The organism is candidate division WOR-3 bacterium, assembly GCA_039801365.1.
Lineage (GTDB): Bacteria > Hydrothermota > Tepidihabitantia > Tepidihabitantales > Tepidihabitantaceae > JBDRUN01.
Genome location: JBDRUN010000002.1, coordinates 1 through 57671 on the forward strand (window position 1 = coordinate 1; position 57671 = coordinate 57671).

Consider the following 57671-nt stretch of genomic DNA (forward strand, 5'->3'; position numbering starts at 1 on the left):
GACCAGGGTGTTCTCCTGTTGCCTGCGCTCGACCTTGACGAGTTGCTGGCGCTACGGGTATCATATGAAACGCGCAAGCGTCAGGCAGGGGGTCACGATGTGCCTTGGCCGGCCCCCCTCTTACTAAAGTCCACTTGACGATGACCATGCGTACTCCTATCATCGGGCAAGTGCGGTCAGTCATGCTTCGGTGCGGACCCGCAGTGGCTCGGCAGGTCTTAGATTTTGGTGGCTTCGGACACGACGCGAATTCTCGGATTCCGGTTGCTCCCCAACGGATAAGACTCCTACGTGGGATTCCCGGACCCGCCTCAAAATGATAGCGGCGACAGCACGGAGGCGGGTTTCTCATCAAACATGGATTTTTCCGCTCGGAATGGCAGTGTATGCCGTGGCGTTCCTGCTATTGTATCCGAAGGTTCCGGCAATAGTTGACGAACACTCCTACCTCACTCAGGCACTTCTGTTCCGCACCGGCCACATCACCTACGAAAACTCATCCATACCAGCCCCGCAACTAAGTGTGACCATGACCGTTCCGAAACTCCGAGTGCAGAACACTGAATACAGAACTTTCCGCCGAAACGCTGGGCGCGAGGCGCTGAAAACACAACTTTCCGCCGAAACGCTGGGTGTAGAACCGACCGGACGGATTGCCTCAAAGTATCCACCGGGCACCAGTCTGTTTCTTTTGCCCTTCACGCTGCCAGGATGGCGCTGGGCCTTTCTGTCCGGGCTGGTGCTTGCTCTTCTCGGCACCTGGCTGTTCTGGCAGGTGTTTGTCCGTCTTGAACCATCGGCCAATCCAGCTTGGGCCCTGCTCTACCTTTTCTACCCGGCCGTCGTCCTCTATTCCAGAACATTGATGAGCGATCTCTTGTCGGCAACTGTCCTTCTCGCTACTTTCTACTTGCTGCTACGGTTCGGCGAAAGGCCAATTGGCGCTGGGCTGTGCCTGGGATTTGCCTGTCTTGTTCGCTACTCGAACGTAGTGGCACTTCCTGCGTTTGTTGCCCTGATTGCGCTCAGCCCGGGCCGCCGGCTGCGTCGGATGGTGTACTTCTGCGTTGGTACGGCCGTGTTTGGCATCGTTATTCTGGGCTACAACACATATTGCTATGGTGGTCCACTTTCGTTTCCCTGGCATCTAACAGGCACCCTAGACCCCGCGTTTCTGACCGGCAATCTCGCATTCTACCTGCCGGCACTGCTTTTCCTCTATCCCCTCATGCTTCTTGCTCCGCTCGCGGCCGGAAAGTACCGACTCGCGCTCTCATTGCCTGCGTACACGCTCCTGCTCCCGGCCCTTTTTTTCTCGTACATTCCGTCGCTATCCGCGGGGGCTACCGGCCTGGCAATCGGGCTGCGTTATCTGCTTCCGGCGACGCCATTTTTCACGCTTGCCTATGCGCTGGCCGCGCATCGGCTGACGACCACGGTTCATGGCACCGAGCCGGTCAAGTATGCGTTCCTCGGCCTAATCTTTGCTCTGTCGCTTGTCATACAGTTCGTTCACGCCCGGTATCTGGAGACGCAGGATCGATACCGCAGGCTCGTGCTTGGCTCGGTACCTGAGGCGGCGCTGCTTGTGTGCAACGCCCGGGTGTCAGAGTTCCTGAGTGCGGCCTGGGGGTGGCGCGACTACATCCACTTCACTGAGCATAACGTACCTGTGCCGGTGGACCGCGCCATCAGCGCCAGAGATACGGTTTACGCCGCAATCCTCGAAACCAAGGTCTCGCGGGCCGGGCCGGAACTGGTTGTGTTTGGTGCGTTGCTCGCCCGACATCCGGGGCGTGTGCTGGTCAGTCAGACTGACAGACCGTGCTGGTTTCGGGTGTTCCGGCTCAAACCGGTCGAGTGCTCGCCGAATTAGCCGCGGGCCGGCTAGTGCGGCGTAGCTTGCGGCTGCGGCGGACAAGTCCGGCCCAGACAAATCCGATGACGATGAGCGCGGCGAAAAGGCCGTAGGAACCCAGCACCACGCCGACAACCTGGTATGCCTGCATTACGACCGGAGTTGTTTCAACGAGGAGCACGACCCAGAATGCGTAGGCCGCAACCGCAATAACAAAAACAATGCCATCCACAAGCAGATTTCCGGAAAGCACAAACGGTAGCGGACTCGGTGCCAGCAGCCGGAAATACTCCTCGGTTCGGTTCGGTCGGTCTTCGGCAAGGGCGGACTCGAAAAGTACCTGGCCACGCTGGGCAAGCGCGGCCAGGACGCAAGACAGCGCCGCGAAAATGAGCGCGAATATCGCTGGCCGGAAGGCATAGAACTGGGAAAGAGGCTCCAAGTGAGGCTCGCTGACGGTAACCGGAAATCTGATAAGCAGACCCGGCCCAAAGCCGCTGTAGAGGAGGAGTGCGCTGGAGAAGAATACCCGCAGATAAGCATTCGCCCGCATCGCTCGATCAAGTTCCCAGCGGTACCCGGTCCGGACAGCCGAGACTACAGCTTCGGTCAAGTCAGGTGGCACAGACATCAGTCAGAGGATAGGCAGGCTGTCTTGGATGTCAATCGGTGGTCCTACCCCAGGTGGGCCGGCTCAGTCGTGAGCCGGCGGTCGGATGACGTTCACGAGGTATCCGTGGCCGCCCAGCTCAAAAAACGAGACGATATTCTCCAGTTCGACGATAGTTCCGTCCCGCCGCAATGCTTGGAAACGGTACGGCCCCACTGTTTCCTGGCCGTGCAACCGGTTCTTAGCATGGTCAGAGACCTTTTCCCCGTCTGCCTCGGCAGCGAACGCGGTGAATGGACGCCCTAGTAGTTCAGTCTGGTCTGAGTAACCCAACAGCTCGGTGAATTGGCTATTCACATAGACTAGACGTCCATCACGTTCCACAGCGATACCATGGGCCGATTGTTCGAACATTGCTTTCATCTGACCGGATAGCTCCTCGACCCTTTCGGCAAGCCGTTTCCTTTCCGATATGTCGCGGACCACAACCTGCACCGCGGGCCGGCCCTGCCAGACAAATGGCGAGTTGACAACAGCGACCCAGACATAAGTCCCGTCCTTGCGCCGGAACCGCTCCTCGGCAAGGGGTGCAGGCCGACCCTGCTCTAGGGCCAGCCGGATACGCGCCATCACCAGCTCGCGGTCGTCCGGGTGAACGAAATCCATGACCGGCAGCCCGATCATCTCGTCCGGTCGGTCGTATCCGAGAATCGCTGCGCCGGTTCGGTTCACCAAGACAACGCGTCCGTCCTGGTGAACGGCGATGCCGTCCGGTGCGAGGTCGAATAATGCCCGATACTGAGCCTCGGATTCGGCAAGCCTGGCCTGGGCGCGCTTGCGTTCGGTGATGTCGGTGATGAATCCTTCGAATGCTACCGGTTTGCCGAACTGGTCGTAGACTCCCCGCCCTTGCTCCCATACCCACTTCAGTCCTTCCCTAGTGTTGAGCCGGTAGGTAACTTGGAACGGTTCGTGTCCTGCAATTGCCGCCTGGATTTCGGCATCAACCAGAGGTCGGTCTGCAGGGTGGATAAGGTTGCTGAACGTCTGCTTATTGCTGTTCACAAGTTCGTCGGGCCGGTACCCGGTCAGTGCAAAGCAGCCTTCGCTTGCGTATTCCATCGTCCAGTCAGGGTCATTGCGGCAGCGGTAGGCCATACCCGGTAGGTTAGCAAGCAGAGTTGCCAAGCGGCGCTGACTCTCGGCCAGCGCGTTCTCGGCTTGGCGGCGTTCAGTAATGTCCTCACCTGAACTCAGAGTGCCGAGGATGTTGCCCTGCTCGTCGCGCAGGAGTGCATTGTGCCAGGCAATTACCCGTTCAGATCCATCTGCGGTCAGGACCGGGTTCTCGTAGTACTCGTCCGGCCTGATGTCGCCTGAGATGATGCCGACAAAAGTCTGCATTACTGATTTGCGCTGACTTTCCGGGACGAAGTTCTCGACCCAGTTCCTGCCAATGATTTCCTCCTGGCTGCGGCCCAGGACTTGGCAGCCCTTGCGGTTTATCATTGTCACCTCTGCCTGCCGGTTCAGGGCGACGAGCATGACTTCGGCTACGTCCAGATACTCTTTGGCTCGATCACGTTCCCGGCGCAGTTCAGCGGCCATAGCCTGGAGTTGCGCTTCGGCGCGTTTGCGGTCAGAAATGTCACGCACGATGATGAGGTCTGCGGGCTGACCCCTCCAGACCGTCTTAGCTGCAGTGATCTCCACGTCTGCGGCAGTACCATCCTTGCGCAGGATCTTTGTCTCGTACTGTGGGGGCACCGGCTCGCCTGCCAGGCGGCGCTGATACCGGGAAAGAAGCTTTGCCCGTTCATCCGGATGGCCGAGTTCGGCTGGGCCCATGCGCAGCAGCTCTTCCGCCGTGTAGCCGGTTATTTCGCATGCGCGCTGGTTGACGTACACATGCCGGGCCTGCGGTCCCAAAGCAATCAGGATGGCGTCATCGGCGTTAGCCGCAAGCTCACGGAAGTTGGCCTCGCTCTCGCGCAAAGCGCGGGCGGCACGAATCCGCTCGGTTGCATCCCGCGCCAGTGCTAGGACCAAGGTACGGCCTTCCAGTTCAACGAGTGAACAGGACACGTCCACCGGAACCTCAGTGCCGTCGCGGCGAACATTGACCGCCTCACCGTGGTACTCCCCCCGCTGCAAGAGTGCATCCCGTACCAGCTCCAGTCCGGCCCGCGCTGGTGCTGGAATAATGTCTTCCACTCTCAGTCGCAAAAGTTCCTCTCGCGTGTACCCCAGCATGCGGCAGGCGCTCTCGTTCACGTCAAGGATGCTGCCGTCCAGAGTTTCAAGATACATCGCATCCCGGAGAGCGGCAAATAAACGCCGGTACTTCTCCTCAGACTCCCGCATCAGACGCTCGGTCCGAACCCGCTCCGTGACGTCGCGGGCAATGGCAAAGAAAAACCGATTGCCATCGTTCATAACCGCGGTCGCGCTGTACTCAACAATGGCTGCGCCACCCGAGGCGGTCAAAATGTCCAGCGTGCCGGAAAGCTGGGGTCGTGACAAGAGCTGGCGGAACTCAGCCTCGGCCGCGCGACGGCCGGGCGGTGGTACAAGGTCGGCTACTGACTTTCCTATTAGCGCCTCCTGCGGAAAGCCGGTGATTTCTGACGCGGCCCGGTTCGCTTCAATGATACGGCCCCGACGATTGACCAGAACCACGGCGTCCGAAGTAGCCTGCAACAGCAGGCCGTACTTTTCCTCGGACGCTCGGGCCGCCTGCTCGGCCCGCCAGTTCTGAGTAACGTCCCGGGCAATGCATACGACTCCGGCAACCCGGCCGGTCTTATCCCGGCCGGCTGTGGCATACAGGTATATCGCAACTTGCTTTCGGTTCCGATGCACGCACTGAAACCCGCCGGCAAAATCGCGGCCGGCCATTATCCGGCCGAGGTCGAAGTGCAGCCGGTCCGCTCCGACTCCGGATGCGGGGAATATTACCTCAAACGGCCTGCCAGCAGCTTCGTGCTCGGCATAGCCGAATACCCGTTCTGCCTCGTCGTTCCAGAATATGATGCGACCATGCCGGTCAAGGTGGATAACGACGTCGCCAGCTTGGACCGCGACCGAGGAGTGAAGTGGACCTGGCCGATGGATGCCGGTGGACAACTGAGAGCCATGTGCCCGGAGTTCCGCGCTCACCCCTCCAGTCGTTGGCTGCCCAGAGTTCGGCCGGGGTTTCCGGGGTTGTTCCACATTCCGAGCGTGGAACACCCGGCGCTTTTCCTTCACGGGTTGACTCCTAGCGTGCGCATTCTAAACCACCTCGTTACTGTGTCAAGCGGCGGCAGGAAAAACAAACCGCAGTCTTGTGCAGAGCCGCACTGTGGCTACCCGAAAGAATTTTAGTGTCGAAGCTCCGACTCAATAAAGGCCACAGTGCCGCGTGTCGGCAATCATGCGCAAACTTCATCCTGGGCTTCGTCGCCCCACAATAATGCCAATTGTCGTTAACCCATCATACGCAAGAATTGTTCCAATTAAACCGACGGCGGACTGTGCGCTAAGTTCCAGCAACGGTTGATGTTACATTGGGACATCTATCGCGATGCCGTTCCACCCCGTCAACATGCCGGAAAATACGGCGTTGAATATGGAGTTTATGAAGGCTCAGCGCTGCTCTACGACAATCGCTTCAACGTCGCGGAGGTGCGACACCATGTAGTCGGGTCGGTACATGGCAAGAAGCGCAACCGGTCTAAATCCATGGGTTACCGCGCAACTGGTGATTCCGGCAGCCCGCGCCGCAATGATGTCCTGCTCGGTGTCGCCGACAACCAGCGCGTCTGCGCTCCTTCCGCCAAGGCGTTCGAGCGCCGAAAGGAACGGCTCAGGATCGGGCTTATGTTTCCTGCCCTCTGCCCAGCCGTGGATGTAGTCAAAGTAGCAGTCAATGCCTGCTGCACTGGCCGATTCTTCAGCCTGAGTCTGGTGTTTCGTGGTCACGATCGCAAGCTTCGCACCAATTGTCTTGAGACAAGCAAGCAGTTCCCTTGCTCCGGGGTAGGGCCGTTGAACTTTGAGTCCGTGAGCCGCGTAGTGCTGGCGGAATGCATTGGCAAACGCCTTTGCCTGATTCGGTTCGGCCGGGTACCCGAGTTCAGCGAGAATCAGCTCCAGGGGCTTGCCGACCTGTATCAGGATTGTGTCCCGGTCTGGTGGCTCGCGTTGGTCAACCGTTGCGAGCGCGTACCGGACCGACGCCACAAGACTATCGGCCGAGTCAACCAGCGTGCCGTCGAGGTCAAAGAGAACAAATGGGTAGCGGAGCGAAACCGTCAGGGACTCCAGAGTTCTAAGTTCTTGACTCCGGGCGTTGCCCCGGATTCCGGGCATCGGACGCCCAGCCCGTCGAATCCTCGGCCTCTTGAGTTCTTTGCCGGTAGTACTTGTCCAGATTCGAGTCCCGAACCCGCTTGAGTTCGGTTCGCGGGAACATGGCAAGCAGTTCCCAGCCGAGCTCAAGGGTCTGCACGATGGTTCGGTTCTCGAATTCGCCCTGTGACACATACCGTTTCTCGAACTCGCGGGCGAAGCTGAGATAGACCCTATCCATCTCGGTCAAGGCTGCTTCGCCAAGAATGACCTCGAGTTCTTCGGCCTCCTTGCCCCGAGCATAGCAGGCGTAGAGCTGGTTGAACAGATCAGCGTGGTCTTCGCGGGTTTTGCCGGCGCCGATGCCCTTGTCTTTGAGCCGGGAGAGTGATGGCAACACGTCAATTGGTGGCGACACGCCCCGGCGATGCATCGGCCGCGAGAGGATAATCTGCCCTTCGGTAATGTAACCCGTGAGGTCCGGTATCGGATGGGTCTTGTCGTCTTCAGGCATTGTCAGAACCGGCATCATGGTGATTGAGCCTGGCTGGCCTTTGATGCGACCACAGCGCTCGTAAACCGAGGCGAGGTCGGTGTAAAGGTAACCCGGGAAGCCACGGCGCCCCGGGATTTCTTTGCGTGCGGCCGAGATTTCGCGTAGCGCTTCGCAGTAGTTGGTCATGTCGGTGAGCACGACGAGTACGTGCATGCCGAGCGTGAAGGCAAGATACTCAGCTGCGGTCAGGGCGGTGCGAGGTGCGGCAATCCGTTCAATCGCCGGTTCGTCCGCGAGGTTGAGAAAGAGCACCGTACGTTCAATCGCACCGGACTCGGTAAAGCTTTGAATGAAGAACTGCGCTTCTTCGAGTGTGATTCCCATCGCCGCGAAGACGACTGCAAATGTCGTACGGCTGGGAGTATCGGAGTCTGAGATTCCGAGTACGGTCGCTTGCCGGACAATCTGGGCCGCGAGCCGGTTGTGGGGGAGACCGGACCCAGAGAATATCGGCAGCTTTTGTCCGCGCACCAGAGTGTTCAAGCCGTCAATTGCTGAGATTCCGGTCTGGATGAATTCGTTAGGGTATTCGCGGGCGCATGGGTTGATGGGCGCACCGTTGATGTCGCGTTGTTCCTCCGGGATGATTTCCGGGCCGGAGTCGCGAGGTCGGCCCAGTCCGTCGAATACCCGGCCCATGATGTCCGGTGATAGTCCAACGGTGATGCCGCGTCCCAGAAATCGGACCCGGGTCCGCGGTACGCTGATGCCTGAGCTTCCTTCGAATACCTGCACGAGCGCACGGTCATGGTCCACTTCGAGCACTTGCCCTCGACGCGTCAGTCCGGCAGACTCACGACCGTCCGGGTCGGCAGTACGAATTTCGACCAGCTCCTGATATTTGACCCCTTCAACGCCTTCTACCAGCAGGAGTGGACCGGCAACCGATACGACCGTCTGATACTCTTTAATCATTTTTCTGTATTTCCCGCGGTCGGCTCCCTGGCCGCTGCCTCCTGTGCGCCGGTTTCGGGGCTGACCTGGCCAGTAAGTTCGCGGACTAGTTGCTCGCGAACCGCAGCGATTGCGGTCTCGGCCTCATGTTCGGAGAGGAATTTCATCCGTGCAATCCTGTCGCGCACCGGCAGGCGTTCAATTGTGGCAATGTCAACGCCCCGGGCCAGGACCGTCTGGGCAAGGCGGTAGAATTCCAGAATCACTGTCAGCATTCGGGCCTGCTTTGGCAGCGAAGTGTAGGTGTCCGTCTCGTGGAATGCGTTCTGATGCAGGAAGTCTTCACGCAGCGACCGGGCCGTTTCCATTACCAGCCGGTCGGCAGCGGAGAGTGCGTCTTTGCCCACCAGCCGGACAATTTCTTCAAGTTCGGCTTCCTTGGACAATAGCGCCATCGCCTGTTGTGCATCAGCAGTGAACTCTTCGGAGGCCATCTTGGCAAACGCCGGCGCAAGTGATTCGGCGTACAGTGAGTAAGAATTGAGCCATGAAATGGCGGGGAAATGCCGTCGGAATGCCAATTTATCTTCAAGCGACCAGAATACTTTGACCACGCGGAGCGTTGCCTGTACCACCGGGTCATTCAGGTCACCGCCTGGCGGCGAGACTGAGCCTACCACCGAAAGTGCCCCTTCGCGGCCCGCTCCACCGGACGTCGGACGCCCGGAGTCCGGAGCAACCCCGGAAGGCCCGACCTGAACCGAAACAGACCCGGAATCGGGTTTCAAGGGCGGAGCCCCTGATTCCCCGCACAAGGCGCCGGGCTTGGCCGACTTGTCGAGCCCGTCTGATCCAAGACACACAACCCGGCCCGCACGTTCGTAGAACTCGGCAATTCGCGAAGCAAGATAGGCTGGATAGCCTTCTTCCCCGGGCATTTCTTCGAGCCGACCGGAAATCTCCCGCATTGCCTCGGCCCAGCGCGATGTCGAGTCGGCCTGAAGCGCAACCGAATAGCCCATATCCCGGAAATACTCTCCGATTGTGATGCCGGTGTAGACCGAAGCTTCGCGTGCTGCGACCGGCATATTTGACGTGTTCGCAACTAGCACGGTGCGTTTCATGAGCGGCTCGCCTGACTTCGGGTCTTTCAGTTCGGGGAACTCCATGAGTACGTCGGTCATCTCGTTTCCCCGCTCACCACAGCCAACGAAAACGATAATTTCAGCGTCCGACCACTTCGCAAACTGATGCTGGATTACCGTCTTACCGGAGCCGAACGGTCCGGGTACGCAAGCGGTCCCACCCTTTGCCAGCGGAAAGAAGGTGTCAATGACCCGCTGCCCGGTTACCAGTGGCGCATCCGGCTGTAACCGCGCCTTCACCGGTCGTGGTCGCCGCACTGGCCAGCGCTGAACCATCGTCAACCGGATCTCTTCTCCGCCTTTTCCGCGCAGGATACAGATTGTCTCCTCGACCGTAAACTCGCCGGTCCTGATGTCAATAATCTCACCCGAGACTTCGGGCGGCACCATAATTCGGTGTTCGACGAGGACTGTTTCTTGGACCGTGCCGAGGATGTCGCCCGGGCCAACCTTATCCCCCTTGTGGCGCAGTGCCTGGAAGCCCCACTTCCGCTTCCGATCCAAGGCCGGGGCTTCGACGCCACGGGAAAGAAAGTCGCCGGACTTCAAGCGCAGTACGTCCAGGGGCCGCTGGATGCCGTCGTAGATTGACGATATGAGACCCGGGCCGAGTTCGACCGACAGGGGTTCGAAAGTCGGATAAACCGGGTCCCCGGGGCCGATACCGCCGGTTTCCTCATATACCTGCACAGATGCTCGGTCGCCAGTAAGGTCAATGACTTCACCCAGAAGACGCACTGTCCCGACTCGCACGACGTCATACATCTTTGAACCGGACATGCCAGCAGCCACAACGAGCGGGCCGGAAACCTTGACCACTCTGCCAACTGAAGCCGACTGCTCTTCCCTCATTTCGTCCTCGAAGCGTCGGGCGTCTGTCCAAACACATCTGCGCCCACTGCCATTCGAACTACGTTTTTGAGCCGTTCCACCGTCGGGTCGTCAATCCCTGAGGGAAGCGCGACGATACATGGCACCGCAGCCTTTCGGTATTTTTCCAGAACCTGACCGATCGAGTTGAACAGGTCGGCGGTGAAGAATATCACCCGGAAACCCCGGGCCACAAGGCGCTCAACCACAGCCGCCGCTCCCGGCCCGGGTTCGGCAGGGAATACGGCAAGCCCGGCAGCCCGGAATGCTGCCACTGCGTTTTCCTCGCCGACAACAGCCACCGGCCCGATATCAGTATCAGCCGACCGGCTGCTGCCCAACTCATCCTCTCCAGAAAGATCAGCAGGGAAGTGGCTAGCCTCAAAGTGGCTGGTCTTCATGTTTTTCCTATTCAGTCAACATAGGCGATGAGCTCCCGGCATTCCTGTTCCGTAGCGCCGGCAGCTTTGGCAGCGAACAATTGTCTGAGGTTCGTGATCTCATTTTCGCGGAAGAGGTAGTAGCTGACCAGCGGCTCGTACCCGAAGGTGGCGTACCGGGCAAGCTTCAGCCAGTTGAGCAGTAGTTCCCGGCCTAGGCTTTCGGTGCGCCGAAAGGCCCGGTTGGTAGCTGAGCTGTGCCCTTGTTCGACCAGTTCGCGGTAGCGGGAGAAGCGGAACCGTGCCACCATGGTATCCAGATCCGCGCCAAGTAGTTCAGTCAGCATCGTGAGCGTCAATTCGCCGCCTGGCAGGAACACCTGTCTCAGGACGGCCCGGCCCCGACCAGTTAGCCGGATGCGCACCAGTGTACGCAGGTTCTCAACGTCGGCGTGAATTGCAAACAACCTGCTAAGGAACAGACTCGGACGGACCAGTTCCAGCACAAGTTCTTGTTCCAGCCGGTCAAACACTGCATCTACGCTCCACGGTTCCGGTCCTTTCAGGGCTTCTACTACCGCATGCCGCACGCGGCTTGGCTCCGCACCTGGCTCGGCCGCGGCAAGCGCACGAACCTGGCTGGCGTGCCATGTGCCGTAGGGGAACATCTGTGCTTCGACGGATTCGGTCCCGAGGAGCCGGTGTTTGACGGCGAGTTTGAGATTGTGAATATCGGCTCGCAGTCGGAATGCGTCCAGGACCCAATGGTCGGTGCAGTAACGGGCAAGAAAGTCGAAGTTGTCGGCCGCGGCCTGGATAAGTATCCGGTTGAACGAAACCGAATACTTGGGCAGATGTGGCTCAGCGTCCTCGGCGATGTAGCGGCCATAACAGGTGTCGGTCAGGACAGACCGAAGCTCAGCGGCATTGGCCGCCCGTACAAGCCGTTCGTAACGGCTGCGGTCCAACAGCGTTGTTTCCTGTACTCTGATTCGGCCGACCGCAAAGCCGTAGGCGACGTTCTCGCTCATTACAATCATGTGGTATTACCGGTGAACTACCGTTTGTCCGCATTCGTAGTTCACCGCGGGGCTAACTATACGTGGCCGAAGTGGCTGTGTCAATTTCACCGAATCTGGTGGATTGCGACAGCAGCAGATTGCGTTCGAAGACCCACGAGGAGGGTTTCGAAGTTTGCCCTGGACAGCTGTTTCCCTGTTGTTCAGTCAAATACGTCAACCATGGCCGATGAGTCAACTGGCTTTGACCGCGGTGCTTCCTTGTCTTGAATGTTCTCGACAGAGTTCGGTCTTGCGCCGCCGAGCAGCTCGCCCAAGGCCAAGAGTCGAACCGAGCCATTCGAACGCTCAATAATACGAACCGCTGGGGGAAGGGCACTGAGTGCTGCAACCAGAACTACCCAGGCCACAACTGCCGCATTTGCCAGGCCAAGACAACCGCCAAGAAAGCGGTCAAGTTCATTGACATCAACCCAGCCAACCAATCGGGCAAGCAACCGGTGGACCAGCTTCAGCCCGAGCCAGATACACGCAAGAATCAGGAAGAAGCCACCGAGCCGACACAGCGTGTGGTCGGCCAGCAGGCAGTGGAGAACCCGTGCCGGGCCATCGCACAGGCGCAGCGCCAGCCAGACACCAAGTACAGGTGAAATACATGAGTTCAATCCTTTGATAAACCCCTGACCATAGCCGTGGAGTGCTGATACTATGAACAGCAGTAGTAGTGCCAGGTCTATGGCCATATGAACCCTTGGTCAGCCTGTCTGCATCTACCGTGCCTGAGACTTCGGCACACGTAGGTCTTGAAGTTGCGCAAAGTTGTCCCGTTTCTGCTGTGAACCAAGCCGTGGGCGCCCGGCTGCCCTCGGCCGCAGGCAGCAGACGATGCTGAACATAACACTTTAGGATATCGTGCGATGTACCGGATGACCGATTGGCGCCCGGAGTTTTCCGCTCTATACTACAATGCTGGATTCCTATTGACAGCGTAGTGCGCGATACGCATTGCGTGATGGCATAATGCCATCCTTGACAGCCGAGCGCAGGGACGGATACTTCACACGCCGAGCAAGGACCAGACTGCCCGACTACCGGCCCGGCGAGAATGAAAGGAGTCACGACAATGGCAAATGAAGTAAGTCCCGCACCGGCAGCTGAGCTGTCGCCGAAGAAAAAACTAACCGCCCTGCTCTTGTGCATATTTCTGGGTTCGTTGGGAATACACCGTTTTTACGTCGGTAAGACCGGCACCGGCATCGTCTGGTTGCTCACCCTCGGATGTTGCGGCATCGGCGCGATAATAGATATCATTCGAATCGCAACCGGGTCATTTACCGACAAGCAGGGTCGCAAGCTGTCCTGACGCCAGCTCAGCCGCTCAGGTCGCGGCCGTCATGCCGTTTCGGGAAAGCTCGCTCTCTGCGAGACTAGGTCTGACGGTCAGTGGAGCACTGTCAGCCTGGTAACGCGTGTCCAGTTCTGGCCTGTGACCCGGACAAAGTATGTCCCAGTTAAGACGTCTCGCAGGTCCAGGACAGCCAAGTTGCCGGGTAACATGCGGAGTTCCCGGACTAATCGGCCGGTGTGGTCAAACAGCGTCACAGCAACCGGCCCGGACAAATTGGGTGGCAGTTGAAGGCGCACCTTTGTCCGGCACGGGTTCGGCCACAAAGTAACTGGCTGGCTTACACCTAGCGGCTCGGTCTTGATTCCGGTTAATGGCAGCATTCTGAATACTGCGCCACCTTCGGTCCCGGCCAGTAGCATCGGACTTGGATTACCGCGCGCCACCAGGCTCAATACCCTGTTGCAGGTCAGCCCCGCATTCAGCTCGGTCCAGGTTGCGCCGGCGTCAGTTGAGACCCAGACCCCGCTGCCGTACGTACCGGCATATATGACCCGTGCGTCAGATGGATCAATGGCCAGTGCCCGCGTGTCACGGGTAAAGCTGGTCGCAGTCCAACTGTCGCCCGAGTTTGTGCTCTTGAATACGCCCCGGTAAGTGCCACAGTAGAGTACGCCCGGATTATCCTTGTCGGCCTTGATTGTCCACACTCGACCGGTCAGCCCTGTTCGGCTCGATGTCCAAGTTCGACCCAGGTCGGTCGAGACTAGCAGTGCCGGGTAGCTGTAGTTATAGGCGCTGTCGCCGCCGATATAGACCCGGTTCGCATCAGTCGGGTCAAATTCAATGGCAAACGCATTGCTGCCCAAGGCTAGCGTATCGTGTTCCCAGTTCGCGCCCCGGTTCGAAGTGTGCGAGACAGCAATGTTCCAGACACTGTTCGGGTACAGGTTGCCGACGCAGAATATCACGTCCGAGCTGTGCGGAGAAACTGCAATGTTACCACCATCGTTCATCCAGCTTTCAACTGTTGTCCAAGCGGCGCCGCCGTTGGTGCTCGTAAAGAGCTCGGCGGTCCCTCAACCAGAGCCTTCAAACATCCAGACACGCTGCGGGTCAGTCGGGTCAAAGGCGATGTTGCAGATATTGCCGCAGCTCAGGGGCGATGTTTGGCGGGTCCAGTTGTCGCCGTCGTCTGTGGTCTTGAAAATAGCGTTGTCCATGAACTCGGCCCAGGCCGAACCCGGTGTACCTGGGACAAAGGCGATGGCCGGAATCTTGCCAATAAGTATCCCAGAATTGACCGCGGTCCAGCTTGCGCCGTAGTCCGTAGATTTGAACATCCCGGCAGTCGAACCGGCGTAAACAGTCGAGTTCTCACCCGGTACGGTCAGCACAGCCCGGATTGTCGTCCCAACCAGGCCGGGCCCGACGTTTGCCCAGGTCGAGCCGGCGTCGGTTGACTTCTGGACCGTTGACAGGCACGAGGAGTACATCACGTTAGGCTCGCCAGGTACGGCGACGATCCGGTAGTTGTAGTTGCCGGTGCTCTGCTTTGCCCAAGTCAGGCCGGCATCGGTCGAACGCCAGACCCCGTAGAGCGTGCCGGCAAACAACGTGTTATTGTCCGTCGGGCTGACAAACAGCGAATATATGTAGTAGGCGTTCGAAGGAAACTCAATCCTGGTCCAGGTTGCGCCACAATCGGTCGAGCGGAAGAAAGCGGTTCGGTTCCCTGAATACCCGCCGACATACACTCTGGTCGTGTCAACCGGATCAATCGCGCACGAATAGGCGTAACCATTCGCGGTCGAGATGGTGTCAACAAACGTGGTGGTCCAGGTCGTGCCGGCATTGGTGCTCTTTGCCAGGCTAATCTGCCACACAGTGCCATTGGACTTGTAGCAGGCAACGTAGATGACCTGTGGATTCTTAGGATTCACTGCCAAGTCGTAGCCAACGGTGTTCGTGCCAAGCGAAACTTGGCTCCAGGTCGCGCCCGCGTTTGTCGTGCGATAGAAGACACCGCTCACCACGCCAAAAAGTGTGTTCGGGTCAGTGGGATGCGCGGCCATGTTCCACGGATAGGTGCTCAAGGCTGCACCGGCCAGGGTCCAGTTTGTTCCGCCGTTCGTAGTTCTTAGCAGTGGTGTACTTGAGAGGCTCGGCGCGACGTAAATCGCAGCGCCACCGGCTGCCACTACACCACAATAAATCGGCCCGCCTTCAGGGCCAACGCTCTGCCATTCTCCAATTGCTAAGCCGGCGAGCATCACCAGCGCTGAAATAATCAATGTTCTCATACTGCCTCGCTTTCCGGTTCGTGTCTGTGGTTCATGACTTCTGCCGCTGCATCGGTCCACGGCAGAACAGACACGCGTGCTGTCGCTTTGAAATTTTAGACCGGGCTCGAGCCCTGTCAATGGCCAGCCCGGCCCCGAAAAACTGGCATGGAATCACAGCGATACGGAGACAGACGGATGGCTGTGGCAGATCAACGGACAGCAACCGAAAGTTTGTAATCCAGACCTTTGTATCCCCTTGACGCCGGGTCTTCTGTGAGTCGCTGTGCTTTTTCGATTTCGGCGGTTCGGACTGCCCTGAGACCGAGACTAGCGTAGTCGGTCTTGATTCCAGTCGGGGGGGGCTGTTAGTACTGGACTAGGAGTCTGTCGCGCCTGGCCGCGCGGGTCTGGACCACTCCGGGCTCGCTGACTCGAGCATCAATCTTGTACAGGTAAACCCCGTTGGCCAGGGTCCGTCCTTCCTCATCCCTTCCGTCCCACTCGACCTGGTTGTAGCCGTACGAGCAAGGCTGCTCGAGCAGGCACCGGACCAGACGGCCTGAAATCGTGTACACCTTAATGCTTACGGACGCGGCGCGGGACAGCTCGAACGTGAAGGTGGCCGGACCAGATACTGGATTTGGATAGACAAGCACGTTCTCGATGCGCAGTTCGTCCGACATCTCGGCTCGGACGTACGCGGTCGCAACAAGCCGATTGCGCAGGTTGTCCGACGCGACGACCGTGAGCGAATCCAGTTCCTTGCTGATTTCCACCGGGTAGGAGAACCGGCCGGTTGTGGTTGAGTTCTGGTCGTAGCCGAACACGGGCAGAAGGTCAATACGGCCTGATGTGCGGGCGCCAATGTAGAGCGAGAGGCTGTAGTCCGGCACCGCGGCAAGGAGAATACCGGACGGGTCTGAGATGATGCCTTCAAGCGTGAATCTTCTCGGTACGTCTGTTGTATCGCGCACTGCCAAGGGCCGGCGGTCAGCAAAGAGCATAAGTTCGGGTGCAGCGCGGTCCGTGACCGTGACCGTGTCGCCGAGCGCGAGGGTCTTTTTTCTTGCCGAGTACCCGGTCTGGTTGTCCCAAGCGAGCAAGCTGACCGAGGCAGTGTTCGGTTGGCGGATATACTTGCCATTGGGAACGATGAGAGTGTCCGGGTAGTCAAGCCTCGGCACCAGAAAAGAGCATTCCACCTGTCCCGAGTCGAACGTGCCGAGCGCCTCCTGTAGTCGGTAGCCGGGAAGCACATAGCTGACGGCGCCGGCCTCAGAGCTGTAGGTTCGATACCAGTCAAGCTCACGTACCGAGATGCCATACCGTCCTTTTTGCACCGGTACAGAGTCGCTTACGGTGTTGGTGCCGCCCGGATACAGGGTGTCGGGTGTGACAATCGGCGGTATGCCCGGTTTTGGCAACCTCAGCATCATGCCCGGGTCCCCGAACATGTGGTATATCGTGTAGGTCAGCCAGGCGGGAAAGAAACTGGCACCGACTGGCAGGCTGTCGTTCTCCGCAAGTCGGCCAAACAGCGTGCGGGCAAACAGTTCGTTCGAGCCCGGGGTCGTTGCCTTGGAAGCACCGTACGTGGCAATGCAACCCGATTCCTTTCTGACCAGTTCCTCAGCAATCGCTTCGTAGCGAGTGTCTTCGAATCGACCGACACCGCACGAACCAAAGAACGCTAGTGGGTTACGACCGCCATTCGTGACTTGAGGCACGCCGTCAATCGAGAGTGTCCGCTCATGGCAGAGCTGAAATCCGGCGCCGTGCCCGAAGAAACACCAGAACAAGGCGCCCTGGTTCAACTGATTCAAGAGATCGGTCCGCGCACCGGCCTTGTCGTTCACGCCGGTGTAGGGATACTCGGTCAGATAGATTTTCACCGGGTCCAAGAGATTGCGGGTGAAAAGCACAATGTTTTCGCATCCGACGATATGTGAGAACCCAATCGGGTCGCGCTTGCCCGGCTGGCCCAGCCACTCATCGTCCGCTAGCAGCACGAAGCGTTTTGCCCAGAACCCGAGCGGTTGTGTCTCGTAGGTTTTGACCTTATCTAGGAACCTGCGCAATTCGACTGCGCTGCGACAGGTGATGCGGGCCAGAACCATGTCCGGCGCACCGCCCTGTCCCTGGAAATCGGCATACCAGGCGTCGTATGCCTTTGCGGTCATGCCATACACTTCAGGATCAATGTCATAGCCCATCTCGTAGGCCGGAACCGAGGGCATGTGCCCGAGCCCGAGCCGGTTCCGGTAATCATAAGTCGCATCGCCGGCCAAAAGCCCATACACCGGCTGCTTGTCCGCCAAGAAACGCTGGATTGCCGCCGGTTCCTCCATGCCGAAAGTGTAGTCGTCGTAGATGTCGGAAAGCCGGACCGCCCGGACCCGAGCTGATGGAATGCCGCGGACGTTACCTTCGCGATACCGGGCAAACATCCTGGCCGCGGCATGAAACTCGTCCGGACAGATGATATAATAGTCAGCCTGCTCGGCTTGGTCGAGCAGGCTACCGGGTCTGCGCGGTTCGAGTGTAAGCACCGGCCGAAGGTTGGCGACCAGGGCGCAACAGAACTCGCCCATGCCCCGGACTTCGACCTTTGCTTTGCGTGTGCTGCCTGACACCTCGGTGTCCACGATCCGCTTGGGCGCGCGCCAGTCGGTTACGTCCAGCAGCAGGACCTCGCCGGCCCCGCCCTCGACCGCAAACTCAACCGGGCCGGAGTCGGCAAAGAAGAACCGCAAGAACGGCCGGGCCGATGACAGTTTGAGTTCCTGGGTGTAACGCACCTGGAGGAAATCAAGGTAATCAACCATCTCTGGATCGCCATAGATCTCAATGGTCAGGGTGTCCGGCTGGCCGACCGGCCGCCGGGTCTCGGGTGGGATGCTGTCGAGCACAAAGTCGGCTGGCGGCGGACACGAGTGACTAGGCCGCATCCAAAGAGATTCTAGCAGCACGCCGTTCAAGTACAGTCGACAGAAGTGTTTGGATACGGTATCGCCCTCGGCCCTGGCCGCGTACATCCGGCCGGATATTTCTTCGATACTGGTGCGGCCGGGTAGTGGGATTTCGACTCGGTTCGCAACGCTGTCAACCCCGGCCTGCTTAAAGTACTTCTGCCAGAGCCACAAGAGTCCCGACCGCGCCGGACAGAGCAAGTCCTCCTCAACTCGAACATGAGCCGGTGCGGTCGTCGTCGGTCTTGTGGCACCGGCACCGGAGACACTTGCCATCCTTCGGCCCGGTTCGCCGCCCCAAGTCAGCCAAAAATACCGGTAATCGGTAAACAGATTCTCCTGCCACTGATTGTGGACCGAGTCCCAGCCGGACGTTTTCTCGGCATAAAAGGCGAGAAAGTCCGCCTTGTCGAATCGGCCGTCTTCCTCACCCTTCACATACACCGGAACTTCGACCATCGTGTCCGGATAGGATTCGTTGATTCTGTAGGGTCCCAGAGTGTACAGCTTGAACGTTGTCGGGTTGATGACAGTGGCGCTGAAGCCGGCTTTCTCAATGTCGGCCGGTGTTATCCGGTACACGCCGGTGGTCTCGGTCTTCACTTTGCACCATATCTCAGACCGTGCATAAAATCCGGCGCGTGATATGGCCGAATTGCCCGAAGACTCTTTTCGTATGCTAGGTCCGCTCGGCTTCCAGTTTTTCGCCATCACACCGTTGACGAGGGCGGTTTCCAGTATGGGGTCGAACCGGTCCGTGCTGGGTACGTCGATTCCCGGTCGGGTGAATAAAATCGAAACCTTCAGCCTTCGCGCGGCGCGGACTGTCTTCTTCTCAGAGTCATACTGCACCGGGTTCAGCCGGACAAAAGCCACCCGTACGCCACGCACGATGTCAATTTTCTCCACTTCAGCCCAATCGCGCCTCTGGCTCTTGGCCCTCGGCTTTTGGCTTCCCTCCGTGAAGCCCGGTGCCGGTCTGACCGTCACGCCCTCGAACGTCTCCACGTCCGACGCCTCGGCGCTCAACCTGATTTCACCCTGCTGCGGGATTCCGACAAGCGCGATTCTTCCCGGCAGGTCAGGTTCGCCCGGCTGGGCTAACTGGTACAGCCCAGGCGCCGACGCCACGACACCTTCAGTAGTCACAGCCAGATTGAAGGTGTCAAGGGCGAGCTCCAACACAAGTCCGCGCTCGCCCGAGGAGAGAACGCTCAGTACGTCCCGGGTCGGCTCCGGCGCGAGGTTCAGCGCACCCGGCGTCGCGGCCACGTCCCCGGCCGCAAGTGTTATGGCAGTTGCAGAGAAAAAAAGAACCGGCAAGGCCCCTCGGAAGCAACGATTCATACATGAAATCATAAACCAGCCGCGCTCAGTGTCAATCCTGACGACAGCAAAGCCACTACTGCCGCGCAAGGTCGGTGCTGCGGTAACTCAGACTGAGAAGACAAACCGCGTAGAAGGAGACGGCTTCTCGCAGACAGGCCGGTACTTTTCGGAAGACAGTCTGGTGCTCACCTGACAAGAACGAGCCTTGCCTCAGTTGAGGCTTGTCTCCGGTTGGCTGCTCTCACGAGATAGACTCCGGTCGGGACCGGTCTGCCAGCCCCATCAGTGCAGTCCCAGACCGCCATCCTGATGCCGTTCGACTGACAGGTCGCGGTGAGAGTCCGGACCAGCCGTCCAGCCGCGTCGTGAACCTCCAGACTGAATGACTCAGTCTCGCGGCCAAGCACAACGATGTTTGCTTTGCCGACGCACGGATTCGGGCTCACCTGAATGCCCCGCGTGGCCGGGGCGCTGCCGGGTTCCTCGGCCAGGCCGACCTCCACCATGCCCAGCGAGTCGGTCTTGACCAGGTACACGTACCAGTAGTCAACGTCACCGGTCAGCACGTAACCGCGGTCTGCGGTCTGCTCCACCCAGAAGGCGGAGACGGTCCCTAGGGTGAACGGGGGCCTGAAACTCCTGGTCCAGAGCGTATCGCCGAGCGAGTCGGTCCTGATAAGGCATGCCGCACGGCGAGGACCGCCAGGACCGGCGATGACATACCCCTTGTCCCACGTTTGCCGGACGCAGTGGGCCCAGATGCCGTTCCCGCCGCATACGCGGAGCCATTGTATTTCGCCCAGGTAATCGGTCTTCATCAGCATCGGGCCGCCATCCTGCTGCGCCGTGTCTTGGGTCGAACCGGTGATGATGTACCCGCCGTCGTCGGTCTGCCTGATGCTCATACCGTCGGCAAACTGGTAGCGGTTCCACCGGTTCCGCACCTTGGTCCACAGGGTCTCGCCCAGCGAATCGGTCTTGACCAGATACATGTAGAGAGTGTCCGTCGTGTCGCGCAAGAGTCCGCTGACGATGTACCCGCCGTCGCTGGTCTGAACGACCGACTTTCCCACGCTGGCCTCTTCGCCGGGCACGGGGTAAGTTCTGAACCAGCTCAGCTCGCCGCGCGAGTCCACCTTCTCCAAGCCTAGATGAGTTCCGCAGGCGTCCTCGAATATCCCGGTGACGATGACTCCGCCGTCAGCAGTCGATGCAGCCGCGCCGGTGCTGACCGAAGCAGAAATGAAGAACTTGTTTCTCCACAACTCCTTGCCCGTTGAATCCACCTTTGCCGCAACCACGACATGACCGTTGTCGTTGTCAAACGTGTCACCGACGATGATGCAGCCCCCATCGGCCATCAGGCATTCGTAGCCCATTCGCCAGTCTTGGTACAGGGCTTTCCACAGCGTATCACCCAGCGAGTCGGTGCGCAAGAGAATCATGTTGTACGTGCAGTGCAGGCTATCGCCGGTTTGAACATGCCCGCCGACAATGTACCCGCCATCCGCGGTCTGCTCCACTGTGTACCCGCAGGCATTTCCCGGCACGCGCCAGCACCATGTCCGCTCAAACGTCACGACCGCCCCGGACCACGCGGGGAACACCAGAATTGCAAGAGGCAGCCTTGACAAAAGAATCCGGACCGCGGACGCCGCCGGATGGCTGGCTCGGTTCCTTCCGGCGCATGTCGCCGAGGAATTGCAGGTCAAGTGCCGGGCAGGCACGGTTTACCTCGCAACCACTATCTTGCCCGCGGCGCGGGCCGCGGCTGCTTCTATCGCGTAGAAGTACACGCCCGGAGCAACGCCATCGTGGTTCCAGACCAATTCGGTCGCGCCCGATGTTGCCGTGCTCCTGACAGAAGCTCTCACGCGGCCAGTCGCGTCGCGTACGCTCAGCGTGACCGGGCCGGAGAATGGTGCTCCAATCCGGAACCGGTGCGTGCTAGGACCGGCAGACACAAAGACCGATACTTGGGGCCCACCTGTGCCGCTCTGTCCTCCGTCGCCTTGCTCCTCAGCGCCGCTGAGCGAGAACCGCTTGAAAATCTGGCCACTGCTGTGGCCGATTTCGGCGTACACGAACGAGCCGTCATGGCACAGCGCCGCGCCCTTGTACTGGTAGCTCCACCAAGTCCTTTCGGCGTCACTGGTGAAGTATCGGATGCCGCCGCCTCGCGCATCATAGACCCACCACTGCCTCCCGCCGCTTCCTCGGAAGCACCAAACTGAGTCGCCGCCCGGCTTGGTTGTCATTGCGCCGCCGTCGCTGATGTCATAAGCCACGCTCGCCGCCACTTCCGAGCGGTCCAAGACCGGGTCGTACTTGTAGAGAATATACGTGTTGTCCCCGCGCTGCGCAAAGACCAGCCCCTTCGAGTAGCCCATGCCAGTCATCGGGCACCATGCCAACGCACCACCGCCCTTGACCGGGTTGCCCATAACGGCGGAGGACAGCTCCTTCCATGCGCTTGGCTGAGGCGCACGGGTCGGGACCACCGGGAAACGGTAGCGGAAGAACCTTGAACTGCCACCGCCGACCAGCGCGTAGATATAGGCGTAGCTCAAGCCCGACTCCATGTGATAGCCTCCGAAACAGAGTGCGCCGCCGTCATACACCGGAGCCGGTATGTCCTCAAGCCGCTGCCATGAGTTATACCCGGGACGGTAGATGTAGAACTCCTGCGTACGATTCCCCTTGAGCGCGAAGAGCCAGCCGTTTTCAGGGTAGGCGTAAGGGTCTGCCACGTACGCCATCGCCCCGCCCCAGTCAACCCTGGTCGTGGGGGTCTGCGGCATTGACTCCAGTGCCGGTCGCCGTCGTGATGTTGTAGCGGTGCAGTTGGCCGTGATATGGTGGTCTGGGCGCTGCATTCCGGCCGTGCAACAGCCACACATACGGAGTCCCGTTGCACCTGCCGAACGCCATTGCCGTTCCTTCGTACAGCGGGTACCCCGGGATATTCTCAAGGTCATACCATTGACCCGCCAGAAGGACCATCGGGCACAACACGAGCCCAATGATGCTCCACTGCTTCAGACTGCTCATACTTTTGAGGGGGCATCTGCCCCCCCTTTTTTTTGTGCCTGCCCGGCACTCGACCCTGTGTGCTGCGTCCCCACAGCACATCTTTCCTGAATCATGATAAGCCAGACCAGCGGCCTGTCAATACACCGGAAGGCACGAAGCCGAGACTCAAGGCAGCAGGAGTCCGACCAGCGCGCCGCCGAGGACCAGCCAGATAGGTTCGAGCCGGAACCGCAGGAGCAGAACAAGGCTCAAGAGCGCGACGAGCGCTGTCGCCGGGCCAGTCAGGGCAGTGCGGCCGATGAATACCGTGGCCGAAAGGAGCATGCCGGTGACCGCGGGCAGGACTCCGGACAGAAAACCGGCCACGAGCGGATGGTCCTTGACCCGGCGGTAGACGTGAATCAGGCCCCACAGCATGAAGAAAGACGGCAGGAATACCGCAAGCGTTGCGACCACGGCACCGACCAGGCCTGAAACTTTGTATCCGATGAAGGTCGCGGTAATCGCGACCGGACCGGGCGTCATCTGACCTAAGGCCACGCCGTCAATAAACTCGCGCGCGGTCAGCCAGTGCCGCGTGTTCACCACCTCGTGCTGGAGGAATGGGATGAGTGCGAACCCGCCGCCGAAAATCAGCGCACCAACCTTGAGAAAAAGGCCGGCGAGTTCGAGCATCCGCTTCCATCCGGTCGCAGGGATTGCTGTCGCAAGTATCAGCCAGGGTGCAAGTGCCATGGTCCGGCGCGCAAGGACCCGACCCAACGCGCCGGACAGGATGATGCCCAAGATGCCTGAGGCGAGCACGACGATAACCACGTCCACCTTGAGCAGGAGCGCAGCAAACGCGAGTGCGGCGATGATTCCAGTGCGCCAGTTCCTCACATGCGCGCGGCCGATGTGCCACGTGGCCCAGACAAGGATGCCGGCAACGACCGGCTGCACGCCAGCGAACAGCCGTGAGACTAAGGGCACGGACCCAAAGCGGAAGTAGAGGAAGCTGAGCACGCACATCAAGACAAAGCACGGCGCGAGTATGCTTGTGACCGCGACAATCATCCCACGTATGCCGTGCAGTTCATACCCGACGTACTCGGCGTAGTTAGAAATGAATGGGCCGGGTAGCATCTGGCCCATCGCTACCGCGACGCCGAGCTGCCGGTCGTCAATCCAGTGCCTGCGCAGCACTACTTCTTGACGAAGAAGCGCCAGCATACCGACCCCGCCGCCGAACCCGATGGTCCCGACCTTGGCAAATGCGAGTGCGAGCCGCCAGAGCGAAACCCGACCAGCCGGCGCGGGCGCAGGTTTGTTGCCGGGCACTGCTGCCACGCGCCAATTCTAACGGAAATCAGAGTGTCCGCAAAAGGCTTGAACCGCTGATGAACTCCTGTGACGCCCGGCTAATGAGGTCTGACCCCGGTTGCCCCACGACCGGATGAGCGCATCAGGCTGCGCATCGCGTCGAACAGAGCAAGAATCTTCACGTCTTGCGAAGCAAGCCGTTTCTCCAGTTCGGTCAGTTTGAGTGCGATTTCCCGGTAGGAATGCGCCGCCTGTTGCAACCGCACAAACGCTCGCACCACGAACACACTGACTTCAACCGCGCGCTTGGAATTCAATACCGACGCCGCCATAACTGCGCCGTGCTCGGTGAACGCATACGGCCGGACTGGCGAGAACCGCAGCCGAGAAAGGTGGTCGCATTTTGCGACCACCTCGGCTTTCTCGTCTGCGGTGAGTTGGAACACGAAGTCGGCTGGAAACCGCTCGCGGTTGCGTCGCACCTGCTCGTTCAGGCGCCGGGTCGGGACACCGTAGAGGGCGGCAAGGTCGGCATCGAGCATAACGCGCCGGCCGCGCAGAAACAGAATCGCGCGGTCAATGCTACGCGACGGAACTAGGTAATTGTCAGGTTTCTTCATCCGGGGCCAGCATAGCGTTCTGTCTGCATGTGTCAACGTTCTTCCGTTAGAGAATCGGAAACGGCTTGCTTCACCAATCCTTGACATCGGTCTGAAACTTCTATATTTTTAGAAATATGGAAATAACAGACAGAGAACTTACCTCGGCCCTCTTTGCCGCACTGGGCAGTGAGTACCGACTGCGCATCATTGAACTGCTGGATACACAGGAACGCTGCGTATGCGAAATAGCGCCCCACTTCCCCACTTCGTTCTCAGTCGTGTCTCACCACTTGTCCGTACTGGAGCAGGCCGGGCTCATCGAGTCTCGACGAGACGGCCGTTGGATGCGCTACCGGGTTTCGAGTCCAGCAGTACTCAGGCTGGTAGCTGAGGCACGGCAACTGGCGAGACGAGCCAAGTCAAGACGACACTCTGCACGCCGGCCCAGGGCGTCGGAGCGCGCTGTCGCGCGCTGAACCGCAAGGGAGCGCAAGTGCCCGGCAGCCCCGAAGACATCCGGAAATCCGTGAGGGAAGGTTACGCAAGGGTCGCACGAAACGCCGGTTCGTGCTGTGGTCCAGGCGCAAGCTGTTGCGACGGCGCAGTAACAGCCGCAGAAGTCAGCCGGAGTATCGGCTACAGCCCCGAAGAAATATCGTCGGTCCCGGACGGAGCAAGTCTCGGGTTGGGGTGCGGCAATCCGACGGCACTCGTCTCACTCAGGCCCGGCGAGACGGTGCTCGACCTCGGGTCCGGCGCCGGATTCGACTGTTTCCTTGCCGCACAGAAAGTCGGCCCTGCCGGAAAGGTAATCGGCGTGGATATGACACCGGAGATGGTTGACAGGGCGCGGGCCAGTGCCAGGAAAGGCGGTTACGACAACGTCGAGTTCCGTCTTGGTGAAATCGAGCACTTGCCCGTCGGAGACAATTCGGTAGACGTTGTCATCTCCAACTGCGTCATCAACCTGTCACCTGACAAACAGCAGGTGTTTCGCGAGGCGCTCCGCGTTCTGCGGCCCGGCGGCCGCCTCATGGTTTCAGACATCGTGCTCGCCGCGCCGCTTCCAAAACCCTTGCTCGACTCGGTCGCCGCCTATGTCGGCTGCATATCGGGTGCAAGTCTGAAGACGGATTACCTGGCGATGATCGTCGAGGCCGGTTTCGCTGGGGTAACGGTTCTGTCTGAGGGCCGGTTCCCGGTGGAACTGCCGGCCAGCGACCCAACACTGCAGGCAATGGTGCGCGAGTCAGGAATGCCGCCGGACCAGTTGCGCCAGGCCGCAGCCGCACTTCGGAGCATCGCGGTCACCGGCACTAAGCCCCGACCAGAGGCATAATGCTCAATTCGATTCTCGCTGATGCGGAGCGGATAATCACCGGTCAACCGCTTCTTGCGGCACCGGTCGTATTCCTGGGTGGGCTCGTCACCGCTCTCAACCCATGCGTCCTGGCCTCAATACCGCTTGCCATCGGATTTGTCGGTGGGTATGCAACGGGCCGGAGCAAGGGCTATGCTCTCCTACTCGCTCTCTTTCTATTCATCGGCATCGCCGCATCATTCACCGCGCTGGGGATGATTGCCGGCCTGGCCGGCACGCTCTTCGGCACCACCTCGGAGTTCTGGCCCATACTCATCATCATCGTCTGCGTCGTGATGGGCGGACAGATTCTGTTCTTTCCCAACTTCGAAATCCCAATGCCGCGCGGCTTCACCCCAAAGGCCGGCGGCATCATCGGCGCGTTCCTCTTGGGCGCTCTGACCGGAGTCATCGCCACGCCCTGCGCGATGCCGATTCTTGCGGTCATTCTGTCCTACGTCGCGTCCAAGGGCAACGTCGTCTATGGCGGGCTTCTGCTCTTCACTTATGCGCTCGGACACTCGGTGCTGGTGCTCCTTGCCGGTAGTTCGATGGGCATTGCCGAGGCGATGGTGAACTCCAAGGGTCTGAAGAGAACTTCGGTCATTCTCAAGAAGGCCTCGGGCGTCCTGCTCCTGCTCGTGGCCGCTTATTTCGTCTATGAACTGTTCCAACGCTAGTCTCGGAGGTCAGTCAATGAAGCACGTTGCTCTCACCCTTTTTTCGGCTGGTTTGCTGCTTGCGCTGCTACCCGGATGTCCCAATACCCCCAAACCCACCAGTAAGGCGTCCGCGGCCGACACAACTCTTGCCGCGCAGAATGAGATCTGCGAGACACTTCCTGCAACTGACTCTACTACGGTCGCGGCCATGCCGGATACAAACCCGGCCAAGCCCGAGCCAAAGCCTGAGCCCAAGCCGGAACCAAGACCCGAGCCCCCGCCCGAACCCAAGGCCCTGCCTCGGCTGTGGGACTACGGCTCGGAGAAATGCATTCCCTGTCAGGAAATGACCCGGATTCTCACACCGATGATGCAGGAGTACGCGGGCAAGGTGGATGTCCGTATCATCAACGTATACGAGGAACAGACGCTGACACAGCAAGCCCGCATTCAGGTCATTCCGACCCAGATATTCTACGACCCGGACGGCAAGGAGCTGTTCCGTCACATCGGCGTATATCCCCGCGATTCTATCATCGCAAAGTTTCGGGAATTCGGCTGGGAGTGATGTGTGAAGGAACGCACCAAGTTTCTCATAATCCTCGCCGCGTTCCTGCTGTTGTATTTCCTGCCGGTCGAGCGTGCACGGGTACAGGGAGCCTTGCTCGAAGGTTTCTTGATGCTGCAGGACTATGCCCGGCTCCACGTGCTTCTCTGCCTGGTGCCAGCTTTTTTCATCGCTGGTGCAATCCAGAACTTCATCTCCAAGGAAGCGGTGCTCAAGTACTTCGGCCCGAAGTCAAACAAGGTGTTGGCGTACTCCGTCGCGTCGGTATCGGGCGCGATTCTCGCGGTCTGCTCCTGCACCGTGCTCCCGATGTTCATGGGCATCTACTACGCAGGCGCGGGTCTGGGCGTCGCCTCGACGTTCCTCTATTCCGGCCCGGCCATCAACGCCCTCGCCATTCTGATGACCGGCCGCGTGCTGGGCCTGGAGCTTGGGGCGGCACGCGCCGTCGGCGCAGTTGTCTTCTCGGTAGTCATCGGACTGGGTATGGCGCTCATCTTCTTCAAGTCGGAACGCCAGCGGGCCGAAGGCGCCGGTATCGCCGGACTCTCTTCGGAAGCGGCCCGGCGCAACCTCGGCCAGAACATCCTCTACTTCGCTGCGATGATTGCCTTCCTTGTCTTCGCCAACTGGGGCAAACCCAGGGAGCCAATCGGCTTCTTCAGTGCCGTCTATTCTGTGAAATGGTTCCTCGCCGGCGCATTCCTGCTTGCCACGCTCCTGATGGTCTGGCGCTGGTTCAACTCAGACGAACGCAAGGCGTGGGTTCAGTCAACCTGGACCTTTGCCAAGCAGATTCTGCCTCTATTGCTCGGTGGCGTCTTTGTTGCCGGGTTTCTCTTGGGCCGGCCCGGACTGAACGCGGGCGTGATTCCTGATTCCATCATCGCCGGGCTCGTCGGCGGCAATTCGCTCTGGAGCAACCTGTTTGCCTCGGTCTCCGGTGCGCTGATGTACTTCGCCACCCTGACTGAGATACCGATATTGCAGGGGCTGCTCGGCTCCGGAATGGGCAAAGGCCCGGCGCTCGCCTTGCTCCTCTCCGGCCCGGCGCTATCTCTGCCCTCAATGATAGTCATCACCCGCACCATCGGCTTCAAGAAGGCCCTTGCATACATCCTGCTTGTAGTCATACTATCAACCATCGTTGGCCTGCTCTATGGCCTGCTGTTCTAAGAAAGGAGTTTTCCGATGAAAGTTCAGGTACTCGGAATCGGTTGTGCCCGGTGTCAGGAACTCGAGAAGCGTGTGCGCGACACGCTCGCCGAGATGAACATCGCGGCGGACGTGGAACACGTCAAAGACCTCAAGCTGTTCGCCTCGATGGGCGTCTTCATGACGCCCGGACTGGTGATTGACGGCAAGGTCGTCTCGCAGGGCAAGGTTCCGTCCAAGGACGAACTGAAGAAGCTGCTCGCCGCGAGTAAGTAGCCATCATGTCCGATTGCTGCGTAACCAGCGAACAGACCCGCGCCTGCGGGTCAGAGGGCGTCCTGCTGCTGGCCTGCTCCGGCGGCTCGAACGTCGGACAGATTGCCAACGATGCGGCCAAGGCGCTCGACGGCTACGGCCAAGGCTCGATGTACTGCGCCATCGGCGTCGGCGCGCAACTAGAGAGTTTCGTCAAGAACGTCCGAGAGAAACCGTGCGTCGCGATTGACGGCTGTCCGGTAGCCTGCGTGCGCAAGTCATTGGAGAACGTCGGGGTGAGACCGGCGGTGCATGTGGTCGTCACCGAACTGGGCATCAAGAAGCACGGCCAGTTCGACCACACCAACGACGACATGGCCAAGGTCGTCGGCGCAGTCGTGGACGCCCTGGCGCAGAAGCCATGAACGCCCAACCTGACTCGCTTGTCTGCTACTGCGGCAAGGTTACTTGTGGCGGGATTCTGGCGGCTATCCGCGCCGGGGCTACGACGTTGAAGCAGATTCAGAGGAAAGCTGGCGTTGGCGACCGATGCAAGGAACTGAACCCAAAGGGCGTCTACTGTGTCCCGGACATGCTCGCTATCCTCAAAGAGGAAGCCGGCACAAAGGAGGCCGGCGGTTGCACGTGTCCACACTGCGGCCCGAAGCGGTAGCTGTGCCTGCACTGGCCTGTTCCGCTTGTTCCGATTTGGCTGAAGCCTGAAGACAGGCTAGAATATGACAATGAGAGTGAAACAACTGGTGTCCTTACTAATAATGCTGGCCTTCTTTCTGCTGGCTGCGTGCGGCGAGAAGAAACCCGCAACAAGCGGCAATCCGACCGACAGTACTCCGAAACCGGTGAACCCGTGCCCTACTGGTCGTTGAGGATACTAGTCCCGGCGCGTGTCGCCGGGTATTGAGAGAATCCCAGCAGTGTCGCCGGTAACCACGGCCTGTATCGAGAAGAAGCCCAAGGGTCTGAACGTCTTTGAGAAGTATCTGACCGTCTGGGTGCTTGCCTGCATCGGCGTGGGCATCGCGCTGGGCAAGCTCGCGCCCGGACTGGCCAGGACGCTGGACGGACTTGCCATCTACTCCGGCGGCGCGCCGGTAATCTCTATCCCCATCGCGGTCTGCCTGTTCTTTATGATGTACCCCATTATGGTGAAGATAGATTTCGCCGAGGTAGTGAAGACAGGCAGGAGCGCGAAGCCGGTCGGACTGACCCTGTTCGTGAACTGGGCCATCAAGCCTTTCGCGATGTACGCCATCGCCATTTTCTTCCTCGGCGTGCTCTTCCGCGGCCTTATCGGGCCGGATGCAACCGACTTGGTCAAGCTGCCCCTGGGTGTGAACCTCGAACCGGGCGTCGTCTACGGTATCGGCAAGGTCGTGCTAGCGAACGGCGTGAAGATGCTTGAGGTTCCGCTGTGGAGGAGCTACCTTGCTGGCTGCATCCTCTTAGGGATAGCGCCCTGCACCGCGATGGTTCTGGTCTGGGGCTATCTTGCCAGAGGAAACGACGGCCATACACTGGTGATGGTCGCCATCAATTCGCTGACGATGCTCCTGCTCTATGGTCCCCTAGGTGGATTTCTGCTCGGTGTCGGCAGACTGCCGGTTCCGTGGCAGGCGCTCGTGCTCTCCATAACTATCTACGTCGCCTTGCCGCTCGCGGCCGGGTATCTGAGCCGCAAGCTCATTATCCGCGCCAGGGGTGAAGCGTGGTTTCAGAACAGGTTCCTTCCCGTGCTGACACCAGTTACAATCATTGCCCTGCTCGTCACTCTCATCCTGCTTTTTTCCTTCAAAGGCGACGTGATTCTCGCCAATCCGCTGACGATTCTCTGGATTGCCATCCCGCTGTTTATCCAGACCAACCTTATCTTCTGGCTTGGCTACGGTCTGGCGAAGCTGCTCAAGTTGCGCTACGAAGACGCCGCGCCGTCGGCGATGATCGGCGCATCCAACCACTTCGAGGTCGCCATCGCTACCGCGACGATGCTGTTCGGCCTCTCCTCCGGTGCGGCGCTTGCCACGGTCGTCGGCGTGCTCATCGAAGTTCCGGTGATGCTCCTGCTCGTGCGCATCTGTCTGCGCACCCGCCACTGGTTTCCGGCCAAGGCCGGACCAGCTTCCGCGGTAGCACTCGGCTAGTCGCGGCCGCTTCGGTTCAGTTCGTCCAGCCGCGCCTGCACCCGGTCCAACCGCTCGTCGAGAAACCGCTCTACATCGCTGACCGCTTCTGAATCGGAAACAACCGCGAACGCCGCAGCCATTTTTCTGGTTTCCTCAAGTTGCACCTCGGCCCAGTCCAGTACTGCGACGGACGAACCGGTCCGTCGCATGTGCGCGACCTCGCGCAGCATCGCGCTTGCCCTGTGTTCGTACTGGTACTGCAGACGACGGTTTCCAGCGACTATGGCGGATTGGTCGGTGGTTCTTGGTCTCATTGAAGGTGCTGGCGGGCAGCCAGTCAACGCTTGGCTAACGAGTTCACTCCAGGACCTGCGTGTAATGACTGGCATTGCTACAATCGTCAGAGTCAGCAACCAGGTAACGGCCAACCCGACAAGCACAGTCCACCTGACTCGCACTCCAGAATGCGGAGCGTATTCGTCCGGCCGGGCGCCGCAGGCAAAACAGAACACCTGTCCGGCCGTCATCTTTTCTCCGCAGAACGGACAGCGGCCAGGTTTCCGGCGCTTGCTCAAGTTACGCCTTCTTCGGGGGCAGTCTGAAACGGCCGCGGCCGGCCTTGCCCGAGCCGTGCCGCGGCTGGATTCCAGGCAGGCCGCACAGCTTCGCTATCGCGCGGTCCCAGGCATCCCGTTCCTTGCCCGACTTCTGGTTGGAGCGCCAGTCCTGGCGTTGTTTTAGTTCCCCCAAGTCCTGAACCAGTTCAGTCACCTTGTTCTGTTCCGCCCTGAGCAAATCAGCGCGTAGCATTGCATCGTCTGTCTCCTCCAGAATGCACGCAAGGTGTGGCAGGCACAGTCCGGGCGACCCCCGGTAACGAACCTGCAGGGCGTCATCCCGGAAATGCGCGATAAACTCCTTCACACCCTGCCGCTCTGTTTCCGCTTCTTCTGCGCACAGCGCGCAGTCCTTTCCGGAAACGGGCTGTCGGCCTGCCTCCAGCAGGATGCGGACCGTTTTCATCAGGTCTTCGTAGATGATGGTCTGCCCCACTACGTCGCCGGCAGAGCGCACTAGCCAGGCGTGCCGGTTGCAGAAACCAAGAGACTCGCGCAGTTGGTCACGGGTGCCAGGGTCATTTACCCGTTCATAGAGCAGCGTGTCAATCCAGCGTGTAGTATGCCGGCTGACCAGATGGCAGATTGGACAGCCTTTAACCAGAGCGTCCAATATTTCCTGTAATGCTGCACTGGCCGGTTCGCTATGTGCTTTCATCGCGTGAGACGACCAACAAGCAGGCCGACGACCACACTCAGGCCAAGGAGCGCAACAAAAGCCACCATTCCGGCCCTCAGCGCTTCGCCGATAACCTGCCCTCGGCCGAGTTTGTGCCGTTGATACTCCATGTAGACAATGGCAAACGCTGCTCCACCGCCCAGGAGACTGAACACCCCGTTCACCGCGAGCAAAGTGGTCAGCATCGGACTTGTCCTACTGTGACTGCGAAGCTCCATTCTCCGGTTCCTCTTCCTCGGCGTCCGGGATGAGGCGGACGTCACCGCGCACGCCCTCGGGCTGGCCCATTGCGTCCACGTCCGGCAAGAGGTGCCGCGGTAGGAAGGCAAGCGTGGCGATGACCGTTGGCACCACCGCACTGGCGATAACCGCAGCGACCAGGAACGAATACTGCGCCTCGTTGACGATGCCGTGCGAGAATCCGTACAGGGCTGAGATTGTACCGAAAGTCAGCCCGGTTGACATCATCAGAGTATAATACCAGCGTTCAGTGCGTTCCTTCCGGTAGTGAGAAATCACCGGGAACAGTCCCAATGTTTTTGTCAGCACCTTGCCCCCGAGCAACGCGAGGAACACGAGCGGAGCGCTGATGAGCGCCGAAAGGGAAACAAGCGAACCGGCCCGGATGAAGTAAAACGGCGTGAGAAATCCTACCGTCAGGGTGCGCAGACGTCGAACAAAGTCGTGGTCCATCGCCGAAGACCCGGCCAGCACCATGCCGATGAGATAGGCGGGCAGTACCGCTTCGCTGTCCGACCAGAGCGCAAGCGCACCAAGGACAAACAGTACCAATACTACCCACTTGGTCCTCACCGCTGCGGTGCGGTAAGCATAGCGCCGGGCGATGCGGCGAGTAAGGAATGGCAGAACAGCCAGGCCCGCGGCCGTGGCCACGGCAAAGACCGCGGTCTTGTACGTGAAAGGTGCAAAGATGAAACCCAGCGCCAGCACCGTGCCCAGGTCGTTCACGAAACACGCGCCCAGTATCCCTTTGCCAAACTCGGTCTTGTTGAAGCCGGTCTCCAGCATTACTGCGTACACTACCGCCATGGAAGTGGTCGAAAGCGCTACTCCGGCGAGCAGACTTGCCTTCACACTCCAGTGAAGCAGAAAGTGCGCTAATACTGTACAGCCCAGAAATGGTGCGAAGAATCCGACCAGGCCGATTACCGTCACCTCGCCCAGTTTGCTCCGCAGCACTGAAGGTTCAAGCTCTGCTCCGGCCAGAAAGGTGAGCATCACCGCGCCGGTCGCGGCCAGAAACCGCAACCATTCGGCGTTAGAACCCAAAGAGCCCGGCCCGAAAAAGCGCGTTGCCAAGGAACCCGCGGCCACGCCAAGACATATCTCCACCAAGGCGATGGAAATCCGCAGATGATTGGCGATGATGGTGGCGAAAACCGCCAAGGCAAGCCAGACCGCGGCCAGAACAAACGTCTCCTGCAAAGAATCCTCCGGTTCACTGCTTATCGGACAAATCCGGGCAATAGAAATACCCGGCCTTGCAGGAGTCATCAGCCCGCAGGCGATTCTATGGGGGACTCCATCCCCGCGGATGTGATTATAGCGCGAAGGAACCGGCCTGCAAGCCTGCCAGAACCCGATAGAGATATGCTCCGGGAACTCGTGTTTGCGGTCGGCCATCCGCCTGTTAGAAGAACTACCCGCGCTGGTGGCGGCAGCATTGCGTAGGCTCGTCGTCTCTCATCTGCCGTCATGGTTGGCGAAACTCATGGCGACACAGGTGCGGCTGGCGCTGCCGACCATACTGCAATGCTGCTTGGCCGCACTTTTTTCGGCCTGACTGGCCGTGCATCTGGCCGGACAACAGCGGCCAGAAGTTGCGGCGCGCGTGGCCGCCCAACTGAGTGGGGGAGTCACTTCCCCCTCCACAGACAGGGCAAGGCCGTCAACCAGCCTTTGGAAGCTAACTCGCGGTAAGAGAAACCTTTGGCGCAGTTTGAGACAAGGGCGCAGGCTTCGCCCGGTATTCTCTGCCAAGTCAAGCGGTTGAATAATCGCAACGGGAAAACGGCAGGAATCCGGCAGGTTGGGCGTTCAAGAAGGTTGGTGATGGCACTGGCAAGACGACAGCTGGACGGCTGTGAGCGTTGGCGCGAGAGCCAAGAGAGCCGCTCTGGAAGTGGCTGCTGGCCGGGCAGGACATCCGCCGCTGACCTCTGATACTTGACTTCCAGCTTCTGGCTTCTGGCATCTGCCCTCGCCCGCTCCTCCTGTTGACTTCCACCCGCTTCTGACCTAGCATCCTGGCGATGATGGGCAAGACCCGCTGTCTGTTTCTGGCCACCTGCCTCGCACTGCTCTTCGCCGGCTGCGACGAGCTGTTCTACGCCGGGTTGAGCGAGACCGAATCCACCCCGGACAGGCCGGTGTTCCTCCTCGGCAAGGACGACAGCATCTATCATGGTATGGCCAAGGTGTACGGGTTCCGTCTCAGCGGCCGGCCCAGGAAACTGCCGCTCCGCCCGGACACCGCGAATCCCTGGGTTGAGTTCTGGTCGGCTCAAGCCGACTCCGGCCTGCGCTACATCGCGGTACACAAGATTGCCTATGGCGAACTTCCCGGACGCACGTTCCTCGTCTTCGGCCCTGATACTCTGCGTGCCGGGTTCATCTACAGCTTCAATCCCTGGTATCACGGCATCGGCACCGCCGCCTATTTCGAAATCACGCAGGACAGCTCGGGAGCCAGGGCGATCCACGCCCTGACTGAAGAGGAGTTCCTGGCAATAATCCACGATACGCTCTGATGCATCGCTGAAACGTCCTGGTGGTGCTGACCCTTCTTCTCTCCTGCCGTGGCAGAGGGCCGGGCACGGTTGACTGGCAGAGCGTGAACGACTAAGCCTACCAACTGCAGAACGTTGATCTGTAAGCAATGGGCAACACGAAGTTCGATTCTTGCGTGCTTGAGCATTCGCTGGACGGTAACGAGGAACAGAGGCTCACCGCGGACCAGGTCGGTGCCTTGAAAGCCAGCCTGGGCCGGCAGAAACTGGTTCCGGCGTACCTGAGCATCGTGAAAGCTGAGGACTATCGCCGGTACTGGCAGGCGCGCCCGCAAGCTCGCCCTGGCCCGGTAGCCCGGAGCCCAACCTGCGTACCTACGCGCAGAGCACTTCCTAGTATTGTGGCTTCTCTTCGGCACTGGGATCGGCCCTTGACTACGCTTCAGGACAAACTAGACTAAAATATGCTGTGGGAAGCCAGAATCATATCTGACCCGCTCATTTGCAGCGGCAAACCTTGTCTGAAAGGCACGCGGATTCCGGTTCACATTATTCTTGACCTGCTTGCGGCCAACGAGACCTATGCCGGCATCAAGAAGGCCTACCCGGACATCTCCGAGGAAGACATCCAGGCCTGCATCGGCTATGCCGCGATGCTGGCCGAGGAAGAAGCCGGCATTACGGCGTGAGGATACTGGCCAAAGAGAATCTCTACGACCCAATCGTAGAATACCTGCGGAACGCCGGTCACGAAGTCTTCGACACCAAACGCACCGGGTTAGCCGGAGCACGGGACGAGGCAGTCTACGAGCGGGCGGTCAAAGAGCAGCTCGTCATCGTAACGATGGACAAGGATTTCACCCGGTCACTCCGTTTCCCGCCCGCGAAGTGCGGCGGTATCATCGTGGTCAAGCTCTACAGAATGACCGTTGACCAGGCGACTGCCGCGTTCCGTCGCCACTTTGAGGCATTGTCCGAGGAACAGGTTCGCGGTCGGCTGGTCATCGTCACCCGCGATGGCATCCGAATCAGACCTGCAGCAACCACTCGCTAGCGCCTTAACTCAACCCCGCACGCGGCGCCCTGCGCTGTCACGGTCTCTGGTGTTCTCGCCGTGTGCAGAACGAAAGAAACCGGTTTGCACGTCGAGTACGGCCGCCATTTCTTCCCTTCTAATGGCCTTCGCAGAAGCCGCCCGTCACATCTTGACTTCGCTTGCCCAGCTTCTATCCTCACGCGATGGAAGACAGGCATCTGAACCTCTTCTACTCGTACAACCAGAGCAGGGAAGCTGAGCTCATCGAGAACAACCTCACCCGCGCGTTCATCCAGGCGTTGCGGATGCAGGGCGCCCCTCCTCGCGACAGGCGACGTGGGCGCATTCAGACGTACGTCCGCCGTGTGCTCAAGCGAGGTGACTACGAATGGCAGACAGTTCGGCTGGAACAGAACGGAAGGGTGGTGACATGACACGCGAGACACCGCAAGGCGTCTCGCACGTGCGCGTACTCTACGCATTCCGAGAACTGGCGGCCGCCGTAAAGCAAGTATTGTCAACGAAGCAACGCCGCTTAGTTATCAGCGCGTTTGTGGGAGAGGGTGCTCTCAATTTTCTGCCACGGCCGAGAAACACCACCTTGGTCTGTTGGCCACAACCGCCAGGGACCAATCCAGCGGCAGTCAGCTCACTCGTGAAAGCCGGTGTCAAGGTGTTTTTCGCCGACAACCTGCATATCAAGCTCTACTACGGCAAAGGACGGGGCGTGGTGCTGTCTTCTGCCAATTTGTCGCGCAACGGCCTCGGCGGCGGACTTAGAGAAATCGGCGTTCTATTGCCACCGGATGCCGTGGATCCCGACCGAGTCCTTTCCTCGCGCCGCTTGAGGGCGGCGCTCTCTTGAGCAATTCCGAACCTACCAGCCGCTGTACTTGCCGGTGTGTCTCGGGTCATGACGGAACATCGGCCACGGCGAGTTTGCGAGCGTTCCGGTCGGCCGGCCAGCAATCGCAAACAGGCCGTCGAATCCGCAGGCAACATAGATGATGCCATACTGGTCAACGACCGGCGATGGCAAGAGGTCATCAACGCCAAGCCGTCTGGGCGAACGGGGTTTGTGCGGCTTGTCAGTGAGATACAGGCCAATGGACCAGCGGATGGTGCCGTCTGAGTTGACCGCGTAGAGTGAGTCGTTGTCGGCGGTGACGTAGATGACCGAGTCCGCACAGATGAGCGGGGTTGATGCCACGTCGGACAGACACAGCGCTACCGGCCAGCCCGGTACCGGCTGGCCCGAACTCGTCAGTCGATATAGATAGCCGTTGTCTGCGCCAAAGTAGATCGAGCCGTCCGGACCGATTACCGGCGAGGAAGATACGCTTGTCGGCGGCTGCACAAGGTAGGGCGGCCAGGCCCGGGTACCGGACGAGGTGATCGCAAACACGTAGCCCTGTTCGGTACCGAAGTAGATTGTACCATCCGCACCGATTGCCGGCGACGAGGTGATATTGTTGAACGTTGCATAGGGGAAGCCTGGATTCATAGCGTGGCTGGGTGAGAAGGAGTACACGTATCCAGAGTCGTCGCAGAGTATCAGGTTGCCGTTCGGGTCCATTGCCGGCGACGTGTTGAGTTCTTCGGCCAAGCGGTAGTTCCACAGCTTTGTGACCGAACTACCATCGTCCCGGAGCCGGGTGATGTAACGGTCCTCGCCACCAACGTAGATGGTGTTGCCGTCAACCAGCGGAGAGGCATACATGTCGTCGCCGGAAATCGTGTCCGGAAATCCCCATTTTAGCGAGCCTGAGCGGTCGTAGGCGAATATCTTGCCGTTGCCATTACCGATATAAACCGTGCCGTCTGAACCCACAGCCGGCGAGCTCAGATAGGGTTCGTTGCCAGTTACGAACGATTCATATAGCAACTCGCCTTGATAGGCGTCGTAGGCGTAAAGCGAGCCGTTGGTAACACCGATGACGACCGCTTTGCGGGTCTGCCCCCGACTGTTCAGGGCATCGGTGAGCGCCGGCGAGGATACAACCTCATCACCGAAGAGGACACCCCACAGGATGTTCCCCTCGCCGACAACCTCAAACTTCTTCGGGTCGGACGTGTCGGAAACCGCACCATATTGATCCCGGGCGATTGCCTTGATGTAATAGGTACCCAGGGCAGCGTAGCGGCAGGAATCCATCGCAATAACACCTGATGGGCTGAACGGAGTCCACCTTGGGCTACTGCCGTCACCCCAGAAGAACTGGTACTGAATGTTGTCCTGCTGCGGGTCGGTGGAGTAGGCGTAAAACCGGTAGTAGGGACCGTTCGGAATGCCGCGATTCGGGCCGGTCAGGACTGGCTTAGAAGGCGGTGTGTTGACCTGGTTGGCATAGAATATCTTGGCCGGTGACGTGTCGGAGACCGCCGAGTCCGGGTCCATCGCCACAGCTCGAATGTACTTGACGCCCTTGACAAAATACACTACCGAATCAGATACCCTGGTGCCTGAGGGCACTGGTGCACTCCAGTATGAGACCCGGTTGTCCTCGCCCCAGATGAATCGAATCTGTACCGGGTCACCGTCCGGGTCTGTGGCCGCGGTTGAGAACTTCTGGTACTGGCCGACCCAGCCGGTATCCGGCCCGGATGGCATTTCAGGTGCATTGGGCCGGTGGTTCGGAGTGCTGACGTAAACCCGTACGTTGAGCGTATCCGACCAGTCGCGGGAAAACAGACCGCGCGCGTCCTTGGCTTTTACTCGCACCGAGTAGAGACCGGTGTCGGCCCAAGCGTGGGTCCTCGAGACGGTATCACCGGACCGGAAGTAACTGGTCGTATCGGTTTTTGAGTCATCCCAGTCGAAGATGTAGAGTACCTTATCCCGGTTCGGGTCGGTTGTAACCGAGTAGTAGCGGGCGACTGAATCCTTAGGCACGGAGTTTGGGCCAATCGGCTTGCCCGGCGTCAGTGGTGGCTTGTTGCGGCAGCCGACCGCGAACGCCAAGACAACGAGTAGTACGGACAGGAAAACTAGGTTCTTACGCACGCTTCCTCCCTATATGAAAGCGACGGAGCCTTTTTGTCCAGCAAACCATAATCAGCATAGCGTAAACACAGACGCCAGTCAATAGTTCGCACTGCATGGACTCGCAATACCGTCTGTCAAGTAAAGAATGACTGCTCTTCTGTGCCGAAGCCGCGTCCCTGCTGCCCGATACCGGTTCCGGCTGCGTCCCAGTCTGGACAAGCAGGGGAATTCGGCTACCATTACCGGGCGAAAGGTTCTGCTCAGAAAAAAGTATCCGATGCGGCAAAGACTTATCCTTTCCCTAATACTAGCCTTGATCAGCACCGGCTTTGCGTTTGACGGAGCCAGGTATCTCGTAATCTGCCGCGACGAGTTTGTACCAGCTGTCACGCCGTTGGTCGAATGGCGCTACGCAAGTGGCTTTTCGTGCCGGCTTGTCCGACTGTCCGAGACCGGCACCGACACGGCCGCAGTCCGCAACTACATTGTCAACGCCTACCGTAACTGGCCGGTGAAGCCGGAGTACGTCCTTCTTGTCGCCGACCCGGCGTTTCTGCGCGCCAAGATTTACGGCTCTGGTCCAACCAGGTACTACTCCGACAATTACTACGGTGACGTGACGGGAGACTTCCGCGCTGAGCTGGCAGTCGGCCGGCTACCGGCTAAGACTATTGAACAGTGTGAGCGCCTTGTAAACAAAGTCCTGGCCTACGAAGTCAGGCCGGATACAACCGGCTGCTGGATGCAGAGGTTGACAACAATTGTCCGCGAAGATGGCGACACCGACGATTCAATCTACTGGGCCAATGTCCGCTATGCCGCGGCCCTGGCTGGCTCAGCCGGGTTTCTCGGCTGCGACTCCCTGTCCTATTTCCGCGGCCACAATGCGCAGGACGTTGTCAACTCGGTGAATGCCGGTACCGGCTTTGTTCTGTATCGGGGCCGGGGTTCGGGCAACTGGTATTCGCCCTTCGCCGTTGACCCGGGGCAGTGCAACAACGGTACGCGCCTGCCCATCGTCCTCTCAATCACCTGCGAGACGATGGCGCTTGACCCTTACGACTCGATGGCAGGCCAGGCCTGGATGCTCGCCGCGGCGCCTGCCATTCTCCGGGGCGCAGCGGCATTCTTTGGCAATACCCATTCGGACAATGACGTCGCGGCTAAGCGCAGCCCGGTCGCACGCGGGTTCTTTTCCGGACTGTTCGGAGCAGGACGATACCGGCTCGGCGATGCCGCACTACAAGCCAAGGCTCAACTCTATCAAGAGTACCCGGACACCTTGTGCCGTGAGGACTACCGCGGCTTCAATATCTTCGGTGACCCGGCGATGGCACTCTGGACCGCTACCCCCAAGCGGATTGACGTAACACATCCGGCCGAGGTCCTAGTCGGACCGCACGACATTGTTGTAACCGTGACAAGCCGTGGCAGCCCTGTTCCCGGTGCAACAGCGTGTGCCTCGATGGACACTACGGTGCACGTATTCGGACCGACCGACCATCTGGGCCGCGTAACGCTCCGTGTCAACCCGGCCGACACCGGACAGATGCGGCTTGTTGTAAGTGGTCAGAATCTCTACCCGTATAACGGCGTAATCCACGTCGTCACTGAAGTCGGCGTTGGCGAACAGACAAGAGCACCGGTTACACCGGTACTCGCTTGCCAGCCAAACCCGTTCCGAACAAGGACTGCAGTCCGCTCGCCGGCCGCAGCCGACATGTCGGGTCGCATCGGAATCTACGATGCTTCCGGCCGGTGTGTCAAAGTTCTGGCAATATCCCATGCCTCAGCCGTGACCGTCTGGGATGGACGCGACGCATCGGGCAGAACGGTTCAGCCGGGCGTGTACATCGTCCAGCTCGAGGTTAGCCCAGGCCGAGTTCTCGCCCGAAGCAGCGTGACTAGACTCCGGTAGGCTCTTTTTTCGCTAATCCTTTACGAACCGGGCTGCCCTGCCAGCGGTGCGCGCAACATAAACTCCGGGCTGCAGGGCGACAAGGTTGAGCTTGTAGCCACTGACCGCGACCCTGCGGCCGCGCACATCGTACAGCTCGACTTTCTCACCAGATGAAAGACCGCGCACCAGACACACCGACCGGCACGGATTCGGCCACACTTCAAGACGGCCGCGCAAATCGGACCGCGGCGCACCGGCTTCAAGCGCGACCCAGCCCAAAGGTACACCAAGCTCGACCTTGCGCAGAAACGGCCGCGCACCCGAGTACCCGGTTATGACGTAGAGCGAGCAGTTGCCAATGACTGCACCGGCATGCGAACGCTTCACCTGCTGCATCGGCGTTTCGGTAACCCAGGTATTGCTTGCAACCCGATAGCGCTGTACCGCATTCGTTGCCGTGCCGCTGTTCTCACCGCCGCACACGTAAATGAATGCGCCCGAGTCCGGATGCATGATAACGTGGGCGGTTGCCCAGCCGGTTGCCTGCGGCATCGGTGCCAGAGTGCGCCAAGTGTTAGCAACGGTGTTGTAGGCATAACAGGTATTAGTCGCGGTTGTGCCGGATGAAAATCCGCCGAACAGATAGATTGTGTCGCCGACCACGGCTGCGGCTGGGTCGCGTCTGGCTGCCGGCATGCTGGCAATCGTCGTCCAGGTCTTTGTGCTTGGGTCGAACTTGCGCGCCGTGGCAATTGGCGTACCGCCCGCCGGCGCGCCACCAAAGCAGTACAGCATCCGGTTGCACACGGCGAACTCATAGTAAAGAAGTTGAGACTGCGGCGACGGACCGACCACACTCCAAGTGTAGCCGACAAGGTCAATCATTGTCAGATTGTCGTAGTACCCGCTCTTGAGACTGCCCCAGCCGACATAGATGGTGTCGCCGATAATCTCGACATCGTGATTGTGCACCCCGCCGCCCGGGTGGCTGATTGCCATGTCTTCAAACCAGGCATTGTTCGCCGGGTCGAATAGCTGCTGGTACTTGTAGCTCGTGTCCGAAAGCATGGTGTTACCACAGATGACGCGGATCCAACCGTCCGGGTCAACCACGCCCGCAGTCCGGGTCAGGCCCACGGGAATGCTCTCACGGAACGACCAGAACACCGAATCGGTTGGAAACAGCGGCGGTAGTTCGGGCAGTGCGACCAACGGGTCAAACTTAGGGTCACCGTTGTCGCAGCTGCGCACCTCGTCAGCCAGCGCTGGCAACAGTACAACAACCAGCGCTAAGCCGGCAAGAAGAACCCTTTTGTACATCCTGCCCTCCTTTCGGGCTTACCGCACCAGGCCGGCAGGTACGGTCTTTCCTCTGCGTTGCGCGGGTCGGCACAGTGGAAACAAAGGGTCTTGCCCCTGACGCGCTGCGCAGCTCGCCCACGCTTCACGGGCAATGCGCCGTGCACCGCACATCCGGGTCCGGCCAAGCCCATGATAGGCCATGAGGCCGAAGCTGTCAACCAGCCAATAGCAGCCCGAAAACCGAAGTGGCGACAAGACGCCGATGGCCTGAAAGTCGTAAAGCCAGAGAGTCGGAGAGCCGGAACTCTCGGACTACTCCCTGTCCGGCCAGCCTATTGTGTTTGGCCGCATCGCCGCATGCGGAGAAGACGTGCACGTCGCGGTTCCCCATGCTGGACACTTTGGGCCAGCTCCGCACGAATCTCTGTCAACCAGCGTGGCGCCGGTTGAATACCGCTTGACTTTGGGATTGTGTCGTCAAGAATATCTTGTAATGGACCGGTTTGTGATTTGCGGCGGCCGGCCCCTGGCCGGTACGGTCACGGCTGCCCGCGCCAAGAACTCGGTGCTGCCGATTCTGGCAGCGTGTATCTTGACCGATGAGCCGTGCGCAGTCGAGGACGTTCCAGAACTTGAGGACGTTTCGACCATGACCCGGCTGCTGCGTTCCATGGGCGTCACAGTAACAAGAAGCGGTCGTTCCATCACAGTCGAGGCTTCACGACCGGTCAAGACCGAGGCGCCGTATGACATCGTGCGGAAAATGCGCGCAAGTTACTACGTGCTTGGACCGCTCGTTTCCCGCTTCGGCATGGCCAGAGTCTCCCTACCGGGTGGCTGCGCAATCGGCGCGCGGCCGGTTGACCTGCATCTGAAGGGCATCAGTGCGCTGGGTGCCCGCGTCAGCCTCGAACACGGTTACATTGACGCCCGGGCGAAGCGGCTTGCCGGAACTACGGTCGTGCTGGCTGGAACAAAGGGACCGAGCGTGGGCGCAACCATCAACACGATGCTGGCCGCAGTTCTGGCCCGTGGTCGGACAATTATCAAGTGTGCGGCGGCCGAGCCCGAGGTTGCCGATGTCGCCCGGTTCTTGCGGCGGATGGGCGCGGAAATTGACGGTGCCGGTACACCGGAAATCAGCATCTCCGGCGTAGCTAAGCTGCGCGGCGTGCGATACCGTCCGATTCCTGATAGAATTGAAGTTGGCACCCTGGCAGCGGCAGCAGTAGTCACCGGTGGCTGCGTAACAATCAGCAACTGCCGGCCAGGCCATCTGGCAGCACCGCTTGAGGTGCTGCGGCAGACAGGCGCCAGGGTCGAAACAAGCCGCACTTCAATAACTGTTGCCGCTCCGCGTCGGCCCAAGCCGTTCAATATTGCGACTGCACCGTATCCCGGTTTTCCGACCGACCTGCAGGCTCAATTCATGACACTGGCAAGCGTGGCCAGCGGGACAAGCGTTATCACCGAGAACATATTCGAGGCCCGGTTCATGCACGCAATGGAGCTGGAAAGGATGGGTGCGCAGATTTCGCTCAAGGGCAACACTGCCGTAGTCACTGGTGTCGAACGGTTGTCCGCGGCCCAGGTGATGGCATCGGACCTGCGCGCCTCGGCCGCACTGGTACTAGCCGGACTCGCGTGTCGGGGTCAAACCGAGATTCTAAGAATCTATCACCTCGACCGCGGGTACGAACGCCTGGAGACGAAACTGAACCGGCTGGGAGCAAAAATTGAACGAGTCCGAACGTAGGTATAGGCCGTATTCCGTAAGACTTCGTGGTATTGTCATTGGCGGCGGTGCGCCGGTCGTGGTTCAGTCAATGACCAAGACTAGGACCGACGATGTGGTACGAACTGTCCGGCAGATACGTCGGCTCGAACGCGCAGGATGTGAGCTTGTGCGGGTTGCGGTACCGGATGGACGCGCGGCCAGCGTTCTGCCCGACATCCGGGTGCGGACGCGGCTGCCCTTGTGTGCTGATGTCCACTTTGACCACCGGCTGGCGCTGGCTGCCCTTCGTGCAGGTTTTGACAAGGTGCGCATCAACCCAGGCAACATCGGGAGCCGCCGAAAGGTAGAGGAGATAATCCGCGCCGCGGCCGATTCAGGAGCAGCAATCCGCGTCGGGGTCAATGCGGGGTCAGTTGAAAAATCAGTTCTTGCCCGGCACCGACACCCGACCGCTGTAGCGCTGGTCGAAAGTATTGAAAAAAGCCTGGAGCCGTTCCAGCAGCTCGGATTCACATCGGTGGTGCTTTCCGCCAAGACAACGAGCGTAGCGGATACCGTTGAAGTTTACCGCCGATTGGCCCGTATCTTCCGCTATCCACTTCACCTCGGATTGACCGAAGCCGGGCTACCATTTGCGGGCGCGATCCGCACCGCCGCCGCACTTGCTCCGCTCTTGCTCGACGGTATCGGCGATACCATTCGGGTGTCGCTGACCGGTGACCCGGTACTCGAAGTTGAGGCGGCGTACGAACTACTCGCTGCCCTCAGGTTACGGCATCGTGGGCCGGTTGTTTACTCCTGTCCGACCTGCGGTCGGACCCGGGCCGATGTGGCCGGCATGGCACGGCGTGTGCACAGGGCGCTTGCCGGAGTGAGGCGACCACTCAAGGTCGCGGTTATGGGATGTGTGGTCAACGGACCGGGCGAGGCGCGCGAGGCGGACTTCGGCATCGCCTGCGGCCGGTCCAAGGGCGCAGTGTTCGCGCACGGTAGGGTTGTGAAAACCTGTTCTGAGGACAAGCTGGTAGGCGAGCTGATTCGGTGCATCGCCGATGATGGCGACGAGGCAGTGCCGAAATGAGTATCCGTCGGTGCTGTAACCTGATTCTCACATTTAGCATTGTGATTTCTGGTGCAGCCGCATACAGTTGCACCATTGGTGCATTCGGGCCCAGCGCGACTGCGGACGGGCGACCAATCTTGTGGAAAAACCGCGATGTGAAGAATCCAGATCAGGAAATGCGGTATTTTGACCGCGGCCGATACCGATTTATTGCCAATGTCTATGCCGGTGAGACGCTTGATGTGTGGGCCGGGATAAACGAGGCCGGCTTTGCGATCATGAACTCGAACTCGTACAACATCGGCGGCAGGGCTGCGACCGGCCACAAGCCGAGGAAACAAGACATTGATGCTGACGACGGAAACATCATGCATCTGGCGCTAGCAAACTGCTCAACTGTTGACGAGTTCGCCTCGCTTTTGGATTCGCTCAACAGGGTCGGCCGGGAAACACCGGTGAACTTCGGGGTGTTCGACGCCTCAGGCAGGACGGCAATATTCGAGGCGGCAAACACCTACTACCGACGCTATGATGCGGACCAGGAATCCCTTGGTATCCTGGTGCGAGCTAACTATTCGTACCATGGTGACACGATACGGCAGACCGGCCGCGGCCGCCACGACCGCGCCTGGCAGCTAGTTGCACCAGTCGCACGCCGACGTCAGATTACACCGGAGTTTGTCATGCGAGTACTTGCTCGGGACATGGGCTCGGTGGGCTTCGACCCATATCCGCTACCTTTCTATGGCTGCGTCGGAGAGCTGCCGTTCGGACATGTGCCGGCAGGAAGTACAATCTGCCGCACGACAACCCGTTCGGCTGAAATCATGGTTGGACCGAAACCAGGGGTAAGTCCTGCAAGCGGTATGATGTACGTCATGCTTGGCCCGCCTGAAACTTCAGTGCCAATACCGCTCTGGGTAAACGGCGGGCCTGTTCCAGAGCATCTGGACGGGCCGGAGCGGGCGCGCCTGTGCGATGAGGCGATTGCGCTTCGCGCCTACACGCGTTCGGAACCACAGTATCCAGACGCGGTCAACACGTTTAGCCTTTGCCGGGTGCTGTCGGCCGTAGCTTCGGCCGAGTCAATAATATTCAGCCGCGTGCGCCAGCTTGAGGCCGAAAGGCCGGAAGGGCCCGGTGCGGATGAGGCTGCCGCGCTTACTGTGCTTTCCTGCCGGCTCGCAATAGAGTCGGTTGAGAACTTCTGGGAACACTTCTACTCACCCAAATCAGACAGTGCCCCTGCTGGCAGACCAAACATCGTACCTGCGGTAAGCCGGGGGAGTGTCGTTATCAGCCTGCCCGAAGGAATGCACCGGGTAAGAGTCTGCGATGCTGCTGGTCGTACCGTTGCTGAGCTCGTGGGCCGGTCCGGAGACACGCAATTGGTATGGAAACCGGACGGACTTGGAGCTGGCCGTTACTTTGTGCGATTCCCAGGCGCGGCCAGGCGTGCGGTCAGTTTTGTCTATATTCCATAGGTCCGTGCTGGCTGTCTAGAAGTGCGAGGCCCGGCTGTAGGCCGGGCCTCAGTATACAATCGTCGGGTATCAGCGGACGGACAGTACTTTGGCCTGAAGTGCGCCCGAGCGCAGGAAGTAAACACCAGGGCTAACATCCGGTCGCCACACAATCTGGCCTTCGCCTGCGGGGAACGTCCGGGACGCAACAACCCTGCCCAGAGCGTCAGTCAACGTCGCACGGAATGCACCAGTATGTGGCCGGCTGAACCGGAGTTCGCCGGCAAACAGCTGTGGATAGACGCCAAACTTCGAAGGCCCAACCTCGTGCTCCGGACTACTGACGCCGACCGGCGGTGAGTACCACAGCGCCGCGGTATCGGATACGGCAAGCAGTTGGGTCACGGTCCGAGAGCCGCAGAGTACCCAGGCAAGGATTATGCTGTCTCCCGCCGGGATTCTGTGCGGCCCAGACGATGACATCGCGTCCCAGTTTGCCCGAGTCGTACCGGTAGTCGAGCGCAGAGTGCCGTTCATGAACTGAATCTTTTCAGCCTTGGTGAACCCGTTCGCAACGTAGGTCCACTCATTGATACAGTTGGCAAACCCGGGCCAGGTCGGTGGGTAAATATGGCGGATGCCCATTGCCAAGGTTTCACCCGAAGCCGCAGAGCGAACATAGGCAAGGTTTCGCAGCGAGTCCGTGCCGGCGAAATCAAACGAATCATTCACGTTCCAGCCCGGGGTCCGAAAGTCGCAGCAGACCGCGGTGTACAGGCTTTCGAGCGGGACCGAGTCGGTGTTGAAGATTCGGTATTCGAGAATGACAAAGTCTTTGTGTGTAGGCCGGGCGCTGCCGTACGCTCGGTGCACGATGCGCACGTTTCTTGGCTGCGGATGATTTGCATCAGTAAAGGTAGTGATGAGTTCTTTGTCGCCGAGTTCGGGCGGGTACACCGGTCGGACCGAGTCAACCATCACAAAGTCCTGAGGACACACGTGCCAGCCTGGGGTACCGTAAAAGTTGTCTGCGACCCAGGTTGAGTCAGTACCGAGCATGAAACTGCCGTGCATCATCGAAGCAGCCGACCACATACGGCTCTTGGGATAGATGAACCCGTATCCCTCACCACGCCACCGAGTCGTGCCGATGCCGCCGTTGCCGCACACGCTCAGGCAGTAGTCGCCGGTATCAAGCGTTGCCCAGATACCACCGCGGGAATGTGGCAGGCCAACCACAAGCTCGAAGTCGGAGGTCCAGTTGCTTGTGCCGGCTGCGGTCGTAAGCTGAAAAGCAGCCCGGTGTCCGTGCGGACAGTTGCGGTCAACTGCTACCCGGTATGCAGTGCCCGCCGCAGTGTCACCAGCGGCGATCGTGCCATAACTTGAAGTCGCATTGATCACCGTCACCCATGGCGATGTTGTCGTCAGAGTGCCGGAAACCGAGTCGGCCGGCATTGCGCCCCGATTGGCAACAACGCAGTACAAATCTGATTCTTCGTACGGGTCAAGCCGGCCGTTCGGATCAGCCACCCGGCTGCGCGCAATAACGACAAGCGGCGCATTCGAGCCGGTCTTGGTTCTGATGACCGACTGGTAAATCCGCGCGTCCTGGGCCGTGACCGTAATGCCAAGAGTCCAGGTGTCTTCGATCGTAGCAAGGGGAACATGAGCTGTGCCGAGCGGGTTGGTAACAGCCCGGCCGACCAGTTCGCCAAGATGCGTGACCGCCACGCGCGCACCCAAGACTGGTTCGTCACCGCAGTCCACTGAAACCTCAAGCACCTGCGGCATTGCCGGAATCGTGTCTGGATGAGTAACCGCAAGTTGTTCAGGCGCGCTGCGCCACATTATCATCGTCGGGTCACCCTGGAGCGTGTTCGTGTACATTGCCCAGCGTGCGGTCATCTGGCTAAAAGACTCATTGCGCAGGAAATCCTTTGCCAAGCCGTGCGCCCGGCCCTGGGTCATGCCTGCAAGGTAGTTGTGAAAGAATGCACAGTTCATATTCTCGTTCGGACCCTGGCAGGGCGGCGCGCCCCAGCCGTAACGGGCGTTGAACATCGTCGAAACCGCGCCACCGTTGGTGATATTTATGAACTGCTCGCCCAGGCAGTCGGTGGACTGATCAAACCAGCCGCAGTCGCACGCCATCGTGTTGACGATGCACGGTTTGGCGACGTTCGTGAGCGAGGCAAGATTTGAGGTCGAGAAGGTCGAGCCGAATGCGGTCGCTGAACCGTGGCCGGCAAAATGGAAAAGATGCCGTCCCGCATTGACTCCGCTGATGACCCTGGAGGAGCCAATGTTTAGACCGGAGTCAACTTCCCAAGGCCAGGCGGCATTTAGCATCCTGGCGATGTTCTGGTTCACGATGCTGCCGTGGTAGTCAATATTGGACCACAGTACCTCGCCGGGTAGTATCACATTGTTGAGATATGCGGTATCCGGACAGATTTCATAGGTCGTATCCTTGCGGAGAAAGTTGGCCGCATTCGTGGCGTCGTCCAAGGGCAGCCTTCCGACGTACACGTCATGGAACAGATCAACTGAATCGCCGGTCATCTCGCCGAAGTTGTTATTGTTGTTCGCATCCCAGGTGCCGTCCAGGTCCCCGAAGTACATGTCCGCGGGTACGTTGTAGGTGGAGTAGGGTAGGTAGCCATAACGCAGCTTGCAGTGCTGGGTATCGCCGGCAAGGATGACGTACTTCAGCCCCTCATCTTGAAACTTCCGCTTCACCAGATTGCGCATCTTCTCCGGTACGTCACGACCCGGAAGAGAAATCGTATCGGTCCGCACGATTTCGGTGAAGTATCCTTTACGCATGAGCCAAGACCGGATGCCGGCAAGTGCTGGAGCCAATGTTGAGCTGGTGAACATCAGAACGTCGGTTTCCTTTGCGTCTTTCTCAACGGCCGGTGGTGCAAAATGGGCCAAGTCCTTAGGGTTTGCGACCAGCCGAGCCACATCCTCGGCCGCGAAATCGAGCTGGCTTGGAGTCAGAACCGTTACCGGCAGCGAATTCTCATGATAGCTCACTATCACCCTTGCCCGGCTGATGAGTACGAGTCGGCCTGATGCTGGAAAATACTCGAACGGACAGTAGAGAAAACCGGCAATCCGGAAACCGGCCTTGGACCCGGCTGGCACTGCGGTCAGCGCTTCAGCCGGGTACTTCGCCTCACTCGAGTAGGTCAACTTGTCTGGCTCCACGAATGGTACATCATTGAACTGGGACAATGGCCGCATCGGTTGCACCGGATAGACACTCACGCCCTGGGCCAGCTCCACTCGCTCAAGTGGCAAGACTTCGATACGTTCGACATCGGCTCCAGCCGGAATCAGCACGTTGCCGGAAAGCACCGGCAAGAGCGGCTTGCCCGGTTCAGTTGTCCACGTGGCAACTACGCCTGGCTGGTCTGTTGTCAGACTCACCATTGCAAACCTGTCCAGTTGCTTCAAACCAACGTCAGCCGGTGATAGCGAAACCGTGACCGCTACAACACCGGCGAACGCCTGACATGTGGCTAGAACCAGCACTGCTACTGCTTTCACACTACCTCCTATTCTAGACGCTTCGTGGTCCAGAAACGGCGCCCCTCTGCGAGCGACGGGTCTTTGCCGGTCACTGACGTCTTCTCCGGACACACTGGATACAGCCTACGCTCATTTTCTCCGCCGTCAAGCAGTCGTTCCCTGATGGTACCATATCCCCGGTGGACATCGGACACCCGGTACCCTAAGCTGGAAACTCCAGGATGCAGGAAACAGTGGTAATTGCTGCGTGTCTGCTTCCATGTCAGAGCGGCCCGAAAGCTGATGTAAATTGGCAGCGAAACTACGAATGTCACGAGACGAAGAGGTAGGAACCACTGGCCAAACCTTGACGGACGGGCGCGCCTCAAACATGACAGTGTAGTCACGTAACGCCTCGGTGGTAGAAGTTGTTGCACTTTTCATGTACGTTGCGGCCACTTTGGCCCTGGCGAGCGATCGCTGGCTTGACTACGGGGGCGATTATGCTACCCTTTGGCTGGGGCCCGTAGCTCAGTTGGTCAGAGCAGCTGACTCATAATCAGCCGGTCGTCCGTTCGACCCGGACCGGTCCCATTCCCTGCCCCAAAGGTAAGTCCCCCAAGATAAGGTTGATAGCTCGGCACGCTTGTGTGCCGTTCGCGCGGAGAACGCTCTGAACGGACGGCACACGCCCAAGACGAGGCGCGCAGTCGAATCGGCTGCGAGCAGCTAGTTCGTTCGCGTCAGACAATCACGGCTAGGGTGGAGTCGTTCAGAGAGAAGACCGACAGCGTTTGGAAGGAGTTCAACTATGGATAGTAGAGTGTAGATACGTTGCTAGTTGGTCGGCAGGCCTACCACGCAAGCGCCGGTCGAACTTCTACTGGCAGCCCGCGACCGGATACCACCCACGGCAGTCATCCCACAAGAACGGCCGTTCGATGGAGCCTTTGTCTGAGGCGCACAGTGGCCAGACGGAGTTGTGGAGCGAGGCGACGCCGGGCAGGGAGGTGCCGTCCGACGCCTTGGGGCGGCTCCCCAAGGCACAGCTGAGAAGGCGACCCGCGTGACCTTCGGGCTGTATGAAGACCAGAAGAGGACGGTGGCCGAGGCCATCGAGATTGCCAAGGAGAAAGGGCACACGTCTGTCGATTCCCACGCTCTGTCGCTGATTGCGCTTGACTATATGGCCAACCACCTGACCCGCGAGACATCACGAAGGACGTTGTTGGCTACTTCAGGCGGGTCGAGAAGCTCTGCGGGTTTCAGTTTCTGGCGGTCAACCCGAGCACGAATGAGATTGTCTACGAGTCGGAGGGACTCAGAGGGCCTGAGAAGACGCCGGACACCGGGGAGACCTTTAAGTCGACCGGTCTGAGCAGTTCTGATGGATAGGCACGAATCATCCCGGCATGAGCAGTTCGTTCGGGCGTGGGCCGCATACCTTGATGGCTTCATATTCGACCTATGGCTAACGCTGACATTCGCCAGACCACTCAGTCACGCGGAAGCCGAGGCAGCTTGGATTGAACTCAATCATCTTCTAAGACGTGAGCTTGGTCATCGAGTCGAGTGGTTTCTGGTCTCGGAGTTGCAGCCGAACCGGGGTGTAGTTTACTTCCACTCCCTGATGGGCCACTGCCAGTATCACGATGGCAGCAAGTTGCTACCGTCAGTTGTCAAGGCGTGGTGGGAGAGCCGCTACGGCAGAGCCAACATCGACGTCTACGACCCGGAGCGCGGCACACGATACTACCTCGCCCAGAAGCTCGCGTGGGACGACGAGCACCGAGTCTCTGACGTGCTCTCGTCCCGAGGTTTCCGCAAGCTGGCGCTTGCACATGGGAAGGACTCCTAAGCAGCTACCGCTGATGTATTACCTCTGAGGCATTACCTTTGAGGCATAACCTTCTCAACACGACCCGCAGGTAGAGGCTTGGCGGGCCGGTCGACGTTCGTGAATAGATGGGTATGCAGTGCAACCCTTGTAGGATACTGCTGCCAAAACGCAAGGAGACCGCACATCACGAGGACCATAGACGTAAGGACCTCGCTCAACACCTGCTGCCTCAAGAAAGGGAAGACCCGGCTAGGACCGGAACGCCCCAGACAGCAGTTGGTCACACGGGTGCGGTTCAACACGTTGCCGAGGAGGACGTCGGATATTCCCGTGGATAATAGTGTCCCACCGCAATTGAACCGGGACATGCCCTCGGTCTGACAACCAAAGTCTCAGGACGACGTGTGGTGGCAGATGTGGACCTGCCGTGAGCACGGCCTGCCGGGCGCGGCGTCATCCTACCTCCATACCCTAGCTAGCGTGAAAGCAAAAGCTGCGCCCCCATAGAGACCGTAGAGCAAGGGGATGACCCCGAGCATCTCAATGAGAACGGCGACCCACCGCTTCGTGTGCTTCAGCGACAAGGCCTAGACGCCGAGCGCGATGAACAGGACGCTCCAGCCAACCGCAGCAACGGCTGGGAGCCAAGACATCTACGTGAGACGTAGCCGCTACGGACGATGTGCTGCGCCCCTACTTGGCTCTAATCGTGTCAACAGCACTCAGACTTTCGCAGAGGAAAGACTTGACGAATAGCAGTTGTCTCTCCTTTGAGCGCGAGAGAAAGTGTGTATCCTCTCCCTCCAAGTCCGCACTGATAGTCCACCGAATGCGTCGTCTCGCCCCTCGGCCTATCTCCCTGACATCGCCGCGACCCAAGGTTCTGGTGGTCTGTTCGTCGAGTTTGACTCTATCTGTGGTTTCAAACACCAATGTCGACGGCTTGTCCCAATACACGCCTAGCCAGAACTGTTTGTTATGCAGCCACCAGCCAGCGTGTTGCTGGCCAACGGTCGGCTCGGGGTCAGCATTTAGCTCACGGGCGGCCTCCCCCAGCATCGTGTGCAGATACCACAGCGCATTCACACCTTGCCTGAGTTCCCAGCCTACTCTCTCCTCTCTAAGAGAACCCAAGAACTGCTTCATCAAGAAGTCGGATGACGGCTTCCGAAGCGAGAGCTGTTCAAGCACGGCGGCAGGGTCAGCCCACGCCAGCCAAGCGTCCGGCTTGTGATGCAACGATTCCTTGTCGCCGCTCTTCGTGAGCAGCGTCAGCAATTTGGTCGCGGACCCACTCCGGTCTAGCAATTCCCGGTAGCGCCGCAGTTGGTCTTTATCCACAATCCACGAAACCTTGACCTCGACGAGAACAAGCGCATCGGGACACCTAATGGCAATGTCAGGCGTTCCTTCTTCCTTCGAGACTTGCGTGGTAACACCCATCCAGGGGACTTGGGCGTCGTCTAGCGACACGACGCCGTCAGTGAGAGCCCTAATGACGCGCCGTGCGGAGTCGTGCTCATACCTAAGCAAGTGGCGGAGAACAAACGCGAAGTCATCAGACACGAGGTTTTCGTCCTGACGCCACGCCCACCGGTGCAAGCAGGTGAGGACATTGTCTGGTGTGCCCACTGGCTCGTCTGCCTCTGGGTCGGCCGGCTTCTCGACCATCTGCCAGTCAAACGACGCTTGATGGGTGGGTGTCTTCATCGCTTTGCCACGGTCAACAAGCTAACACCTCCGGCTCTTGGTGCTTCCTGAACGGCACCGGCTTCAGGAAGTTCCTGGTCGTTGAACGGTCAGTCGGGTCCACGGATTCTTGATTGACTTGACAGTCGATGGCCGGGCTTCAGCCTCCGGGCCGAAGAGGTCGCTGCACATGAGTGACCGCGAGGGACCACACGCAACCCCGGTGCTACTGCGAGGCGCTCTCGTCTCACAGCGACGCATAGTCGTGGGCAACACCAACGAGGCAAGGCGAATGCCACCCTAACTCGCTTCTCCCCTAGTCCCGACATTGGAATCCTATTGTGGGCGAAAAGAAGCGGCTGCTTCTCTTCAGTCACCTGCGTCTAGTGGATATGCACAAACATCCCCCACAAGGCGAAGAGAGGAGCAGCCTTCTTTGTTGTAGTTCTATATCGGCGCTAGGGGGACGTGTATACAGGTTTGACACGCCTTTGTTGTGCCCTATCATAGTTCTATGGTCGAAAGTCTCTTGCCTAGATGAAGAAGATAAGGAGTAACCGATGCGGACAGCTTTTTTTATAGCTATTTTCCTGAGTCTCGCCTGGGCCGGGCCGAACTATCTTACCAAGGTGGACCTTCTTGAGGGCCAAGGCGGACGGGACATCGCCAATGCTGGTCTGTCGGTTGTGAAAGAACTCGATGGCTGCTGCCTCGTGGTTGCCACACGCGAGGAGCTCAGCCGAAGCACCTTCACTTATCAGATACTGGCCGAGCAAGCCTGTGACAAGATGTTTGTCTTCGTGACGCCCACCCGCGGAGCCGACTTGCCCGAACTCTCGAACGCCGGCCGCGTGCTCATGCACCACCCTTCCGGTGTCCTGCTCGAGACCGACGAAATGCAGGCGCTCGAACTGGAGCGGCACCGGGTTCACTACTCGTGGGTCGGAACCGAGCCGTGGGTTTACCGAGAGGATGAACCACCGCCTGTACCGCAGGCGGTGCCGGACAGCCTCGTCTGGGAGCTTGTAAACCGCGTGAACGACGACTCGATGCTCGCGCATATCCGGCGTCTGCAGAACTTTCGCACTCGCTACTCAACCCGCGACTCATGCCGACGCGCAGTTGAGTGGGTGCAGGCCAAGTTTGTGGCCTACAACTGCGACTCGACCGCACTCGAAACCTGGCGGTCCGGCTACGCGCCCAATGTTATTGGCGCCAAGTTCGGCCGCACGAACCGCCGGCCGATCTACGTCATCTGTGCGCACGTTGACGCCACAGTCCAGACTGGTCAGTACGATTTCTGCCCGGGCTCTGATGATAACGGTTCGGGAACAGCCGCGGTTGTCGAAGCCGCCCGGGTATTCGCCGACGTCGAGTTCGCAAATACCGTGTACTTCATCGGGTTCACCGGCGAAGAACAAGGACTCTGGGGCTCAGACAGCTTCTGCTCCCGCGCGTACCGTCGTGGCGACTCAATCAAGGCCGCGCTGAACTTCGACATGATTTCCTATGGCCGCCAGGGTCGGGATTCGCTCGAGGTGCTGGGCAAGACGTCGAACCCGGCCTGCGCATGGCTGGTTGATGCCTACATCGCGAACGGCGACACTTTTGCCGGCCTCAGAACTCACCGGGTGCTCGAAAGCAACCCTTCAGCCAACTCCGACCACTACTCGTTCCTGAAACGCGGCTACCCGGCGCTGATGGGTATCGAATGCGACTTCACGCCTGCATACCACACCACCGGCGACACCATCGGTCCGCTGTACTACCGGTACTGTGGCACGAACAACTGGCCTCTGGCCGCACGAACAACCCGTGCCGCAGTCGCGACAATCGCAAAGCTCGCCGGCGCCTACATACCGACCAGCGTAGCGGAGCCGGGGCGGACCCGACCGGTACGTGTGACCGGTTTGGTTCCAAGCATCGGTGCCGGCCCGTTCACGTTGCAGCTCTCGAATCAACCAGCAGATAAGCATGCGGCAGTGTCCGTATTCGACGCTGCCGGCCGGTGCGTACGGGCACTCCTGGTATCCAGCACCGAGCGTGGTGCGCCAAACGCAATCTGGGACGGCCGTGACGCCACTGGTGCCAAAGTTCCGGCCGGAGTGTATCTCCTCAGACTGGCTGATGGAAAACAGGCCTCGACCGCCCGGTGTGTTTTGGTTGAGTAGAGCCTCGCCTATCTCTAGCTAGTCTTCGCTTGACGGTCGTACGCGGTGTAGTTACGCTCTTGTGCCTAGCGATACGGGTTATGAAAGACACTATGCCACGTCTGCCGATTCTTGTTATACTTGCCCTGTCTGGCCTCGCTTTCGCGCTTTCGCCGCTCGAGCGCGATTGTGTGCTTTACGATGGCTCGGTCCGGACAACTGATGGCGTGGCCCGGTTGAACGTGCAGGTTCCAGCCGGACGTCAGCTAGTTGGTTTCTTTCTAGGAATCGAGGGCATCGAACAATTTACAATATCGCTCAACGGTACGATCTTGAGAACGGTCATGCCCGGACCAACCCCCCGTACCATCATCCGCACCTTGGATTTGAGTGACTTCGCATCCCTACTGAAGCCCGGGGTCAACCAGTTGGATATCTTTCCAGCTGATGGCGGCAGCGAATTTAGGCTACGCACCTGGGTCAGCGACCGGGCCTGGTACGTCTCATCGTTCCATGCGCACACGACCTACTCAGACGGCGTTCTGTCAGTGCACGACCTGCTTCAGGCAGCGCTGGCCGACGGTGGCCGGGCATACGCCGTGACTGACCATGAAACCCTCGGCCAGTGCTACGATACCGCCTTCCACGACGTCGGCAATATGACTGTCATCCGCGGGTACGAGTGGACAACTGATTCAGGTCATGCCTGCTTGGTCGGTATCCAGGGAGCGAATACACTTCCCCACGGTTCGATCCACGACATGATTGACGAAGCTACTTGGCGCGGCGCAATGATACAGGTAAATCACCCTACTGATCCGACAATGGAGTGGCTGCGCCGGCCGGCCCTTGACCCTGGGCTGGACTGGCTTGAGGTTTTCAACTCACTCACTTACTTCCCACCTTGCGCTTTGCGCCGGGAATCAGAGGCTGCTCCGCTTCTAGTCGGGGCTTCCGGGGTTGCCCCGGATTCCGGGCGTCGGAGGTCAGGGGGGCTAGACTCGGATGCACAGGCGGTCGCTTGGTGGCAGGAACTACTGTCGGGAGGTGCAACCATTGCCGCTGCAGGCTGCTCGGACTACCACGGCATTTATCCGGGCGAAGCACCACTCAAGTCGTGCTCATTTGTATGGGCGCCATCCAATCATCCTGACACCATTCTCAAATATACCAAACTCGGTACGGTAATGGTCTTTGACACTCCGGACAACTCCCGGCTCTGGCTTTACGCCGACACGAACAACAATGGTTCCTGGGACATTGTCATGGGCGAACACGTCCGGGTGAGCACGGGTTCGAAGACAGTCCGGTTCCGGCTTGAGGTCGAGGATGCGGACTGGACTGACGTGGTCTATGTATTCGACAAGTCTGGCGAGATATACTCCAAGACGCTCTGGACCGGCGGTGACTTTGAATACGAATGGTCTCGTACTTTCTCGTCTGCTGACCGGAACTTCTTCCGGGTCGAGTTGTGCGCTGAGCTTGGGGCTGATTACGAGGGCGTAACCAACCCGATCTACGTCAACCACCGCGACTACGAACTTGGCCCAACCGAGCTTCTGACCGCCGCGGTTTCCTGGCCGGACACGCTCTACGTCGGTCGGGCCGACACCCTGCATTTCCTAATTCGTAATACCGCCGGCTACAGCCCCTACCGAACCGGGCTCGCCGTGGCTCTTGACACAGGCCTCTTCGATGTGGTGCACTGGCAGACGTCAGGTCCAGGTGTCGGCCGCGTAGTGGAGCGTTCGAGTCAAGGCCACCGAATAATCGAGTGGCAGGCGGGCTACGAGTGGCAGAACCGGCTGCCAGTCGGAACCAACTTTCAGTACTGGCTCCTGGTCAGACCCAAGGCTGCCGGAAGCAACCCGGTGCTGTTCCGCTCCTGGGCCGACGACCGGTTGTTCATCGTGGATGAGGACCCTGGCAGAGGGTTCCTCGGACCAGAGGCCAAGTACTGGTACCGCCGGTCAGTCCCGGTCGGTCAGCTTGTTGGCACTGCCGAGCCGGTGATGGCAAGACTGGTATCAGATTGGTCGGTCAGTCCCAACCCCGCACCGGACTTCATCGCTTTACAAATTAACTATTCGCCTGATGACCCTCTGCAAAGCGCCGTGCTTTACGACCTCACCGGACGTGCGCTCGGCGAACTGCCGATTCCCAGACTCGCTCCTGGACCAAACAATATCAAGTGGCAGCTCGGCAATGTCGCGGGCACGGGTCTTGCCGAGGGCATATATTTCCTGCGGGTATCCACGCACCTCCGGCA

Annotated in this window: 49 protein-coding genes, 1 tRNA gene, 1 pseudogene and 1 riboswitch (1 of these 52 running past the window's edge); of the genes and pseudogenes, 25 read left to right on the plus strand and 26 right to left on the minus strand. The window is 59.4% G+C overall.

The features are described 5' to 3' along the window. The first annotated feature begins 316 nt into the window (after positions 1-316). Positions 317-1876, plus strand: a complete 1560-nt coding sequence (locus tag ABIL25_00560) for a hypothetical protein (GenBank protein ID MEO0080772.1) — start codon at positions 317-319, stop codon at positions 1874-1876. Here ABIL25_00560 and ABIL25_00565 read toward each other — a convergent pair. The 8 genes from ABIL25_00565 to ABIL25_00600 all read right to left on the minus strand — a co-directional run bounded on the left by ABIL25_00565 (position 1848) and on the right by ABIL25_00600 (position 12407). After that, positions 1848-2489: a hypothetical protein gene (locus ABIL25_00565; protein MEO0080773.1), complete on the minus strand. Its 642-nt coding sequence runs from the start codon at positions 2487-2489 to the stop codon at positions 1848-1850. The genes ABIL25_00560 and ABIL25_00565 overlap by 29 nt on opposite strands. 63 nt (positions 2490-2552) lie before the next feature. Beyond that, on the minus strand, positions 2553-5717 hold the full coding sequence (locus ABIL25_00570; protein ID MEO0080774.1) for a PAS domain S-box protein: 3165 nt from the start codon (positions 5715-5717) through the stop codon (positions 2553-2555). Positions 5718-6095: 378 nt separating this feature from the next. Further along, on the minus strand, positions 6096-6821 hold the full coding sequence (locus ABIL25_00575) for an HAD-IA family hydrolase (protein MEO0080775.1): 726 nt from the start codon (positions 6819-6821) through the stop codon (positions 6096-6098). After that, complete coding sequence (locus tag ABIL25_00580; protein ID MEO0080776.1) at positions 6781-8271, minus strand: V-type ATP synthase subunit B; 1491 nt, start codon at positions 8269-8271, stop codon at positions 6781-6783. The genes ABIL25_00575 and ABIL25_00580 overlap by 41 nt, the downstream gene beginning before the upstream one ends. Continuing rightward, positions 8268-10247 (minus strand): V-type ATP synthase subunit A, encoded by a 1980-nt coding sequence (locus ABIL25_00585; GenBank protein MEO0080777.1) that lies wholly within the window; start codon positions 10245-10247, stop codon positions 8268-8270. Before ABIL25_00585 ends, ABIL25_00580 begins: the two co-directional genes overlap by 4 nt. Next, positions 10244-10666 carry a V-type ATP synthase subunit F gene (locus ABIL25_00590; protein MEO0080778.1) on the minus strand — a complete coding sequence of 141 codons (423 nt, stop codon included), beginning with the start codon at positions 10664-10666 and terminating at the stop codon, positions 10244-10246. The genes ABIL25_00585 and ABIL25_00590 overlap by 4 nt, the downstream gene beginning before the upstream one ends. A gap of 11 nt (positions 10667-10677) precedes the next feature. After that, a complete protein-coding gene (locus ABIL25_00595) occupies positions 10678-11676 on the minus strand; it encodes a V-type ATPase subunit (protein MEO0080779.1) in 999 nt (332 codons plus the stop codon). Between the two features lie 191 nt (positions 11677-11867). After that, the gene (locus ABIL25_00600; GenBank protein ID MEO0080780.1) at positions 11868-12407 is read right to left on the minus strand and encodes a CvpA family protein; all 540 of its coding nucleotides are present in this window, start codon (positions 12405-12407) and stop codon (positions 11868-11870) included. A 362-nt stretch (positions 12408-12769) separates the two neighbouring features. Here ABIL25_00600 and ABIL25_00605 point away from each other — a divergent pair, with 362 nt between their 5' ends. Then, entirely contained in the window at positions 12770-13027 is a 258-nt protein-coding gene (locus ABIL25_00605; GenBank protein MEO0080781.1) for a TM2 domain-containing protein, read from the plus strand. A 77-nt stretch (positions 13028-13104) separates the two neighbouring features. On the opposite strand, the gene ABIL25_00610 is transcribed toward ABIL25_00605, so the two are convergent. The 9 genes and pseudogenes from ABIL25_00610 to ABIL25_00650 form a co-directional block, all read right to left on the minus strand. Continuing rightward, positions 13105-13431, minus strand: coding sequence for a T9SS type A sorting domain-containing protein (locus ABIL25_00610; protein ID MEO0080782.1), 327 nt, complete (start codon positions 13429-13431; stop codon positions 13105-13107). A gap of 252 nt (positions 13432-13683) precedes the next feature. Next, positions 13684-14067 (minus strand): annotated as a pseudogene (locus tag ABIL25_00615) (hypothetical protein). A gap of 21 nt (positions 14068-14088) precedes the next feature. Further along, the gene (locus ABIL25_00620) at positions 14089-15312 is read right to left on the minus strand and encodes a hypothetical protein (GenBank protein MEO0080783.1); all 1224 of its coding nucleotides are present in this window, start codon (positions 15310-15312) and stop codon (positions 14089-14091) included. A 347-nt stretch (positions 15313-15659) separates the two neighbouring features. Further along, on the minus strand, positions 15660-19610 hold the full coding sequence (locus ABIL25_00625; protein ID MEO0080784.1) for a C25 family cysteine peptidase: 3951 nt from the start codon (positions 19608-19610) through the stop codon (positions 15660-15662). 167 nt (positions 19611-19777) lie between these two features. Then, positions 19778-21226 carry a FlgD immunoglobulin-like domain containing protein gene (locus tag ABIL25_00630; GenBank protein MEO0080785.1) on the minus strand — a complete coding sequence of 483 codons (1449 nt, stop codon included), beginning with the start codon at positions 21224-21226 and terminating at the stop codon, positions 19778-19780. Positions 21227-21322: 96 nt separating this feature from the next. Beyond that, entirely contained in the window at positions 21323-22393 is a 1071-nt protein-coding gene (locus ABIL25_00635) for a hypothetical protein (protein ID MEO0080786.1), read from the minus strand. Continuing rightward, positions 22365-22643 carry a hypothetical protein gene (locus ABIL25_00640; protein ID MEO0080787.1) on the minus strand — a complete coding sequence of 93 codons (279 nt, stop codon included), beginning with the start codon at positions 22641-22643 and terminating at the stop codon, positions 22365-22367. Before ABIL25_00640 ends, ABIL25_00635 begins: the two co-directional genes overlap by 29 nt. A gap of 147 nt (positions 22644-22790) precedes the next feature. Beyond that, positions 22791-23954, minus strand: a complete 1164-nt coding sequence (gene chrA, locus ABIL25_00645) for a chromate efflux transporter (GenBank protein ID MEO0080788.1) — start codon at positions 23952-23954, stop codon at positions 22791-22793. Between the two features lie 71 nt (positions 23955-24025). Then, positions 24026-24547 (minus strand): ORF6N domain-containing protein, encoded by a 522-nt coding sequence (locus ABIL25_00650; protein ID MEO0080789.1) that lies wholly within the window; start codon positions 24545-24547, stop codon positions 24026-24028. A 116-nt stretch (positions 24548-24663) separates the two neighbouring features. On the opposite strand from ABIL25_00650, the gene ABIL25_00655 reads away from it, so the two are divergent. The 10 genes from ABIL25_00655 (at position 24664) to arsB (ending at position 30688) form a co-directional block, all read left to right on the plus strand. After that, positions 24664-25005 carry a metalloregulator ArsR/SmtB family transcription factor gene (locus ABIL25_00655; protein MEO0080790.1) on the plus strand — a complete coding sequence of 114 codons (342 nt, stop codon included), beginning with the start codon at positions 24664-24666 and terminating at the stop codon, positions 25003-25005. Positions 25006-25022: 17 nt separating this feature from the next. Further along, the gene (locus ABIL25_00660; GenBank protein MEO0080791.1) at positions 25023-25868 is read left to right on the plus strand and encodes an arsenite methyltransferase; all 846 of its coding nucleotides are present in this window, start codon (positions 25023-25025) and stop codon (positions 25866-25868) included. Then, on the plus strand, positions 25868-26569 hold the full coding sequence (locus ABIL25_00665; protein ID MEO0080792.1) for a cytochrome c biogenesis CcdA family protein: 702 nt from the start codon (positions 25868-25870) through the stop codon (positions 26567-26569). Before ABIL25_00660 ends, ABIL25_00665 begins: the two co-directional genes overlap by 1 nt. A 16-nt stretch (positions 26570-26585) precedes the next feature. After that, positions 26586-27119, plus strand: a complete 534-nt coding sequence (locus tag ABIL25_00670) for a thioredoxin family protein (GenBank protein ID MEO0080793.1) — start codon at positions 26586-26588, stop codon at positions 27117-27119. 3 nt (positions 27120-27122) lie between these two features. Further along, positions 27123-28295, plus strand: coding sequence for a permease (locus tag ABIL25_00675; protein MEO0080794.1), 1173 nt, complete (start codon positions 27123-27125; stop codon positions 28293-28295). A gap of 15 nt (positions 28296-28310) precedes the next feature. Beyond that, entirely contained in the window at positions 28311-28550 is a 240-nt protein-coding gene (locus ABIL25_00680) for a thioredoxin family protein (protein MEO0080795.1), read from the plus strand. A gap of 5 nt (positions 28551-28555) precedes the next feature. Then, positions 28556-28954 (plus strand): putative zinc-binding protein, encoded by a 399-nt coding sequence (locus ABIL25_00685; GenBank protein ID MEO0080796.1) that lies wholly within the window; start codon positions 28556-28558, stop codon positions 28952-28954. Next, positions 28951-29202, plus strand: a complete 252-nt coding sequence (locus ABIL25_00690; protein MEO0080797.1) for a (2Fe-2S)-binding protein — start codon at positions 28951-28953, stop codon at positions 29200-29202. The genes ABIL25_00685 and ABIL25_00690 overlap by 4 nt, the downstream gene beginning before the upstream one ends. A gap of 70 nt (positions 29203-29272) precedes the next feature. Continuing rightward, positions 29273-29416: a hypothetical protein gene (locus ABIL25_00695; protein ID MEO0080798.1), complete on the plus strand. Its 144-nt coding sequence runs from the start codon at positions 29273-29275 to the stop codon at positions 29414-29416. Positions 29417-29464: 48 nt separating this feature from the next. Then, on the plus strand, positions 29465-30688 hold the full coding sequence (gene arsB / locus ABIL25_00700) for an ACR3 family arsenite efflux transporter (protein MEO0080799.1): 1224 nt from the start codon (positions 29465-29467) through the stop codon (positions 30686-30688). Here arsB and ABIL25_00705 read toward each other — a convergent pair. From ABIL25_00705 to ABIL25_00720, 4 genes are read right to left on the minus strand one after another with little or no spacing between them, the layout of a single operon-like run. After that, positions 30685-31245, minus strand: coding sequence for a zinc ribbon domain-containing protein (locus ABIL25_00705; GenBank protein ID MEO0080800.1), 561 nt, complete (start codon positions 31243-31245; stop codon positions 30685-30687). The genes arsB and ABIL25_00705 overlap by 4 nt on opposite strands. Before the next feature lies 1 nt (position 31246). Then, positions 31247-31945, minus strand: a complete 699-nt coding sequence (locus tag ABIL25_00710) for a DUF6062 family protein (protein MEO0080801.1) — start codon at positions 31943-31945, stop codon at positions 31247-31249. Beyond that, positions 31942-32151, minus strand: a complete 210-nt coding sequence (locus ABIL25_00715) for a hypothetical protein (protein MEO0080802.1) — start codon at positions 32149-32151, stop codon at positions 31942-31944. Before ABIL25_00715 ends, ABIL25_00710 begins: the two co-directional genes overlap by 4 nt. 10 nt (positions 32152-32161) lie before the next feature. Continuing rightward, the gene (locus ABIL25_00720) at positions 32162-33412 is read right to left on the minus strand and encodes a cation:proton antiporter (GenBank protein ID MEO0080803.1); all 1251 of its coding nucleotides are present in this window, start codon (positions 33410-33412) and stop codon (positions 32162-32164) included. A gap of 52 nt (positions 33413-33464) precedes the next feature. Continuing rightward, positions 33465-33526: riboswitch (Fluoride riboswitch) on the minus strand. A 713-nt stretch (positions 33527-34239) separates the two neighbouring features. On the opposite strand from ABIL25_00720, the gene ABIL25_00725 reads away from it, so the two are divergent. From ABIL25_00725 to ABIL25_00745, 5 genes are all read left to right on the plus strand, one after another. Further along, positions 34240-34737 (plus strand): hypothetical protein, encoded by a 498-nt coding sequence (locus ABIL25_00725; protein MEO0080804.1) that lies wholly within the window; start codon positions 34240-34242, stop codon positions 34735-34737. Positions 34738-35180: 443 nt separating this feature from the next. Beyond that, positions 35181-35405 carry a DUF433 domain-containing protein gene (locus ABIL25_00730; protein ID MEO0080805.1) on the plus strand — a complete coding sequence of 75 codons (225 nt, stop codon included), beginning with the start codon at positions 35181-35183 and terminating at the stop codon, positions 35403-35405. Beyond that, positions 35402-35770 (plus strand): DUF5615 family PIN-like protein, encoded by a 369-nt coding sequence (locus ABIL25_00735; protein ID MEO0080806.1) that lies wholly within the window; start codon positions 35402-35404, stop codon positions 35768-35770. Before ABIL25_00730 ends, ABIL25_00735 begins: the two co-directional genes overlap by 4 nt. Before the next feature lie 185 nt (positions 35771-35955). After that, the gene (locus ABIL25_00740; protein ID MEO0080807.1) at positions 35956-36186 is read left to right on the plus strand and encodes a hypothetical protein; all 231 of its coding nucleotides are present in this window, start codon (positions 35956-35958) and stop codon (positions 36184-36186) included. Further along, positions 36183-36617 carry a phospholipase D family protein gene (locus tag ABIL25_00745; GenBank protein MEO0080808.1) on the plus strand — a complete coding sequence of 145 codons (435 nt, stop codon included), beginning with the start codon at positions 36183-36185 and terminating at the stop codon, positions 36615-36617. Before ABIL25_00740 ends, ABIL25_00745 begins: the two co-directional genes overlap by 4 nt. Positions 36618-36629: 12 nt before the next feature. Here the strand turns inward: ABIL25_00745 and ABIL25_00750 are convergent, their stop codons facing one another. Beyond that, positions 36630-38756, minus strand: a complete 2127-nt coding sequence (locus tag ABIL25_00750) for a PQQ-binding-like beta-propeller repeat protein (protein MEO0080809.1) — start codon at positions 38754-38756, stop codon at positions 36630-36632. 127 nt (positions 38757-38883) lie between these two features. Here ABIL25_00750 and ABIL25_00755 point away from each other — a divergent pair, with 127 nt between their 5' ends. After that, positions 38884-40656 (plus strand): C25 family cysteine peptidase, encoded by a 1773-nt coding sequence (locus ABIL25_00755; protein MEO0080810.1) that lies wholly within the window; start codon positions 38884-38886, stop codon positions 40654-40656. Positions 40657-40668: 12 nt separating this feature from the next. On the opposite strand, the gene ABIL25_00760 is transcribed toward ABIL25_00755, so the two are convergent. Together ABIL25_00760 and ABIL25_00765 are read right to left on the minus strand one after the other, a co-directional pair. Continuing rightward, the gene (locus ABIL25_00760; GenBank protein MEO0080811.1) at positions 40669-41958 is read right to left on the minus strand and encodes a kelch repeat-containing protein; all 1290 of its coding nucleotides are present in this window, start codon (positions 41956-41958) and stop codon (positions 40669-40671) included. Positions 41959-42154: 196 nt separating this feature from the next. Next, positions 42155-42340: a hypothetical protein gene (locus ABIL25_00765; GenBank protein MEO0080812.1), complete on the minus strand. Its 186-nt coding sequence runs from the start codon at positions 42338-42340 to the stop codon at positions 42155-42157. Between the two features lie 93 nt (positions 42341-42433). Here ABIL25_00765 and murA point away from each other — a divergent pair, with 93 nt between their 5' ends. Genes murA through ABIL25_00780 form a run of 3 tightly spaced genes read left to right on the plus strand, consistent with a single transcriptional unit; the run spans position 42434 to position 46225 of the window. Further along, positions 42434-43696 carry a UDP-N-acetylglucosamine 1-carboxyvinyltransferase gene (gene murA / locus ABIL25_00770; protein ID MEO0080813.1) on the plus strand — a complete coding sequence of 421 codons (1263 nt, stop codon included), beginning with the start codon at positions 42434-42436 and terminating at the stop codon, positions 43694-43696. Beyond that, the gene (gene ispG / locus ABIL25_00775) at positions 43677-44759 is read left to right on the plus strand and encodes a flavodoxin-dependent (E)-4-hydroxy-3-methylbut-2-enyl-diphosphate synthase (GenBank protein MEO0080814.1); all 1083 of its coding nucleotides are present in this window, start codon (positions 43677-43679) and stop codon (positions 44757-44759) included. The genes murA and ispG overlap by 20 nt, the downstream gene beginning before the upstream one ends. Next, positions 44756-46225: a carcinine hydrolase/isopenicillin-N N-acyltransferase family protein gene (locus ABIL25_00780; GenBank protein ID MEO0080815.1), complete on the plus strand. Its 1470-nt coding sequence runs from the start codon at positions 44756-44758 to the stop codon at positions 46223-46225. The genes ispG and ABIL25_00780 overlap by 4 nt, the downstream gene beginning before the upstream one ends. 69 nt (positions 46226-46294) lie before the next feature. Here the strand turns inward: ABIL25_00780 and ABIL25_00785 are convergent, their stop codons facing one another. Next, on the minus strand, positions 46295-49762 hold the full coding sequence (locus ABIL25_00785) for a C25 family cysteine peptidase (GenBank protein ID MEO0080816.1): 3468 nt from the start codon (positions 49760-49762) through the stop codon (positions 46295-46297). 480 nt (positions 49763-50242) lie between these two features. Between ABIL25_00785 and ABIL25_00790 the strand changes: the two genes are divergently transcribed. Further along, positions 50243-50317: transfer RNA gene (locus ABIL25_00790), tRNA-Ile, on the plus strand. A 793-nt stretch (positions 50318-51110) separates the two neighbouring features. Then, positions 51111-51581, plus strand: a complete 471-nt coding sequence (locus ABIL25_00795) for a hypothetical protein (GenBank protein MEO0080817.1) — start codon at positions 51111-51113, stop codon at positions 51579-51581. A 675-nt stretch (positions 51582-52256) separates the two neighbouring features. On the opposite strand, the gene ABIL25_00800 is transcribed toward ABIL25_00795, so the two are convergent. Continuing rightward, complete coding sequence (locus ABIL25_00800) at positions 52257-53234, minus strand: hypothetical protein (GenBank protein MEO0080818.1); 978 nt, start codon at positions 53232-53234, stop codon at positions 52257-52259. Positions 53235-53812: 578 nt separating this feature from the next. On the opposite strand from ABIL25_00800, the gene ABIL25_00805 reads away from it, so the two are divergent. Together ABIL25_00805 and ABIL25_00810 are read left to right on the plus strand one after the other, a co-directional pair. Then, positions 53813-55423 (plus strand): M28 family peptidase, encoded by a 1611-nt coding sequence (locus ABIL25_00805; GenBank protein ID MEO0080819.1) that lies wholly within the window; start codon positions 53813-53815, stop codon positions 55421-55423. 29 nt (positions 55424-55452) lie between these two features. Next, positions 55453-57671: the 5' portion of a CehA/McbA family metallohydrolase gene (locus ABIL25_00810; protein MEO0080820.1), read on the plus strand. It continues 31 nt past the right edge of the window; the window shows 2219 of its 2250 coding nt (coding positions 1-2219); it begins with the start codon at positions 55453-55455; the stop codon falls past the right edge of the window.

Excerpts from the sequence above, each read along its gene's own strand:
- ABIL25_00725 (MEO0080804.1), top strand. The coding sequence starts at position 34,240 with ATGATGGGCAAGACCCGCTGTCTGTTTCTGGCCACCTGCCTCGCACTG.
- ABIL25_00580 (MEO0080776.1), bottom strand. The coding sequence starts at position 8,271 with ATGATTAAAGAGTATCAGACGGTCGTATCGGTTGCCGGTCCACTCCTG.
- ABIL25_00605 (MEO0080781.1), top strand. The coding sequence starts at position 12,770 with ATGAAAGGAGTCACGACAATGGCAAATGAAGTAAGTCCCGCACCGGCA.
- ABIL25_00665 (MEO0080792.1), top strand. The coding sequence starts at position 25,868 with ATGCTCAATTCGATTCTCGCTGATGCGGAGCGGATAATCACCGGTCAA.
- ABIL25_00685 (MEO0080796.1), top strand. The coding sequence starts at position 28,556 with ATGTCCGATTGCTGCGTAACCAGCGAACAGACCCGCGCCTGCGGGTCA.
- ABIL25_00595 (MEO0080779.1), bottom strand. The coding sequence starts at position 11,676 with ATGAGCGAGAACGTCGCCTACGGCTTTGCGGTCGGCCGAATCAGAGTA.
- ABIL25_00800 (MEO0080818.1), bottom strand. The coding sequence starts at position 53,234 with ATGGTCGAGAAGCCGGCCGACCCAGAGGCAGACGAGCCAGTGGGCACA.
- ABIL25_00780 (MEO0080815.1), top strand. The coding sequence starts at position 44,756 with ATGAGTATCCGTCGGTGCTGTAACCTGATTCTCACATTTAGCATTGTG.
- ABIL25_00695 (MEO0080798.1), top strand. The coding sequence starts at position 29,273 with ATGAGAGTGAAACAACTGGTGTCCTTACTAATAATGCTGGCCTTCTTT.
- ABIL25_00745 (MEO0080808.1), top strand. The coding sequence starts at position 36,183 with ATGACACGCGAGACACCGCAAGGCGTCTCGCACGTGCGCGTACTCTAC.
- ABIL25_00795 (MEO0080817.1), top strand. The coding sequence starts at position 51,111 with ATGGATAGGCACGAATCATCCCGGCATGAGCAGTTCGTTCGGGCGTGG.
- ABIL25_00715 (MEO0080802.1), bottom strand. The coding sequence starts at position 32,151 with ATGCTGACCACTTTGCTCGCGGTGAACGGGGTGTTCAGTCTCCTGGGC.
- ABIL25_00635 (MEO0080786.1), bottom strand. The coding sequence starts at position 22,393 with ATGCCGCAGACCCCCACGACCAGGGTTGACTGGGGCGGGGCGATGGCG.
- ABIL25_00760 (MEO0080811.1), bottom strand. The coding sequence starts at position 41,958 with ATGTACAAAAGGGTTCTTCTTGCCGGCTTAGCGCTGGTTGTTGTACTG.
- ABIL25_00620 (MEO0080783.1), bottom strand. The coding sequence starts at position 15,312 with ATGAGAACATTGATTATTTCAGCGCTGGTGATGCTCGCCGGCTTAGCA.
- ABIL25_00710 (MEO0080801.1), bottom strand. The coding sequence starts at position 31,945 with ATGAAAGCACATAGCGAACCGGCCAGTGCAGCATTACAGGAAATATTG.
- ABIL25_00560 (MEO0080772.1), top strand. The coding sequence starts at position 317 with ATGATAGCGGCGACAGCACGGAGGCGGGTTTCTCATCAAACATGGATT.
- ABIL25_00650 (MEO0080789.1), bottom strand. The coding sequence starts at position 24,547 with ATGAAGAAACCTGACAATTACCTAGTTCCGTCGCGTAGCATTGACCGC.
- ABIL25_00575 (MEO0080775.1), bottom strand. The coding sequence starts at position 6,821 with ATGCCCGGAATCCGGGGCAACGCCCGGAGTCAAGAACTTAGAACTCTG.
- ABIL25_00585 (MEO0080777.1), bottom strand. The coding sequence starts at position 10,247 with ATGAGGGAAGAGCAGTCGGCTTCAGTTGGCAGAGTGGTCAAGGTTTCC.
- ABIL25_00565 (MEO0080773.1), bottom strand. The coding sequence starts at position 2,489 with ATGTCTGTGCCACCTGACTTGACCGAAGCTGTAGTCTCGGCTGTCCGG.
- ABIL25_00655 (MEO0080790.1), top strand. The coding sequence starts at position 24,664 with ATGGAAATAACAGACAGAGAACTTACCTCGGCCCTCTTTGCCGCACTG.
- ABIL25_00730 (MEO0080805.1), top strand. The coding sequence starts at position 35,181 with ATGCTGTGGGAAGCCAGAATCATATCTGACCCGCTCATTTGCAGCGGC.
- ABIL25_00670 (MEO0080793.1), top strand. The coding sequence starts at position 26,586 with ATGAAGCACGTTGCTCTCACCCTTTTTTCGGCTGGTTTGCTGCTTGCG.
- ABIL25_00600 (MEO0080780.1), bottom strand. The coding sequence starts at position 12,407 with ATGGCCATAGACCTGGCACTACTACTGCTGTTCATAGTATCAGCACTC.
- ABIL25_00740 (MEO0080807.1), top strand. The coding sequence starts at position 35,956 with ATGGAAGACAGGCATCTGAACCTCTTCTACTCGTACAACCAGAGCAGG.
- ABIL25_00755 (MEO0080810.1), top strand. The coding sequence starts at position 38,884 with ATGACTGCTCTTCTGTGCCGAAGCCGCGTCCCTGCTGCCCGATACCGG.
- ABIL25_00690 (MEO0080797.1), top strand. The coding sequence starts at position 28,951 with ATGAACGCCCAACCTGACTCGCTTGTCTGCTACTGCGGCAAGGTTACT.
- ABIL25_00590 (MEO0080778.1), bottom strand. The coding sequence starts at position 10,666 with ATGAAGACCAGCCACTTTGAGGCTAGCCACTTCCCTGCTGATCTTTCT.
- ABIL25_00640 (MEO0080787.1), bottom strand. The coding sequence starts at position 22,643 with ATGAGCAGTCTGAAGCAGTGGAGCATCATTGGGCTCGTGTTGTGCCCG.
- ABIL25_00625 (MEO0080784.1), bottom strand. The coding sequence starts at position 19,610 with ATGAATCGTTGCTTCCGAGGGGCCTTGCCGGTTCTTTTTTTCTCTGCA.
- ABIL25_00610 (MEO0080782.1), bottom strand. The coding sequence starts at position 13,431 with ATGCTACTGGCCGGGACCGAAGGTGGCGCAGTATTCAGAATGCTGCCA.
- murA (MEO0080813.1), top strand. The coding sequence starts at position 42,434 with ATGGACCGGTTTGTGATTTGCGGCGGCCGGCCCCTGGCCGGTACGGTC.
- ABIL25_00805 (MEO0080819.1), top strand. The coding sequence starts at position 53,813 with ATGCGGACAGCTTTTTTTATAGCTATTTTCCTGAGTCTCGCCTGGGCC.
- ABIL25_00680 (MEO0080795.1), top strand. The coding sequence starts at position 28,311 with ATGAAAGTTCAGGTACTCGGAATCGGTTGTGCCCGGTGTCAGGAACTC.